This is a genomic window from Spirosoma foliorum (genome assembly GCF_014117325.1).
GTDB classification, from domain to species: Bacteria; Bacteroidota; Bacteroidia; order Cytophagales; family Spirosomataceae; genus Spirosoma; species Spirosoma foliorum.
In genome coordinates this window covers 8,002,844-8,060,514 of record NZ_CP059732.1, presented here as the reverse complement: position 1 = coordinate 8,060,514, position 57,671 = coordinate 8,002,844, and the positions used below count along the sequence as shown (strand labels likewise).

41 protein-coding genes and 1 pseudogene (2 of these 42 running past the window's edge) are annotated in these 57,671 nt (G+C 46.5%); 17 read left to right on the top strand and 25 right to left on the bottom strand.

Translation table 11 applies throughout. The annotated features are described in order from the left end of the window. The 6 genes from H3H32_RS34010 to H3H32_RS33985 all read right to left on the bottom strand — a co-directional run. Positions 1-3,398, bottom strand: partial view of a DUF6443 domain-containing protein gene (locus H3H32_RS34010; RefSeq protein ID WP_182460145.1) — the 5' portion only. The gene continues 118 nt to the left of window position 1, outside the view; the window shows 3,398 of its 3,516 coding nt (coding positions 1-3,398); its start codon is at positions 3,396-3,398; its stop codon lies off the left edge, out of view. Next, a complete protein-coding gene (locus H3H32_RS34005) occupies positions 3,395-6,376 on the bottom strand; it encodes an RHS repeat domain-containing protein (RefSeq protein ID WP_182460144.1) in 2,982 nt (993 codons plus the stop codon). The genes H3H32_RS34010 and H3H32_RS34005 overlap by 4 nt, the downstream gene beginning before the upstream one ends. 15 nt (positions 6,377-6,391) lie before the next feature. Beyond that, positions 6,392-6,883, bottom strand: a complete 492-nt coding sequence (locus H3H32_RS34000) for a hypothetical protein (RefSeq protein WP_182460143.1) — start codon at positions 6,881-6,883, stop codon at positions 6,392-6,394. A gap of 383 nt (positions 6,884-7,266) precedes the next feature. Further along, entirely contained in the window at positions 7,267-8,388 is a 1,122-nt protein-coding gene (locus H3H32_RS33995; RefSeq protein WP_182460142.1) for a T9SS type A sorting domain-containing protein, read from the bottom strand. 53 nt (positions 8,389-8,441) lie between these two features. Continuing rightward, positions 8,442-9,611 (bottom strand): AIR synthase-related protein, encoded by a 1,170-nt coding sequence (locus H3H32_RS33990; RefSeq protein ID WP_182460141.1) that lies wholly within the window; start codon positions 9,609-9,611, stop codon positions 8,442-8,444. 168 nt (positions 9,612-9,779) lie between these two features. Continuing rightward, positions 9,780-10,748 carry a Gfo/Idh/MocA family protein gene (locus H3H32_RS33985; RefSeq protein WP_182460140.1) on the bottom strand — a complete coding sequence of 323 codons (969 nt, stop codon included), beginning with the start codon at positions 10,746-10,748 and terminating at the stop codon, positions 9,780-9,782. A 96-nt stretch (positions 10,749-10,844) separates the two neighbouring features. Here H3H32_RS33985 and H3H32_RS33980 point away from each other — a divergent pair, with 96 nt between their 5' ends. After that, positions 10,845-11,708, top strand: a complete 864-nt coding sequence (locus tag H3H32_RS33980) for a DUF481 domain-containing protein (protein WP_182460139.1) — start codon at positions 10,845-10,847, stop codon at positions 11,706-11,708. A 132-nt stretch (positions 11,709-11,840) separates the two neighbouring features. Here the strand turns inward: H3H32_RS33980 and H3H32_RS33975 are convergent, their stop codons facing one another. The 4 genes from H3H32_RS33975 to H3H32_RS33960 all read right to left on the bottom strand — a co-directional run bounded on the left by H3H32_RS33975 (position 11,841) and on the right by H3H32_RS33960 (position 16,091). Then, positions 11,841-12,650, bottom strand: coding sequence for a LysM peptidoglycan-binding domain-containing protein (locus H3H32_RS33975; RefSeq protein ID WP_182460138.1), 810 nt, complete (start codon positions 12,648-12,650; stop codon positions 11,841-11,843). A gap of 94 nt (positions 12,651-12,744) precedes the next feature. Continuing rightward, positions 12,745-13,230: a 5-(carboxyamino)imidazole ribonucleotide mutase gene (gene purE, locus H3H32_RS33970; protein ID WP_182460137.1), complete on the bottom strand. Its 486-nt coding sequence runs from the start codon at positions 13,228-13,230 to the stop codon at positions 12,745-12,747. A gap of 137 nt (positions 13,231-13,367) precedes the next feature. Further along, complete coding sequence (locus H3H32_RS33965; RefSeq protein WP_182460136.1) at positions 13,368-14,573, bottom strand: DUF1501 domain-containing protein; 1,206 nt, start codon at positions 14,571-14,573, stop codon at positions 13,368-13,370. A gap of 81 nt (positions 14,574-14,654) precedes the next feature. Next, on the bottom strand, positions 14,655-16,091 hold the full coding sequence (locus H3H32_RS33960; RefSeq protein ID WP_182460135.1) for a DUF1800 domain-containing protein: 1,437 nt from the start codon (positions 16,089-16,091) through the stop codon (positions 14,655-14,657). Positions 16,092-16,433: 342 nt separating this feature from the next. Between H3H32_RS33960 and H3H32_RS33955 the strand changes: the two genes are divergently transcribed. Then, positions 16,434-20,483, top strand: a complete 4,050-nt coding sequence (locus tag H3H32_RS33955; RefSeq protein ID WP_182460134.1) for a S8 family serine peptidase — start codon at positions 16,434-16,436, stop codon at positions 20,481-20,483. Positions 20,484-20,588: 105 nt separating this feature from the next. Further along, a complete protein-coding gene (locus H3H32_RS33950; RefSeq protein WP_240543849.1) occupies positions 20,589-23,360 on the top strand; it encodes a S8 family peptidase in 2,772 nt (923 codons plus the stop codon). A gap of 62 nt (positions 23,361-23,422) precedes the next feature. Here the strand turns inward: H3H32_RS33950 and H3H32_RS33945 are convergent, their stop codons facing one another. Both H3H32_RS33945 and H3H32_RS33940 read right to left on the bottom strand, forming a co-directional pair. Next, complete coding sequence (locus H3H32_RS33945) at positions 23,423-25,027, bottom strand: S8 family peptidase (protein ID WP_182460132.1); 1,605 nt, start codon at positions 25,025-25,027, stop codon at positions 23,423-23,425. Between the two features lie 87 nt (positions 25,028-25,114). Continuing rightward, the gene (locus H3H32_RS33940; protein ID WP_182460131.1) at positions 25,115-26,239 is read right to left on the bottom strand and encodes a DUF3500 domain-containing protein; all 1,125 of its coding nucleotides are present in this window, start codon (positions 26,237-26,239) and stop codon (positions 25,115-25,117) included. 178 nt (positions 26,240-26,417) lie between these two features. On the opposite strand from H3H32_RS33940, the gene H3H32_RS33935 reads away from it, so the two are divergent. Beyond that, complete coding sequence (locus tag H3H32_RS33935; RefSeq protein ID WP_182460130.1) at positions 26,418-27,524, top strand: LBF_2804 family protein; 1,107 nt, start codon at positions 26,418-26,420, stop codon at positions 27,522-27,524. A gap of 16 nt (positions 27,525-27,540) precedes the next feature. On the opposite strand, the gene gldE is transcribed toward H3H32_RS33935, so the two are convergent. The 3 genes from gldE to mutY all read right to left on the bottom strand — a co-directional run bounded on the left by gldE (position 27,541) and on the right by mutY (position 30,606). Next, on the bottom strand, positions 27,541-28,887 hold the full coding sequence (gene gldE / locus H3H32_RS33930; RefSeq protein WP_182460129.1) for a gliding motility-associated protein GldE: 1,347 nt from the start codon (positions 28,885-28,887) through the stop codon (positions 27,541-27,543). 41 nt (positions 28,888-28,928) lie between these two features. Continuing rightward, positions 28,929-29,444, bottom strand: coding sequence for a single-stranded DNA-binding protein (locus tag H3H32_RS33925; RefSeq protein ID WP_182460128.1), 516 nt, complete (start codon positions 29,442-29,444; stop codon positions 28,929-28,931). A gap of 73 nt (positions 29,445-29,517) precedes the next feature. Next, the gene (gene mutY / locus H3H32_RS33920) at positions 29,518-30,606 is read right to left on the bottom strand and encodes an A/G-specific adenine glycosylase (protein ID WP_182460127.1); all 1,089 of its coding nucleotides are present in this window, start codon (positions 30,604-30,606) and stop codon (positions 29,518-29,520) included. 139 nt (positions 30,607-30,745) lie between these two features. Between mutY and H3H32_RS33915 the strand changes: the two genes are divergently transcribed. From H3H32_RS33915 to H3H32_RS33905, 3 genes and pseudogenes are all read left to right on the top strand, one after another. Continuing rightward, complete coding sequence (locus H3H32_RS33915) at positions 30,746-31,048, top strand: HU family DNA-binding protein (RefSeq protein ID WP_164041501.1); 303 nt, start codon at positions 30,746-30,748, stop codon at positions 31,046-31,048. A 68-nt stretch (positions 31,049-31,116) separates the two neighbouring features. Then, positions 31,117-31,977 (top strand): tetratricopeptide repeat protein, encoded by an 861-nt coding sequence (locus tag H3H32_RS33910; RefSeq protein ID WP_182460126.1) that lies wholly within the window; start codon positions 31,117-31,119, stop codon positions 31,975-31,977. A 345-nt stretch (positions 31,978-32,322) separates the two neighbouring features. After that, positions 32,323-33,881 (top strand): annotated as a pseudogene (locus tag H3H32_RS33905) (Rne/Rng family ribonuclease). 92 nt (positions 33,882-33,973) lie between these two features. Here the strand turns inward: H3H32_RS33905 and H3H32_RS33900 are convergent. Next, the gene (locus H3H32_RS33900) at positions 33,974-35,086 is read right to left on the bottom strand and encodes a lysophospholipid acyltransferase family protein (protein ID WP_182460125.1); all 1,113 of its coding nucleotides are present in this window, start codon (positions 35,084-35,086) and stop codon (positions 33,974-33,976) included. A 21-nt stretch (positions 35,087-35,107) separates the two neighbouring features. After that, positions 35,108-35,281, bottom strand: coding sequence for a hypothetical protein (locus H3H32_RS33895; RefSeq protein WP_182460124.1), 174 nt, complete (start codon positions 35,279-35,281; stop codon positions 35,108-35,110). 156 nt (positions 35,282-35,437) lie between these two features. On the opposite strand from H3H32_RS33895, the gene H3H32_RS33890 reads away from it, so the two are divergent. Beyond that, complete coding sequence (locus H3H32_RS33890) at positions 35,438-36,445, top strand: LytTR family DNA-binding domain-containing protein (RefSeq protein WP_182460123.1); 1,008 nt, start codon at positions 35,438-35,440, stop codon at positions 36,443-36,445. Positions 36,446-37,801: 1,356 nt separating this feature from the next. Next, a complete protein-coding gene (locus H3H32_RS33885; protein ID WP_240543575.1) occupies positions 37,802-38,623 on the top strand; it encodes a LytTR family DNA-binding domain-containing protein in 822 nt (273 codons plus the stop codon). A gap of 4 nt (positions 38,624-38,627) precedes the next feature. Here the strand turns inward: H3H32_RS33885 and H3H32_RS33880 are convergent, their stop codons facing one another. Continuing rightward, a complete protein-coding gene (locus tag H3H32_RS33880; protein WP_182460122.1) occupies positions 38,628-39,323 on the bottom strand; it encodes a LuxR family transcriptional regulator in 696 nt (231 codons plus the stop codon). A gap of 291 nt (positions 39,324-39,614) precedes the next feature. Here H3H32_RS33880 and H3H32_RS33875 point away from each other — a divergent pair, with 291 nt between their 5' ends. Continuing rightward, the gene (locus H3H32_RS33875; RefSeq protein WP_182460121.1) at positions 39,615-39,998 is read left to right on the top strand and encodes a hypothetical protein; all 384 of its coding nucleotides are present in this window, start codon (positions 39,615-39,617) and stop codon (positions 39,996-39,998) included. Between the two features lie 80 nt (positions 39,999-40,078). Here the strand turns inward: H3H32_RS33875 and dnaG are convergent, their stop codons facing one another. After that, on the bottom strand, positions 40,079-42,178 hold the full coding sequence (dnaG, locus tag H3H32_RS33870) for a DNA primase (protein ID WP_182460120.1): 2,100 nt from the start codon (positions 42,176-42,178) through the stop codon (positions 40,079-40,081). Positions 42,179-42,353: 175 nt separating this feature from the next. Here dnaG and H3H32_RS33865 point away from each other — a divergent pair, with 175 nt between their 5' ends. Then, positions 42,354-43,769 carry a vanadium-dependent haloperoxidase gene (locus H3H32_RS33865; protein ID WP_182460119.1) on the top strand — a complete coding sequence of 472 codons (1,416 nt, stop codon included), beginning with the start codon at positions 42,354-42,356 and terminating at the stop codon, positions 43,767-43,769. A gap of 91 nt (positions 43,770-43,860) precedes the next feature. Here H3H32_RS33865 and H3H32_RS33860 read toward each other — a convergent pair whose 3' ends face one another. The 3 genes from H3H32_RS33860 to H3H32_RS33850 form a co-directional block, all read right to left on the bottom strand. Continuing rightward, positions 43,861-45,753 (bottom strand): amidophosphoribosyltransferase, encoded by a 1,893-nt coding sequence (locus tag H3H32_RS33860; protein ID WP_182460118.1) that lies wholly within the window; start codon positions 45,751-45,753, stop codon positions 43,861-43,863. Positions 45,754-45,857: 104 nt separating this feature from the next. Further along, a complete protein-coding gene (locus tag H3H32_RS33855; RefSeq protein ID WP_182464568.1) occupies positions 45,858-46,496 on the bottom strand; it encodes a phosphatase PAP2 family protein in 639 nt (212 codons plus the stop codon). Positions 46,497-46,515: 19 nt separating this feature from the next. Continuing rightward, complete coding sequence (locus tag H3H32_RS33850) at positions 46,516-46,992, bottom strand: gliding motility lipoprotein GldH (protein ID WP_182460117.1); 477 nt, start codon at positions 46,990-46,992, stop codon at positions 46,516-46,518. Between the two features lie 111 nt (positions 46,993-47,103). Between H3H32_RS33850 and H3H32_RS33845 the strand changes: the two genes are divergently transcribed. From H3H32_RS33845 to H3H32_RS33835, 3 genes are all read left to right on the top strand, one after another. Further along, complete coding sequence (locus H3H32_RS33845; protein ID WP_182460116.1) at positions 47,104-47,463, top strand: BlaI/MecI/CopY family transcriptional regulator; 360 nt, start codon at positions 47,104-47,106, stop codon at positions 47,461-47,463. A 98-nt stretch (positions 47,464-47,561) separates the two neighbouring features. Next, the gene (locus H3H32_RS33840; RefSeq protein WP_182460115.1) at positions 47,562-48,338 is read left to right on the top strand and encodes a M56 family metallopeptidase; all 777 of its coding nucleotides are present in this window, start codon (positions 47,562-47,564) and stop codon (positions 48,336-48,338) included. An 86-nt stretch (positions 48,339-48,424) separates the two neighbouring features. Continuing rightward, positions 48,425-49,372: a hypothetical protein gene (locus tag H3H32_RS33835; RefSeq protein WP_182460114.1), complete on the top strand. Its 948-nt coding sequence runs from the start codon at positions 48,425-48,427 to the stop codon at positions 49,370-49,372. Positions 49,373-49,425: 53 nt separating this feature from the next. On the opposite strand, the gene H3H32_RS33830 is transcribed toward H3H32_RS33835, so the two are convergent. The 3 genes from H3H32_RS33830 to recQ all read right to left on the bottom strand — a co-directional run bounded on the left by H3H32_RS33830 (position 49,426) and on the right by recQ (position 54,313). Continuing rightward, a complete protein-coding gene (locus tag H3H32_RS33830) occupies positions 49,426-50,469 on the bottom strand; it encodes a PSP1 domain-containing protein (RefSeq protein WP_182464567.1) in 1,044 nt (347 codons plus the stop codon). A gap of 256 nt (positions 50,470-50,725) precedes the next feature. Next, positions 50,726-52,012, bottom strand: coding sequence for a phosphoribosylamine--glycine ligase (purD, locus tag H3H32_RS33825; protein WP_182460113.1), 1,287 nt, complete (start codon positions 52,010-52,012; stop codon positions 50,726-50,728). A gap of 93 nt (positions 52,013-52,105) precedes the next feature. Next, entirely contained in the window at positions 52,106-54,313 is a 2,208-nt protein-coding gene (gene recQ / locus H3H32_RS33820; RefSeq protein ID WP_182460112.1) for a DNA helicase RecQ, read from the bottom strand. A gap of 107 nt (positions 54,314-54,420) precedes the next feature. Between recQ and H3H32_RS33815 the strand changes: the two genes are divergently transcribed. From H3H32_RS33815 to crtID, 3 genes are all read left to right on the top strand, one after another. Further along, the gene (locus tag H3H32_RS33815; RefSeq protein WP_182460111.1) at positions 54,421-55,389 is read left to right on the top strand and encodes a KpsF/GutQ family sugar-phosphate isomerase; all 969 of its coding nucleotides are present in this window, start codon (positions 54,421-54,423) and stop codon (positions 55,387-55,389) included. Between the two features lie 362 nt (positions 55,390-55,751). Further along, entirely contained in the window at positions 55,752-56,267 is a 516-nt protein-coding gene (locus H3H32_RS33810) for an RNA polymerase sigma factor (RefSeq protein WP_111347040.1), read from the top strand. A gap of 331 nt (positions 56,268-56,598) precedes the next feature. Next, positions 56,599-57,671: the 5' portion of a bifunctional phytoene desaturase/3,4-desaturase gene (gene crtID, locus H3H32_RS33805; protein ID WP_182460110.1), read on the top strand. The gene runs 400 nt beyond the window's last position; 1,073 of the gene's 1,473 nt are visible here — the first part of the coding sequence; the start codon lies at positions 56,599-56,601; its stop codon lies off the right edge, out of view.

Below are 57,671 nucleotides of genomic sequence, written 5' to 3'. Positions count from 1 at the left end.
ATTTCATGTCCATGCCCAGAAAGATATTTACCATGTTTTCCAAAATCCACTTGATAAATCACTTTACCTTCTGCATTATAAATATAATTTGAAACCGCCTTGCCATCACTGCTTAAGTATGTATAGACTGAATTTGGTGTAGCACCTGATTGCCATGCTTTTTCAGTACCTGAAAATAATTTTAGAATATCTTCAGACCCTTCCACAACTGCTTTACTGAAGCTGACTAATGATTTAAACCATTTTGTCAACTTCAATAAAGTAGCCCCACCTTCAACTGTCCAGGCTATATCTACCCCTAATTGAGCCGCTTTGTCCACCTCTGTTTGACGAAGTCCATCCGCTGGTCGGATGACAGCATTTTGTTCTGCCGTTGAGCGGATTTCACCTTTGGGAAAACCTCCCCCTTTTATGGGCTCTTCTCCGCCACTACCTTCCCCATTCTGATACGCCCCTTCAAAACTAACCGAACCCGTCGTATTACGGCTATTCTGCTTGGAGTAGCCATCCGAGTACTCGAAGCCCTGATTCGTCTGATCCTTGGCTTCCCGCCCATCAGGATCAATCATGCGCACCGGATTGTTATTCCCGTACACAAACGGACTGAACCGCCGATTGACCTCCGCCAAAGGATCAACCACACCCCAACGACCAATCGTCGCATCATACAACCGGGCGCCATAATCCAACACTCCACCGCCCACCTCCGCCAAACTCTCCTTGCCATTAAACTTGAGCCGATTGGTGCTATTGCCACTACTGAGCTCCGATAGCTCCAGGCCCCAGGGGTCGTAATCACGCCATTGATTCACCTTCAACACCCCCAAACTGTCCCAGTAAACGGCTCGGATGTTGCCCAGGTGATCTTTATGATAATACTCATAGCCACCCGAAAAGGCTCGCCCTTCGGGCGTATACAGACAGTCAAATTGCCCATTAAGGTTTTCTGATTCAGCCAGATAATCACGAATCTGGCCTGTAGAGCTGCTCATCCGCAGCTTCTGGCCCGTGGCCGTATAAGTGTAGGAGACGACTTTGCCTGTACTGAAACTGATTTGTTTAGGCAGCTTCAGCAGGTTGTATTGAATATCGGTGATGCCTCGGTTCAAGTCTTTCTTCAGACTTCCATCGGGCCAGTACTCATAATCATTTCCACTCGTGTTACCATCGGCGAAACCAGCCGTGTTGCTGGTCGCATCACTAACCGATAAGAGTTTGTTGCCTTCACCGTAGCTGTAGGTCAGTTGGTCAATGCCCGCCCGATTCAGGGTTTGGATATTGCCATTCTGATCATAGCTCATATTGAAAAGAGAATAATTCTCTCCAGATGCCCCCGTGTACGTAGCTCCCGATAGGCGGCTAGCTGTGTCATAAGCGTAGGTATATTGCCGAGTTTGGCTAGGCTGGCGGCTTCCTAGCCAACGTTGTTTACCAATGTTACCATCGTAGAAACCTGCCGTTTCATAGTCCAGACCAAAAGCGAATACATCACCCCGGCTGATGTTGAGCACAGGTTGACCCATCGCATCCACATTTACCCCGCGTAACCAGCCTCGAATGTGGTAGCGGTAGTCCAGCGTTTGTAAGGCTGGGGTCGTTGTGCTCCCGGTAGCTGGCCCAATCTTAGCTTCATAGAGGCCGTTAGCGTTGCTCTGGTAATTCAGATCAAAATTATCTGGCAGGATTTCGACAAAATCAGGCGCCTGATCCAGTGTGGTTCCTGTGGGAGGATTAGCAGTCCGAGTAATAGAATTGTTACCACCTGTTACTGTCCCACTACCTGTGGGCTGAATCAGTTTCTGGCCCAATCTACCAATGGCATCGTAACTGTAACGCGCCATCTCAAAGGGTTCGTCCGCTGGCGTGAAAGAAACACTGATGGGTCGACTCAGATGGTCGTAGGCAAAGTAACGGTCGGAACTGATGGTTTCTTCGTCCGTAAACCTTGATATCAGTACTTCACCGTTAAATTGATAGTGGGTATCTGTGTGCTCAATGAAGCCCAGATGATTCTGGCTTTGGTGCTGAATGACTCGGGCTTTATCATCGTACCAGAAGGCCGACGAGTACCAAGCACCCGTTTCTAGGTTCCGCACACCACTCCTGGTTAATAAACCAGTCGCATTGGGCTGGGTTGCATTTGGCCAAGGAGACGGAGCACCACTGCTAAATATAATACTGAAAGTCAATGGCGAACCAGTGTAGTTGTCGTAGAAGCTTTCCGTCAGTAGGTCGGTGCCAAAGGGGTTTACGGTGCTGGGGAAGGTCTCGTTACTAACGCCGGTGAAGTCGGCTCGCAGGTCATCGGCGGCTCGGCTTAGGGGCATCCGGCCTGTGGCTACCACTCGATTTAGCCCGTCATAGCGCGTAAACCGCCATTTACCTTCGGCTTTGTCCTGTTGATCCTGGCTCATTACCAGTCGGTCTAACTGGTCATAGACTAAGTCTGTCCAACCCGCCGAGGGAATGTGCTTGCGGATTACCCGGCCTCTGGCATCGTACTGATACACGTAGCAATTATCGATAAACTGCAGATTGGGCGTATTCGAGTCGCCGTTTGTATAGAAATACAGGGCCGCGGCCGAGCCGTTGGCTACAAACCAGTCGTAGAGCTTGGGTGGAATCACGGCGGCCAGTCGCTCATAGCTGTCATAAACATATACGGTCGTGAGGGTCTGGCTGGGCAATACCACATCGCGCCGGATCATGCGCCCCTGCAAATCGGTGTACTCGATGGTCTGGTTGTTCTGCTCGTCGGTGGTAGTGCGGCTGGCAATGTCGAAGGGGCCAAAGTAATCCCAACCCGAACCGCCTTCAATATTGCCGTAAATGACGTTTGAGAAGAAATTGACCTTAAACCGAATAATGCCACTGCTGGTAGCTCCGTCGCCCGGTACGCCATAGCTTAGCTGTTGTTTTCGGTTGGCCGTTCGCCAGTTCTGGCCCGGTCCCCATTGTTGGGTGGGTCGGTTCAGCGGACTGGCTTCATAAATAGTTTCACTGTACGGATTCGTGTCGCCATAAAAGGAAGCTCCCGACGACTGCGGGCTGCTCAGGAACGTTCCACCCACGCCACCGGGTACAGGCAGAAAACTCTGGTTGGGTCGGCCATAGGCATCGTAGGAGGTACTACTCGTTACTATATCGGTGCTGGCATCGCCCGCGCCCCGCACCTGCACGGTTTGCGTGGGTCGGCCCAACCCATCCAGATACGAAACCGTAGCGGGTACATCCACATAACTGCTGTTGAGCGAAACGGACGTCTGCGCCGTGCGGGGTGTTTGCTCAACCACGTAGTTCTGTCCAGCGCTGGGCGAAACCTGTGCCCAGGCCGAAAAACAGACGAAAAGCAGCAGCAAAATGCCCAGAATAAGTTGACTAAAAAGCGATTGTCTCATGGCTGGGTAGCGTAGTGGTATGAATAGTTTTTGAGCACGTTTCCGTCTTTGTCTTTGATGGTTGCCAGTCGGCCAAAGGCATCATACTCGTAGGTGGTTGTTACCCCGCGCGGATCGGTGGTGGTGCGTGGCCCCAGCAGAGGGCGCGTGTAGCTGTAGGTGCTGGACTGAGCATTGGCTTGCCCCGCGTTGAGCGTTTGCTGGTTTACCACCGAGAACTGAACTCCTCCGCCGGGCGTATACGTATCATAGCCAAAGGCGGTAGCGGCTCCGTTGGTCAGTTCATAGCGGGTCAGATTTCCGTTGGCATCATAATTGGTCATCGTTAGCCGCAAAACCATACGTGGATCAGTTGGGAAACTACTCGCAGAGCCAGATGCCGTGTACCGCTGTGCCGAAGAGCGATAGGGGTTGTTGGCGGGAAACGAGTTATAAAGCGACTCCATCCGGTAAGTCCGGTAAGGCAGGGCCGTTGTCAGCCCATTCAGAGTAGTGGGTGTATAGGTAGTTAGCTTGCCCGTTTTATAGTCCCAATTGCTGGAGCCTGCTTCTTGTCGAAAGTGGACTTCTTCGATGGGCAAGTACACGTTTCGCGTCTGTAAAGCCCGAATACCCTGTAGCTCAGGACTGCTGGCGTTGGCTGGTATGGAGCCAAAATCCTGCGGGTAACTGAGTAACGTGCCCACAATGGCATTGCCTTGATTCGCTGGACCTTCGACAACCACCTGCGTTCGGAAGGGAAGATAGTAGACAGGTGAGTAATCGGTCAGTGTGGTTTTTACCGTATAGCGACCTGAATTATCATCAGCATAGGTGTACTCGCTGCTACCCGTAAGTTTGGTCAGCCCGTAATTGAATAAATAGGTTTGAAAGGGCAGATACGCATCATCAATGGTATTACAGCCGTTGGTAGCCTGCTTCGCCCCAATTTGCTGGACAGATCGTTGTACCAGTATGCCAGCCAGATCGGTGGTACTACCCGAGGCAATCGTACTAAATGCCTGAACCAGTTTAGATTGTAGGTTGCCATTGGCATCGGTAACGGTTCGGTTCTCTAGTTGGCCCCGATCCCAGCTCCGGCTGGTCAGAAACGTTTTGCCGGGGGCCAGTTGGATCAGCCCATCAGAAGCCGCATCCCGAAACTGAGACAGGGTTTTACCCGTAGTATTACCACTCCCATCTTCAGCATATTCGGCTACTTCGGCATACGTTACCGGACTGCCATCATCGGGCGAGAGCGGGTAAGTGGGCGATGACGAGAAGGTATAGGCGTAGTAGCTAAAGTTGGGGGCACCCGGCGCAGGTTGGTAATTATTCAGTTTCAGGCTGGTAGTATAGGTATTGACCAACTTAGACCGAAACGTACCCCAACCCGACTCATTCACGCCATACCGATAGGTTTTGGTAGTGGCCAGTTGATTGTCTGCCGTATAGCTCCGAATCTGATGAATCCGAAGGCCCCCCGCCAGTTTTACGCCATTGTCGTTATACCGATTGGTCTCAAAATCGAACTGGGTCGAGCCGCCCGTTGGGTAGCGGATCGACTGAAGTACCCAGGCCTTCATCAAACTCTCGTTGGGGTCGCGGTTGGCATCGCCAATGGTGAAGGTAGTTACCGACGGATTATTGGCATTCTCCTGAATGACAAACGATTGCTTGGCCAGGAGAGTAGTACTAAGTTGGCCATTGTAATACCCCCAGAAATCTTTGGCATTCCCACCCGCAGCCGACAAGGGCGTGGCATTATAAGTGAACGTATAGGCGCCCAGACTTGTGGCCCCATCGTTCTGGAGCAACTGGATCTGATCTAAAAACGTCACCGACGAGCCATCGGTGCGGTTTTTGTTCACATACTGAAAGTCGAAGCGTTTGATCAGTGCATAGTCTCCACTGGTTATGTCGTAACTCATCAGATCGATATAATCCAGAGCGTAGCCGCCATCGGGCCGAGCCTGGGCTTCCAGCACAAAGCGGAGTTTACCGCCCGGAAACTGAATCTCATTGGGCAGCCGGGTACCTACCTGCACAGATGCATTTCGATGGGTTTGGCTGCTAATACCTGTTTGTATGCCCGATACACTAGGCGATGATTCGCTCAAATTGGCCAATACAACCCAGGTATCGGTCGGTTCAGGGGCCGATGGCTGATTGAGAGCTGATGTATAGGTATAGATAGCCCGTTCAGAACTGTTCAGGCTAACAATTTCGCTCAAATGCCAGGCACTCGTAAAGCTGGCATAGGCATTGGACGAGGTTGGGTTGGTAAACGTGGTTTCGGCATCGGCATAACGAAACTGAGTGCCGCTGGCATCGACCAACGTAAACGAACTAAGCCCTGAAGATGCCGTGAGGCTAACCGGTTCGGGAGAGAGAAAAACGGGAGAAGACAACGTAGGCAGAATAAAGGTATTGCTTCCTGCCGGGGTTCGATATGCAAACAGATCCCGCTGACTATCGACCAGATTAGTAGCCAGATTACTAATCGGTAAATCGGTGGCATCGGTTGGGCAGGATGGGTCATAGGTTGGTGATACAATAGACCGATTCAGTACACCCGTAGTTGGCGTGTCCTGTTCATCGGGTCGGCTCAGAACATTACGAGTAATGAGCCCTCCGGTTTGCAGACTCCAGCCCATACCTACCCACGAGGCCAGATCGTTGACTTTTAGGCCCGACGCGTGGTAAGTGAGTTTAATGGGCACCGTGAGCGTACCAACCTTAAATTCGTGGATCGGGATTTCGATGGAAGGCAGGCCCGTATACATACTCACGGGGTATTCGCCATAGCGACCCAGAGCCGCCACCGTAGGCGATTTTGGGGTAATTTGTGGCAACAGATCTGACAACGTTGCTACCAGAGACGGTTGATTGACTGGCGCAGTCGTTGCCGAATCACCAGGGAGTTTCTGAGCGAATACCAAAGGGCATAGTCCGACCAGGCACACCAGCAAGGTGCGTCGAAACAGGAAAATTAGCATGATGGATTGGATGGGTTAGCGGTGCTGGCGACTCAGTCGGATTACCTGCCGTTTTAAGCGTTTGATTTCTGTTTCCTGCCGGATAGCGTGTAGGGTCAGTTCTTCGATTTTACTCATCATCTGAGCCTGCATCTGGGCCACATCGATGCCCTGTTGATCTACTTCCTGTGCCGAGGGAATACCTGGCAAGTGCCCATGCTGCTGAATAAAATGACGCACCTGCGCCAGCGGGGTCAGGCGGTAACTGGGCGAAAAAACATAATCGGCCCAATGGGTGCCATTTTTGGTAGCCACCCGAAGTCGCTCGGTGAGAATACCGCCCGTCACCAGAAGATTGTAGCCTGTCGGGTAGTTCAGGGTTTGAATACCCGGATTAGGACCAATCACCACATAATGAGGAATTTCAATAAGATTGTCGGGTGGGGTTGACTGGGCGAATACAGTGGTTGATACTAAGTAGCCTACTATGAGCAAAAGAGCCTTTTTCGGAAAAGATAGCTGAAACATAACAGGAAATGGAATGGTACAGGTGAACAATAGAGATTATTCACGAACCATGCCAAGTCCTATTAAATACTGATCTTAATCACAAATAAATATTCATTAAGACGAATATTGACACATAAATAGTCTTTAAACAAGGCTTTGAAAGCTAAATTTTTCAGAGGACTGTTAAAATAGGAGGGTGCTTTTTGGCATCACAACGAAAGAAGGGTCTTTATTTGGCGTAGTTTCTGAACTACCTTATTTCACACCGGTCAAAGACCGGATAACACTTGAACGTAGAGTTTATACTACGCTCAACGGGGATCAGACTTATAACCTTCCTGTGGCATTGGTTTCTTTCCAGTGATGTCGGTTTCTTAAAACCGACATCACTTCACTAGAGTTTACGGCACAAGCACCTTAATCACCCGTCTTCTCCCATTCACGTGCACGTCCAGCCAATACAAGCCCGCGGCCAACGGTTGCTCAAACACCAGATCAGCTTCGCCAGCCTGACGCTCCAATCGACCGGTAATTTGTTGACCCGTCATAGATCGTAGTTGCACAGTTGCATCGTCGGCATTCCACAATCGCAAGTGGATTCGGTTAGAGTTGGTGGGGTTAGGATAAACGGACGCAACGGGTTCGTCAGTTCGAATAATGGCTTCTACAGGTTTGAAACTTTGGGTTGTACCATCCCGGTCAATCTGTTTCAGACGGTAATAGTTGATACCTGGTTTCGGATTCAAATCTGTCAGGCCGTAATAGTATCGGGTATCGGTTGTGCTTTTGGCGGCCACTTCACCTACGGCAGTGTATTCGCCTAAGTCGTAACTACGTTCAACCAGAAAATGATCTGCATTCTGTTCCGATGTGGTTGCCCAGGCCAGTTGAACACGGTCACCTTCGGGATTGGCAGTGAAAGAAAGTAGCGTGACGGGAAGCGGTGCACTGGTGACGGTGCCGTTGATGGTGATTTCATCAAGTCGAAGCGTTCCGTTACTGGAAGTTGGATTGCAGCCGTAAATCCGGAAGGTTATTGCCGACGTTTGGTTACTAAAATTAGAGCCACTTAGCGTAATAGACGCTACCTGATAGTTTCCAGAAGTGGACCTCGAATAAATATCACTGCTAAATCCGTCGGCACTCGACCTAACGGTAAGCTGCTGAGGTCCTTCACTCGAACTGGAGAATGCAAAAGATAGCGAAGTAAGCGTAACTTGGGCTGTACCTTGAGGCTGTATCGAAAATTGCGCATACTCGCCATAGGTACAACCACTCACGGACCAATGTTGAAGACTCACCCCCAATCCGGCGTAGCCCGACTGGTATGTACCAAATAGTTTATTGACGCCAACATAACTGATCGCCGAAACGCCAGCTGATGCGTTCGACGATGTCCCATTATCATTACCTTCAAAACTCCACACAGCAGAGAATGGCGTGACCTGCGCAGAAGTCAGCTGTATTGATAACGCCCAGATAAGCAGACAGACAAGACCGATTTTCTTTATAAAGGATACCATTGCAGTGACTTACAAGTTCAGACTGCAAGGTATCCAGAAAACCATTAAGTCACTTAATAAATAAATTCACCGACTTCACTTTGTATGGTCACTCGTTTACCTTCATAGTCCTCAACGCGACCAATTATCTGAGCGGCTATTCCAAATGATTGAGCGATGTCGATAACACGCTGTGCATGGCTTTCAGGCAGATAAACCTCAAGCCGATGACCCATGTTGAACACCTTGTACATCTCCTGCCAGCTGGTGCCACTTTCGGACTGAATCAACCGAAACAGAGGTGGAATGGGAAAGAGGTTATCTTTAATAATATGCAGATTGTCAACAAAATGCAGCACTTTCGTTTGCGCTCCACCTGAGCAATGCACCATACCATGAATCTGCGCCCGATGCTCGTCTAGTAACACTTTTGCAACAGGGGCATAGGTGCGCGTGGGCGATAAAATCAGTTGGCCTACCGTTACGGCCTGCCCTTGCTCAACAGCAACGGAATCTGTTAGTTGCTTTGAGCCACTATAAATCAGCGACTTATCGATAGCCGGATCGAAACTTTCGGAATATTTATCGGCTAGATAATGAGCCAGTACATCATGGCGAGCCGACGTCAGCCCATTGCTGCCCATCCCTCCATTGTACGACGTTTCGTAGGTAGCCTGACCGTATGAAGCCATGCCAACAATCACATCGCCCGGTTGAATACGGTCGTTACTAATCACCTGATCACGGCGCATCCGGGCAATAACCGTACTATCAACAATTACCGTCCGAACCAGATCGCCTACGTCAGCGGTTTCTCCTCCAGTGCTGTAAATCTCGATGCCGTGGTCGCGCAGCATCTGCAAAACCTCTTCGGTCCCGTTGATGATTTCGGCAATGACTTCCCCCGGAATCAGGTTTTTGTTGCGACCAATGGTCGATGAAAGCAACATCGGTCCTGTGGCTCCAGCGCAGATCAGATCGTCGGTGTTCATGACAACCGCATCCTGCGCAATGCCTTTCCAAACGCTCAAATCTCCTGTTTCGCGCCAGTACAGATAAGCCAGGGCCGATTTGGTGCCAGCTCCATCGGCATGCATAATGGTGCAAAAATCGGGATCACCCGCTAATGTATCAGGTACGATTTTACAAAATGCTTTGGGAAACAGGCCCTTATCAAGTTGGGCAATGGCGTTGTGAACGTCTTCTTTACTGGCGGAAACTCCGCGCTGGGCATAGCGGTCCATTCAGGAATGATGAATGATGAATGATGAATGATGACAGGACCGCCCGCACGGTGACAACCGGGCTGGCGAACTAACGAAAGACAAAGGTAAGAAAGAGCATCAACACCCTGTCATAATTCCATCGAGAGAGCTTGCCAATAGGTATAATCATTCATCATTCATCATTCATCATTCATAAACAATTCCCGCTTCGGCCTGAACCGCATCCAGCAGTGCTATTAAATTCAAACTATCCTCCAGCGACCAGAGTGGGCTTTCGGTTTTACCTTCTGCAAGACATTGCATCACGTGTTGCGCTTCGTAATCATAGCCAAAGGTTGTACGATCAAATGTGAATACCTGTTCGGGCTGATCAGTCTGTTTGAGCGTAATGCCTTTCGTTTCGTGAAAGCGACTGTGAATTCGAATCTGACCAGTTTCTCCCTGAATCAGTCCAATGCAGTCGGTATCGGCAATGATCGTACTATCTAACAGAGCCAGTTGACCGTCTGGATAAGTAAGCACCATACCACACTGCTCATCGACACCCGTTGAGCCGAAGTTGGCCGATGCTTTAACCATTGACGGTTTTCCTAAAAAGAGGTAAGACAAAAACAGGGGATAGATGCCAATGTCCAGCACAGAACCACCGCCAAGTTCTTTGTTAAACAATCGTTTTTCGGGCAGAAACGGCGCTCTAAAACCGAAATCAGCTTTTATGGAAACTACCTTGCCAATAGCACCTGATTGAGCCAGTTCCAGCGCTTTACAAATGCCTGGCATAAACCGAGTCCATAAAGCTTCCATCAGAAATACGCCCTTTGAACGCGCCGTTTCGACCATCTCCCGAACTTGTTGGCTGTTCATAGCAAATGGTTTTTCGCCAAGAACGGCAACACCGCCATTGAGCAAGAGTAGCACATGTTCGTGGTGTTTAACGTGGGGCGTAGCCACATATACAACGTCCAGATCAGGCAACGTCAGCAAATCGGTATACGAGCCAAAAGCGTGAGGAATGTTGTATTCCTGCGCAAACTCGTCAGCACGTTGCTGATCAGAGGAGGCCACCGCATAGAGCTGCGCATCTGGCACGGTAAGTAAGTCCTTTGCAAATTTGTGGGCGATGCGGCCCGGTCCTAAAATTCCCCAGCGAGTCATGGGTAAAGGCAGGTTTAGATGAGTAGGCTATTGGATAAGTTGACCACCTGGTCGACTGTCAAATGTATCTTTTTTTTCTAAGTTGCGGTTTCACCAATGCCTCTTTCTGTGAAATACACTCAGCAATGCCTCCTCACGTTACTTTTTCTTTTTGTTTTTACATGTACCAACGCTCAGATTGTTGAGCAACCTGATCCGCTTCGGCCCTCATTACCAGACTCTAGCAAGGCTGTCAAAATAGATTCGAGTAAAACGAAACTCAGTCAACAGAAAATCGACTCAATTAAGAAGGCTCCACCCATACCCACGATCTTTCGTTACCGCTTCACCGCCGATGGTACGATTACGGAAGGGAACGTTAGTCGGGCGCTTCTGCAATTGACCAGCGCCGTTGATTACCAATTGAGCAATTATTTCAAATTGTCAAGCAATCCGTCGTTTGTGTATGGTAAACAAAATGGCATACTAGCTGAACGCGAATGGTTTGGTGATTTACGAACTACTTATCGGTACGAAAAGCGGCTTTACTACTTAGCCTTTGGCTCCTACGAACGGAGCAATTTGCGACAAATCAATCATCGCTGGACAGTTGCGGCTGGAGCAGGATACAAACTTCTGAATCATAAACGGGCGTACATTTCGCTTACAGATGTGATTATGCAGGAGTACACCGATTTTGTGGAATTAAATGACATCAATATCTGGCGAAATTCGGCCCGGCTTTATGGGGAATACAGCTTCGACAAAGATCGCTTCACCATCACGCATACAGCGTTCTATCAGCCTGCATTAGGACAGTACAACATTCGATGGAACGCCAGTTTGAGTCTTCAGATAAAACTAACACAGGTCATTAGTCTTCGGTCGACAGTGGCCAATGCCTACGAGAGTTTGATTGTTCCCGGCCGTCAGAATAATGACTTCCGGTTTACGATGGGGCTGGTGTATGAGAAGAAATAAGCTGGCGCGAGTATTCACTCGTGTCTTCTCATGTTGCCAGCATTCGCTGGCGCAATGGCTAGTTGTTAAATGCCAGCGAATGCTGGCAACATGAGAAGGCACGAGTGAATACTCGCGCCAGCCGCTAGATACTTACTGTTTATCCGGGAACGGAATAATCAATTTTTCGCCCCGTGTGGCAATGTCCTTATCTTTTTTGTTAGCCCGCATGATGGCTTCCTTGCTGACACCATATTTTTGAGCCACAACGCGCAACACGTCGCCGGGGCCAACAGTATGTACCGCCATGGCTTTCACATTCAGTTTGGTAATACCCGCTTTCACGTCGCTCTCCGACACGCCAGGATTGAGGGCTTTCAGTGTAGCAAGTTTCATGTTGTACCGATTGGCAACACCATAGAAGGTTTCGCCTGATCCAACTGTATACGTACTCGAAACACCACCAGGCTTGACTTTAATTTTTTCAACAACCTCTGTCTTCGGCTTTTCTTCTTTCGGTTTTTCCGCAGGCTTCTCCTCAGTTTTGGGTTTTTCCTCCTTCGGTTTCACCACAGCCGCTTTCTCTTCTTTGGCCTTTTCGCCAGAAGAAGGTTTTCCATCTGTCGTTTCGCGGTTATCTTCGGCAACCTCTTCCGCCTTGGCTTCGGGGGAATCGGCGGGTGGAGTAGCCTGCGAAAGATCTACGGGTGCTGGCTGCGAAGATGTATCTACTTCCTCTGGCGACATCAGCATTTCGGGCTCATTCTTTGTCAATGGCTGTTGCGAAGCCGTATCGAGCGCCACATTGGTTAACTCGTCGGAGCCGTTCGTATCGTCAGTAATATATCCGTAGCCTACATAAAGCAGGGCAGCAATTAGCCCCACCAATACGACAAGGGTAATAGCAGGCAAACTGGTGTTTCCAGCAGGGCGCGGATTGGATGATTGGTTGTCGGATTCCATGGGTTAACTAAAGAATGGATAATAGACAATGAATAATGGATAATGAACGTCAGACTGGTATAGCATTTTCACTTATTCATTATCCATTATTCATTTAAATTGGTGTCGTTAATTGCTGGCTCATGTGGGCCACTTTCTCTTTAAGATCTTCTTTAAACTGACTAAGATTTTGGGCAACAGCTTCATCAAATGTACCAACAATCTGGGCTGCCAAAATACCTGCATTCCGGGCACCATCCAGCGCCATTGTTGCCACAGGGACGCCACCCGGCATTTGCAGAATCGACAGGACAGAATCCCAGCCATCAATCGAGTTGCTCGATTTCACGGGCACGCCAATTACCGGCAATGTTGTTAAAGACGCTACCATACCAGGCAAATGGGCGGCTCCACCTGCCCCGGCAATAATAACTCGTAGCCCACGATCGCGGGCTGTTTTTGCGTAATCGACCATTTTTTCAGGCGTCCGGTGGGCCGAAACGATGTCCATCTCCCAGCTAACGCCTAATTCGGTCAGAATGTCGGCAGCTTCCTGCATAACCTTACGGTCGGAAAGACTGCCCATGATGATACCTATCATTCAGAATAATTAACTTGACTCTCTGCGAAATAACACAGATTCAGGCATATTATTAGACCTATAGCCCCGAAATTTTATCATACGTGTAAAATGATCTACCCAGAATAGGACGATCTGATTCGCATTTGATGAAATCATCACACAATCTTCACACCATCGAATTTACGACCCAGAATAGCCACATCGTCGGCACCCAGGTAATCGTGCAGGAGTGTTGCGTAGATTTGCCGAAAATCGACGGAATACGTCAGATCTCCTTCGGTTAATTTCGTCAGATTCGGCGCTTCGTTCAGAACCCGTTTGGCGGGCAATCCCCCTCCTATCAGAAATACATTATTAGCTGTACCATGATCAGTGCCATTGCTGGCGTTTTGCTTCACCCGGCGCCCAAACTCCGAAAACGTCATGAGCAACACATCATTCTGACGCCCGGAGGCTTTCAAATCCTTCATAAAGGCACCAACCGCTTCGGCATATTGCCCCAAAAGTCGCTCCTGCTGCCCCGGCTGATTAGTATGTGTATCGAATCCACTGATCGATACGTAATAAACGCTTGTACTAACCCCCGCCTGAATGAGTTGCGAAACCGTTTTTAGGCGGTTGCCAAGTTCAGTTGTTGGGTAAGTAGCCAGCGTAGCATACGTTTTTGCTTTATCATACACATAGTTTGCCGACGACACGGTTTCGGCCAGTGTTTTGTAGAGATACGCTACGGATTCCGGTTCGTGGGACGGATGCTCTTTGCTCAATCCAGTGACCAAATCACTGCGCGTCTGATTATAGAGCTTCTTGGGGTCTAAAACAGCCAGCCCATTCACGGTATCTCCTTTCAGGGCCAGACTCAGCGTATCATCTACTTCAATCGTCCGAAACGGCTGATGTTCTTTACCGGCACAAGCCGCATCCAGATACCGACCTACCCAGCCAGTAGTTACATACTTGTCTGAATCGCTGGCCGTTTGCCAGATGTCCATCGAACGAAAGTGCGAACGATCTGGATTAGGATAACCAACATTATTAATGACGGTGACCAGGCCTTCATCATACAATGCTTTTAGTGCTGTCATGGCTGGATGTAGGCCAATCTCATCGTTCAGTGTCAGTACTTTTTCGGGTTTGATGGCAATCGTTGGTCGTTCGCGGTAATAAATATCATTGCGGTACGGGACAACGGTATTCAGCCCGTCATTCCCACCCGAGAGCTGGACCACCACTAAAATTTTTCCGTTCGATGCGGATACCTGACCCATCATCTGCGCTTCATAGGCTTTTAGAAAGTGCGGAATCAGCATGGTGCCCGCCGTTGTGAAAGCCGATTGTTTCAGGAAGTTTCTACGGTTCATAGTTTTAATGAGTGAATGATAGAGTGATTGAATAATTGACGCGGACTTTATTCAATCATTCAATCACTCTATCATTCAAAATTAAGTCAACTGATACTCCGGCAGGCTCATGAGCGCTGCGGTTATAGTATGAATCTGTTCGGAACGAGACTGGCCAGAATGGGTCTGTTTGTTGATCAACTCGCGTTGGTCGGATCGAAGCGGAAAAGGCAGTAAGGTACTGGCAATGGTATCTGTTAGCTCGGCATCGGTTGTTTTGGCAAAAGCAGCCTCAAAATCAGCCCAGTCGACTTTAGTCTGGAATCGGGCTCCGCCTTTTCGCGCCAGCGACTGCACATTCACGTCGCCCTCATCTTTCGGTTTCACAGTCACGTCGGCAGCTTTCAGTACGTAATTCGGTAGTTGCATCCGGAAAAGCAGACTCGATGAGTCAATCCAGTTTTTACCCCCCGGCCAACCTGCCACATTGGGCGGATAGAAGAGCAATTGGCCTAGTGTGCGCTGGACAAAAATCTGCGATTGTGGTTGCTCAAATTGTACACCCAGTGTATGGCGAAATCCCGCCAACAACTCAACTGGCGATTTAATATGCGCGCCCACGTTTTTAGCATCATAAAACCAGTCCGATGTAAAGATGGTCTCCAGCAGGTCAGTACTATCATAATTGCTTTTGTAAAACTGATCGGCCAGCTCATCTACCCGTTTTTTATCTACCGTTTCGTTCACGAAGAAGCGGTAGATTTTCGCCGTGATGAACCGGGCGGTCTGCTTATTCTCCAGCAGCATGGCAATAACATCTTCTCCTTTAAAAGCACCCGTTTTGCCAAAAATGGTTTTCTCCCCTTCATCGTGAACCTGCTGCCGAAAAACGAATTGGCCATCTGGCGTAAACTGCCAGCCCGTAAAGGCGCGGGCGGCTTCTTTGATATCATGTTCCGAATAGTTGCCCCGCCCAAGCGTGAACAACTCCATGACTTCGCGCGCGAAATTTTCGTTAGGCGCGTTCTTTCGGTTCTGTTGATTGTTCAGGAATTGCAACATGGCCGGTTCTTTCGACACCGCCATCAATAAATCACTAAACTTACCGAGTGCATGTTGGCGAATGGTGTTGGCGTATTGCTGCATAAACAGCGGATTCCGCCCCTGGGCCCGACAGGCAAAGTGCCCATGCCAGAACAAAGCCATCTTTTCGCGCAGAGCGGCCTTACCCGTTGACATCTGGTCGAGCCATTGCAGATTCAGATCACGCACCTTCTCGGCATTGTCCCGGATTCGCTCTTTCAGCATGTCTTTATCCAGTTGCCCATTCTGAAACATGCCTTTGAGTTGCTTTTTCGTCTCGTTGGTATCGGCATCAACCACTCGCAGATCGGTCACCGAATCGCTGTCGTTAAACAGCTGCCTCACCACTTTTTTCAGGGGTTTGCGAGCGGCCTCATCAAGCTCGGCGGGCGTGGCTCCGAAGCCAGCTCGTGCAAACAGGTACCGCGTTTGTTGCTGTCTGGTTAGGTTTGTCATACGGCTTAAACGTTCACAATAAGCGTATGACAAGTTAAAGCCGTAAGCGTTTAATCAACAGGAGATTAAAAATTAGCGATAAGTAATAAATAATCTGATGTTGACTAGCGTCAGTAAGGTTAACGCAATTTCAAAAGCTCATTTGGGTAGAGAATGATAACCCGTTGACTGTATTTGACGTTACAGATTCGTTAAGTATAGCAACTTTATAATTTTAGATAGTAAATTATCGGCAAGCATTATTAAAAGTTTGTTAATACCCCATAACACCGGCCTATTACGCAACGGAAAATACCCTTTGTTCGTAATCATTTCATACGTCTTATCAGGAAGCTTATTTTTATGTCTCAACGTTTATGGTTTTCCAGAGGTTGGCTAATCGTTTTGGTTTTCGCATCCACACGCTTATTCGCCCAGTCTATACCCTACTCCGCTACGCAGCGGCAGCAGATCAATCAGCTTCAAAAAACCATTCAGAAAACCTTCGATGCTAATTATAGCCGGGCTCTTTCGCTGGCGAAAAAATCAAATCTTCCGCTTCGGGCAATCCGCCAAAATGGTCGCATCGTTGAGCTAGCGGGTGTCGATGATCGGGGTAACCTCGTATATTATGGCACTACGGTTGGCAATTCACAAGTCGCCACTGCCACGCACACCTCATCACTTTATTCAGGCGGTAGTCTTGGGTTGAATTTATCGGGTAGTAGTGCATCGGTACAAAACAAACTGGGTATCTGGGATGGTGGTGCTGTTCGGGCTACTCACGTTGAATTAACAGGTCGCATTACGCAAAATGATAAGGCTAGTACAGCCGTTGCCGACGAAGAGCATCCATCACACGTAGCCACTACGATGATCGGTGCGGGAGTGAATGCGCTGGCAAGGGGCATGGCGTTTGGCGCCAAATTACAAGCGTGGGATTATACCAGCGATGTATCGGAAATGACTACGGCCTCGCCTAACCTACTTGTATCCAATCACTCCTATGGCATACTAGCTGGCTATCAATACAATCCTGACCTCACAGGATCGACCCAGTGGGAATGGTACGGCGATACGACCGTTAACCAGACGTACGATTACAAATTCGGTCAGTACGATTCACGGACACAGAGCTGGGATCAAATTGCTAACTCCGCCCCTTATTATCTCATGGTAAAGTCGGCGGGGAACGATCATGGTGCCGATGGGTTTCCGGGGGCAGGCCAGCCATATATTCTGGTCAATCACAACCGAAAAATCAGCACAGTCCTCCGCGACACCCAGAACGGATACGATCAAATTTCAACGAATGGAGTAGCGAAAAACATTCTGAGTGTGGGTGCTGCCAACTATCCGCTTTATGGTTATAATCAACCCAGTGATGTTGTAATCGCCGATTTCAGCAGTTGGGGTCCAGCCGATGATGGTCGAATTAAACCAGACATTGTGGGTATCGGGGTTAACGTCTTTTCGGCCAATTCCAGTACCGACAGTGCCTATGTCATCTTAAGCGGCACTTCAATGGCTTCGCCGAACGTGTCGGGATCGATTCTCTTACTTCAGGAATATTACGCTCAGCTCAATTCGGGCAAATACATGCGCTCATCGACGCTTCGTGGATTGGTTTTACATACCGCCGATGAAGCCGGTCCGACACCGGGTCCCGATTATAAGTTTGGCTGGGGCTTACTCAATATGGAGCGGGCCGCTAAGGTCATCGGCAATACCGACCAAAGCAATTTACTGAGTGAACGAACCCTCACCCAAGGGCAACGTGATACAATTCGGGTAACCGCGTCTGGGCGTGGCCAGTTAGTTGCCACCATTTGCTGGACCGATCCGGCGGGTACTCCTACGAGTGTTCTGAATGATCGAACGCCGAAGCTCGTCAACGACCTTGATTTGCGCATCAACGATGGGACGACGACAACACAGCCCTGGATACTAGACCCAAATAATCCAGTCAATGCCGCTACCCACGGCGATAACATCCGCGATAACATTGAGAAGGTCGTCATCGATAATTCGATACCCGGGAAGACCTATACGCTGGTCATTGCACACAAAGGCACCTTAAACGGGAGCAAACAGGATTACGCACTTTTAGTGAGTGGAGCAGGTGGTAAAGCTTATTGTGAATCGCGGCCAACCTCAACTGCCGATACCAAAATTAGTCGCGTACAAATTGGGACCATCGATCAGGCAGGTGCAAGTGGCTGTACGTCGTATAGCGACTTCTCACAAGTGTCGACAACCATTCAGGCTGGCCAACAGCTTCCCTTAACCGTATCACTGGGCACCTGTGGGGCAACCAAAAACGTAGTTGTTAAAGCCTTTGCTGACTGGAATCAGAATGGCAGCTTCGACGACGCTGGTGAAACCCTCGCGACCTCGAGTGTGCTGGCGAACTCAGCGCAATTCACAACCACCCTTACTATTCCAACCAGCGTAACCAACGGACAGATTATCAAATTTCGCCTGGTGGCTACCGAAACCGACAATGCCGCATCGGTAGCAGCCTGTGGCCTTTATGGAAACGGCGAAACGCAGGATTATCTATTGAATGTAGTGCAGACACTGAACGATGTTGGCGCAACAGCACTGGTTTCGCCGGAGGCTAACTTCTGTGGTCAAACCAATACCGATATGGCCATATCGGTACGGGTACACAACTACGGAACCGCCGATCAGACAAATGTACCGGTTAGCGTTAAGATCACGGATGCGAATAATGTTGAGTTAACAACATTAAGCGGTGTCGTTCCTACCGTAGCTGCTTTCCGGGAAAGTGTTCTGACACTTCAGTTACCGGCAGCCAGCACGTTGGTAGCCGGTCAAACGTATACGTTTACGATTACAACAAACCTAAGTACGGACCAGAACGCGACGAATAACAGCGTCACAGAAACCCGTACAACGGCTCCTGCTCCCGCCAGTGGCCTATTCACCGCAACCCAATGCGGAACAGATACAACGATCTTCCTGCGAAATACCGGGGGTGGTACAGCGTTCTGGTACGACGCGTCGGCGGGCGGTAACTTGCTGGCGGCTGGCAATCAGACATCCGTCCCGAAACTACCAACGAGCAGGCAGTTTTATGCCACGCTGAATACGTTCTCAGGCACGGTAGGCCCTGTCGACAAAAATGCATTTGGTGGCGGAACTTATAGCGGCAACTTCGGGCCTTATCCGCTTATTTCAACCACCGTACCCGTTATTATTGAGAGTGCCCGGCTCTACATTGGTAATGCGGGGCAATTAACTTTCACAGTTCGGAAGTACGACAACACGGCTATTTCCAGTGTAACGCTCGACGTTAACCCAACCCGGAATCAGAGCCTGACGGCCACAACAAGTGGTCAATTAGTTGACGATCCCAATGATCAGGGGGCTGTTTACCCGCTTAACTTACGCATTCCGGAAGCAGGCGATTATCAAATTACGATCGACTATTCTGGGGGTGCTTCTATTTTCCGAAGTAACGTGGGTGTAAACGGATTCCCGTATCAGCTCAAAACCTCGACGGGTACGCCTATTGTATCGATAAAGGGGTCGTTATATACTAGCGGCAGCACGACCGATACCCTTAAAACGGCCTGGTATTATTTCTATAATCTGAAAGTCAGATCGCTCGACTGCCCCAACCCGCAACGAACAGCTGTAATTCCTACCACCAGTACATCGCCAACGGCCACCATTACGCCCAATGGGTCGGTAAGTATTTGTCAGGGCTCAAGTATTGCTTTGCAAGCTGTTACAACGGGGGCTGGACTAACGTATCAGTGGTATAAAAGTAACGCAGCGATAAGCGGTGCCACCAGCAGTACGCTTCAGGTTACGGCAGCAGGCTCGTATGCGCTTCAGGTGGCTAATAGTTGCCCCTCCACTCGTTCATCGGCGGTAGCGGTATCGCTTAATACAGCGCAAACGCCAACCCTGGTGGCCAATGGTTTTGTTCTGACAACCAACGCTATTTCAAACATTCAATGGTTATTGAATGGGGTAGCTATTGCCGGTGCAACCGGAACCACCTTTACAGTAGTACAATCAGGCAGATATACAGTCCAGGGCAATGTGAATGGCTGTGGCGTGGCGATTTCTAACGAAGTTGTTCTGACGATTTTGGCCACCGAACCTCTATTGAGCGACGACGAACTGGCGGTTTACCCGAACCCGGCAACCAAACAAGTGACGGTCTCACTGGCCGTTTCAGCATCTCTATCCAAGGCTCCAGCGCTTCGCCTGACTGATATTCAGGGCCGTACCGTTCAAACGGGCGCTTTGCAACTCGATGGAAAAAATTATTCGGCGATATTAGATGTGTCGAGCCTTCCCGGCGGTACGTTTTTTGTGGTTGTTGGCGATGACCGGACGCAAAGCGTTCGGGTGAAACGAATCCAAAAGCAATAACCTAACTCGCATCTGACACTTCTCAACAAGAATCGCACAGTCACTCAAAATAAGGCACAGCGCAGTATTTGGCGGGTTTTTCGCCTATCGCTCTGCCTTATTTTGGTGTTGATAAACGGGGTTGATAGCCTCGTCTGGGCGCAGTCTGTCTCATCCAAAAAACAACTACCCTGGCAAACTGAGCTGGTAAATCGCTATACTCAGAACCGAAAACGAACCCTTGCGCTGGCGCTTCAGAACAATTGGCCTCTCTACAAAAACTATTCCAATCACCGCGTTTTCCGACTTCAGGAGGTCGACGTTCTGGGGCAACCTGTTTATTATTCGCTGCATAATGTTGAAGCGGCCCGAGGAACCCGAACAGTGGCGCTACAAGGTGGTGGCTCATTAGCCATTTCGCTATCAGGCAGCTCACCCGCAATGGCTGGTCGGCTGGGTTTATGGGACGGTGGCCGAGTACTGGAATCGCATCAGGAGTTCAGCGGAACCACAACGAAAGGAGCCAAGATCACCCAGAAAGATAACATCACCGGAGTCAATGACCACACTACGCACCTCGCGGGAACGCTTGTGGGTAAGGGGGTGAATCCATTGGCCAAAGGAATGGCTTACGGTGCCCAATTATCGGTCTGGGATTATACCGACGATGTGACGGAGTTGCTCACGGCAGCTCCTAACTTACTGCTTTCCAACCACGCTTACGGACCCGTAGTTGGCTGGGTATACAATGCCTCCCGGCCCGGCACCGACTCGAACTTAAAATGGGAATGGTGGGGCAATACAACCATCAGCGCAACCGAAGATTATTTGTTTGGCTTTTATACAAGCAAAGCGCAGGACCTCGACCGAATTGCCTATAACAACCCCTACTTTTTGATGGTCCGCTCGGCGGATAATAAACGTAGTGAAACCGGGCCACCCACCGGAACGGCGTATTATCTCCGAAACACGACTACCCAAAGCACAATTGCCCGCAGTCGAAACGATGCTTATGATGTAATTCCGGCCGAAGCCACGGCCAAAAACGTATTGACAATTGGGGCTGCCGATGTGACATATGCCAATGCAAACGTGCCCACTTTAGTTGGCTCAACGGCGTTTAGTGGTTGGGGGCCTACTGATGACGGACGCATTAAGCCCGATTTACTGGGAATTGGCTCCGATGTGTTGTCGTCTATCGGTACATCGAATACGGATTACGGTAACTATAGCGGTACCTCGATGGCATCGGCCAATGTATCCGGCTCTTTATTTCTATTACAGGAACTCTACGCCCGTCAGCGGGCAAGCGGCTTGCCTGCAAGTGGGCAATTCATGCGGGCTGCTACTCTCAAAGGATTGGCTCTACACACCGCCGATCGGCCTAATCCGGCAGCAGGTCCCGATTATCGGCAGGGATGGGGCTTGTTAAATACCGAAGCTGCCGCTCGTTTGTTACTCAATGAGGAGTTGGCACACCTGGTTCTCGAACAAAGTCTGATCGCCGGTAATACCTACAGCCGATCCATCGTCGCTCAGGGCAATGAGCCATTGATTGTCACCTTGTCCTGGACCGATCCCGAAGGGGTAGCCACCAGCGTTGTGCCCAGCTCGGTAGACAGCCCGACGCCCAAACTTATCAATGACCTCGATTTACGGATCAGCGACGGCCAACAGACCAATCTGCCGTTTGCTCTTGATCCGGCGAAACCGGCACAAGCCGCCAGCCGAGGAGATAATGTGCGCGATAACGTTGAACAGGTGTATATCGCCAATCCTGTAGCTGGAAAAACTTATACGATCACGGTTTCGCACAAAGGCAAGATGACCTATTCGAGTCAGCCTTATTCATTGATTGTGAGCGGCCTCCATCGTGTCAATTGCCAATTAACGGCTACCACTATCCCAGCGCGTGATACAACGATTTGTCCGGGAGCCACCCTAGCTTTACAAGCGGGTAATTATTCAGCGAATTTGCACTACCAGTGGTTTCTTAACGGAACAATTTTGGCCGGTGGGGCTTCATCTGGTTATCAGGCAACCCAAGCCGGATCATATACGCTTCGCATTACCGACGATAACGGTTGTTCGGCCACTTCGCAACCCATTCTGGTTCAGACACGAACAACCGCGGTTACACTATCGCCAACTGGTAATCAATGGCTTTGCCGTACAGATACGTCCGTTCATTTAGTAGCAACCTCACCAGGTGGCACTCCATTAACAGGCACTACATTTGAGTGGCTCCTGAATAATTCGGTCATTGCGAATGCGCAGGCAAGTACATTTAATGCTACCCAGGCAGGTAACTACCAGGTTCGAATAACACAGGATGGTTGCCAGGCGCTCTCCGCCGAAACAACCATCCAGCTTAGTTCGGTCAATGCTATAGATTTAATGCCTGAAGAAACAGAATTAAGTCTTCCCAAAGGCGCCACTGTTACCCTGAAAGCGCCTATCGACACGTCTTATACGTATCAATGGTACCGAAATGAAAGTGCATTAGCGAATGCCACTGATTATCGGCTATCTGTCTCAACGGAAGGCACTTACAAAGTACGGGTAACGCAGCACAACTGTGTGGGCTGGTCCACGAATCGGCTGGTGCAATCGGCAACAGTCTCTACAACGATCGCTGATCCGGCGGGTATATTTATCTTTTACCCAAACCCGACAGAAAATACCATTTCCATTCGCTACACCAATCCCGTGGCCAAGCAGGTTCAGGTTAGTTTATTTGATCTAAACGGCGTTTTACGACAACCTGTACTGTCGATAAAAGCCTCGAACGGGAAATTTGAAGGTGATTTTCTGATTCAGTCTCTGCCCGCCGGAACGTACATTCTCCGCCTTGCCGATGGGTCTGGCATCCAGATCGGGCGTTTTATCAAAAAATAAACCGGGTCGATCAAAGCGCTTTTGGCTTAATCGACCCGGTCATTATGCTCTATCGTAACTCTTTACTTCGCTTTGCCAGAAGCCGTTTCCTCAGCCAGTGCTAATTTTACGGCATCGTAAAGATTGACAATACCACCCGTTTTCGACAATGAACTAAACGAAACTGTATCCGTGGATTCTGGTCGGGTCACCTTGGTTGAATAAGGCGTTGCCGATTGAAGAATAATCCGTTTGATATCCGCGTAGGTCAGTTTGGGGAAATACGATTTCAGCACAGCCGCTACCCCTGCCACTACAGGCGAGGCCATACTAGTACCACTGTTATTTTCGTATTTGCTGCCTGGCACGGTCGAGTAGATATCTTTACCTGGTGCAAAAACATCGACATTTTGCTTACCGTAGTTCGAGAAACTAGCCACCAGATCGCTGTTGTTTGGTTCAGCACTAGCCCCTACTGTAATTACGTTCGGAATAGCTAAACCATTGATAAATCGGGGAGCAGGGTAATTAGCTGCCGTATCGATGTCTTTCCCATCATTACCGGCGGCATGCACCATTAAGACTCCTTTCGAAAGAGCATATCGTTCGGCATCTTCAACTACATTACGCTGCGGAGAATAGTCTTTACCAAAGCTCATATTGATAATCTGCGCGCCGTTATCAACCGCATACCGAATGGCATTGGCCACATCTTTATCCCGCTCATCGCCATCAGGTACGGCCCGTACACCCATAATCTGAACAGCATCGGCTATTCCTTTTACGCCAATATTGTTGGTCCGATCGGCCCCGATAATGCCCGAAACGTGTGTACCGTGGTCAGGATTCGCGCCCGAAATATCAGCATTGCCATAATCGCGCTGGGTCATGTCGTTTGGATTATCACCCACAACACCACGACCATCAAAGTCAGGATTGTAATGATACTCGGCACGGGCTTTGAGTTGCTCATTTGCCTTTTCGAGTTCATTCATAATCACATCAGTATCAGGTGCTTTCTGCTGACCCAATATCTGTAATATACCCAGAACAGGCCGTTTTAAACTGGCATCCTTAAGCGTATCGGCAGCTTTAAGCAAGGTGAGCGTATCGAGCTTTGTTACATTCAATGCTTTTTTCAGCTTATCGACCGCACCAGAAAACTGGGTGTAAAACTGACCAATTCCCTGATATTGTGCCTTGTATTGCGCCTGATTTTTCTCGACTTCGGCCTTCGTTTTCACGTACAGATCATACTCTTTCTGCTGATCCGGCTTCAACGATTTCCGGTCTTTCCCTTCATACTTCGGTTTTAACTGTACGTACAGCCGGGTAACTTCGGTTGTTTCGTAATTGACATTTCGGCCGTCTTTACCACCAATAAAATTCCAGCCATGAACATCATCGACATATCCGTTTTTGTCATCGTCTTTCCCGTTTCCGGCAATTTCCTTCGGATTGATCCACAACACACGCCGTAAATCTTCATGCGTTGTATCGATCCCACCATCGATTACAGCGACTATAACGGGCGTTGGCTTTCGATCTTTCAGTAGTTCACGGTATGTCCGCTCAACGCTAATACCAGCTGTTTTATCGGTTTTATCTTGCAGATACCACTGCGATTCCTGTGCCGAAGCTGCTATCGAAAGCAAGACAACCGACGCACTAATAAGGAGTTTCTTCATGAATTGAGAACAAATAATCTGGACAAATTAAGAAAAAACAACCTTATAAATGGCTTAAAAATTGTTAAACGGCCTACTCTGGTTGCATCAGTCTTTACCGTGACTAACGTTTTTGTAGTGTTCCTGTAATAAATCCTCTCCCCAATCATTAGTCAAATCGCGCACTACCGTATGGATGTGATTGGCATTCGTTTGCGAATTATCGTACTCAATCAGAATTGTTGGACCATGAATCCGATAGTACCAGCCCTTGCCGTCCCCTAATTCAGGTGTAAGATCACCGGCCCAGCCAAACCGGATTTCGTCCAGACCTGCTTTCTTGAGCTTATCCAATTGTTGCTTGGCCAACGTAATGCGGTAATTGGCTAAATAAGTCTGAATCAAATCCAGAAATAATTTACGTTGCTCAGCATTCATGTCGGCCATTTTTACGCCGTCCATTTTTTCCAGCGACGCTTTACGCTTATTGCTCGTAACCATTTCAGGATAAGCAACCGGGGCCAGTACTGCCAGCTTGCGCTGGTCGGCATTCAGGGTTTTCAATAACGCAAAGGCTTTTTCGGTTTCCAGCTTTAAGATTGATCGACCTTTTTGGGGTAAATCCTTTACACGTGGGTCCGACATACGCTTATCAGCCATGCCCGAGTCAAATTTCAGAATACCAGGATTACTACCAAAAAACGTAGGTGTCTGGGCCAACACTTTACCATCAACAGCAACAAACTGAAGTGATAGGTGATGTCCTTCGATACGCCAGCTCCAGGGTGTGTTGGTGGCTGGATCACCAAAAACGGTAAATGAATAATTTTCCGGATCACGGTATACGTCGTTAGGCGGCCGATTGTCAATCACACGCAGCACATTCTCCATGTCGATAATGGACGTCGCTTTCTCATAGCCTTGCAGGCTAAGTGTTGTTTTGAGCATCGCCATAGCTGCTTTGCGCTGTTCTGGCGTCATTTGCTTTAGAGGCAGGCCTTTCCGTTCTCGGGGTACAAAGTGCCAGTTGAACCGCTCTTCATTATCAAATGCGAACGTTGTTTTTCCCCGTTGTTCTGGCGTCAAGGTTCCTAGAAACGCGTTCGCGGCATCTGTCATTTCATCTTTAACGCGCTGCTGAACAGGCAATGTTTTGGGCGATGGGGCAACCTGGCCAAGAACGTGTAATTGATTGGCCAATAAGCCGCAAAGTATAAAAAGTAAGTACTTCATAGGTAAAGGGCGTTTATAAACTACCCCGTAAAAGTGTATTCAGGGCTGCATTTACCTATTGATTATCAAAGGAGATTCTACCGCTTAGTCAAAGCTAGTTGATTATATCTGGCTGTTTGCCAACAACCTCTGTGTTTTAGTAGTTTACTATCTAACGCCACTGTTACAAACCAAGATCATGTCTACCCGCCCTCCGAACAACAGTACTGGTCCACTCGACCATCTGTCGATGCGCTACTTGCGGCAGGTACTCGATATGGCACACCCCGCCGATGAGCCTTATGTGCTGAATGCTGTTGAAAGCCGAGTTATCCGCCGAATAAAACTTATAACCTTAACAATAGCTGCCCTGCTTGGCATAGTAGGCGTTTTGTTGTTTTACTGGCCTCAGAATACGTGGCCTGAATTGTTCAGCACAACAACCGTTTCTTTTCTGGGAAGTACCTATGAGTTACCGCTTATTACCATTTTATATAGCCTTTTATTAGTCTATCTGGAGGTAAATCTGTTATTGGCGATTAACCTGTGGGGTGTAAAGTCGATTATGGAAATATGCCAGTTTCCTCGCGCTCACGACGCCCAATATGAACGTCATTTGCAATCACTGGCGAACGCTGCTTCCGAAAAATCTCAGGGTATAGTTCGATTTGGCACTGATCCGTACATGACGGCACCGCGTTGGGGACTAACGATCTTTTTTCTGCTGAACACGGTCAAAGCGGCACTTAGTACGCTCGCGTTAAAATTGGTAGTCAAGCAATCGATTGGCCAATATGCTTTACATCCCGTAACTAATCTGGCCGGTATGCCGGTCTATGCGCTTTGGAATACCTGGGCATCCTGGCAAACGCTCCACGAAGCGCAGGTTCGGGTAATGGCACCCATTACGATTCGTGAGTTTGTCCATGAACTGCATGAAGAATGGGGCAAAAACGATCAATTTCGCCCCTTGATTCTGGAAGCTCTCCACTATGTTTCTATCCTGAAAAGGCAACATAATTATGCCCACCTCATGCTTACCGAAACGTTGCTGGATCGATTTGCCTTAGCTATTGACCAACCGCTGACCGGTAATTTTACCGAAAAGGTACTCCAGGCTCCTCTTTCTGTACGACGAAGTCTGGAACGGCTCATCGTATTCGGGGTTCTGGTTGATGGTAAGCTGTCGTGGCTCGAGAAAACGCGTTTACGGGAGCTTCGCAAAAAGGGAATTCTGACTTATTCTGCCAGCGCAATCCAACAGATCGGAGCAGACTACAATCAGGGGCGTGGACTTTGGGTGTAAAAAGTGATGATCTGCCTTACCCTTCGGTCTCTTTCACCACGTCCTTCTTCCGCACGCGGACTTCATTAATCCGTTTATCGTCGGCCGACAGTACTTGAAACTGGAACCCATTGTAAGTCGTTTCATCACCCGATTTAGGAAGCCGACTAAATAACTCCAGCAAGAGACCACCTAGTGATTCACTATCACCCTGCGCATCTTCGAAGGTTGTTGGGTCGACATTAAGAACCCGACAAACATCGGTTAGCGACATTTTACCCTCAAATATCACTGTTTGATCATCTTCCCGACGATAGCCCATCGGATCTTCATCGTCGAACTCATCGTTTATATCCCCGAATATCTCTTCGATAATATCTTCCAGCGTTACCAGACCGCGTGTACCGCCATACTCATCAACCACAATAGCGATGTGTACTCGTCGCTTCTGAAAATCCTGAAGCAGGTCATCTACCTTCTTATTTTCAGGAATAAAAAATGCTGGCCGTAGCAGCGATTGCCAATGAAAGGAATCATCGGCATGTATGTGGGGTAGTAAGTCTTTTATGTAAAGAATACCATCTATCTCATCCAGCGATTCACCATAAACTGGCACTCTTGAATAGCCGGACGCGTTGATCTGAGCCAATAATTCACTAAACGATAAGTCGTCGCTAACGGCCGAAATATCCAGTCTTGCCCGCATGACCTGACGTGCCGTCAGATTGCTAAAGTTGACAATACCTTTAAGAATTTCTTTTTCTTCAACAGTTGCATTGGCTCCTGTCAACTCCACCGCCTGGCTTAGCTCTTCTACAGATAATTTATAGCCCTTTCGCTGGATACGCTTATCGATCTGATTACTTAAGTTAACCAGCATCATTGCCAGTGGCCGGAATACGGCTAAACCAAGTTGTGCTAAAGGAGCAGTCTTACGAGCCACGATGAGGTTGTTCTGACTCGCGTATACTTTCGGTACAATTTCGCCAAACAAAACAATGGCGACTGTCGTCGCCAACGCCGTAGCCGACAATATCCAACCTGACTCTGACGAGATACGGGTTATCTCCCAGGTTAGGTAGGTTACAATAACAACAATGGCAATATTGAGTAAGTTATTGAAGATGACTAGCGATGCCAGCAACCGCTTAGGGCGTTCGAGAAGAGTGGCAATCCGTTTGTCGTCGGCCTGCATGCTATCCCGACAGAAGGCACGATCATCGGGAGAAAGCGAGAAGAATGCTGCTTCTGATGCCGATACCAATCCAGCCAGCGTCAGTAGCAATAAAATCAGAGCCGTATAAGGGGCGTATAAATCAAAATAGGTGCCCCAGCCGTCTGCGGCTGGGAGCACCTGTCGAGGAAGAGGGTCACCAGGATCCATGTATATCAAATCTCGTTCAACAAAAGAGCAAGTTGTGTGGGTTAGAACGGCAAATCATCATCACCACTGTTGCTCTCAAAGGGCACCGGTTCGGGCTCCCTACGTGCCGGTGCAGCCTGTTGGCGTGCGGGCTGTGGCGCTGGTTGCTGACGGGCTGCAGGTTGTGCAGGAGCGGCTTGCTGACGTGGCGCTTCATAAGTCGGCTGTTCGTCCTGACGGTCGCTATTAGGGCTACCCAGCAATTGCATGGTATTAGCCCGAACTCGCAGTGATGTGCGTTCTTTACCTTCTTTATCTGTCCACAATTCCGTCCGAAGACGACCTTCTACGTAAACAGAGTTTCCTTTTTTCAAATATTTTTCAGCCACTTTGGCTTGTTCATTCCAGAGTTCAATTCGGAACCACTCGGTTTGTTCTACTTTCTCCCCGGTTCGGGTTGTATATTTTTCAGTAGTTGCGACGTTAAAGGTTGCCACAACTGCTCCACCATCAAGATAACGAACTTCAGGATCGGCACCTAAGTTACCGATAATTGTCATCTTATTAAGACTTGCCATACGCTTTATTTTGTTGGTTACGTATAAAATTCCGTAGCGTTTAAGAGGATTAAAGATACTGAAATCTACCCACTTATCCAAACAGATTTTCCAAATAATTTGTGATCAATACGGGCTTCGGAAGGTCATTAATTTCGTCAATTGTAAACCAGTGTAAATCGGTCGGTAAGCTTCCGGTAGGCTCATCGGGCAAATCAATCAGATAAAATTTAGCCCGAATCCGCTGGTGCGACAACAACTGAACCGACTCGACCGGCAAACCCGCCATGACTCCCTGTTGCACTAGATTCAGAGCAGCTTCAGGAAGCAACAGGTCTTGTAACGCATCTTGATGGTCTTCGGTTTCAAGCAAATAAAAATCGTGAAGATTTTGCCAGACATCCTTCGCCTTTCGTTCACGGAGAGCCAGCTTTCCCTTACTTCGAAAAATGAGGTACGTAAAGAACCGCTCGCGTACAGGTGCTTTTTTAGCTTTAACAGGCAATTGATGCTGTCGCCCAGTCAAATAGGCAACACATCCTTGCTGCAACGGGCACAGTAAACAATCTGGCGCAACAGGGGTACAATGAATGGCCCCAAACTCCATAATTGCCTGATTGTAGGTTGCCGGATCGTCGGCCGATTGAATCAGACGGTTTGCCAACGCTGCAAATGTTTTTTTTGCAGTCGTGGTGGTAATATCTTCTTCAATACCAAATACCCGTGCCAACACACGATAGACATTCCCATCGACAACAGGAACACGCTCTCCGAAGGCGAACGAAGCAATAGCAGCCGCGGTATAGGACCCTATCCCCTTCATTTTCAACAAGTCCTGATACGTATCAGGGAACTTACCCTCTAATTGAAGAGTTACATAGCGAGCAGTCTGGTGCAGATTTCTGGCTCGGGAATAATAGCCTAATCCCTGCCAGAGCCGGAGCAGTTCCCGCTCATCGGCCTGAGCCAGATCGGCAACTGTTGCATAAGCATCCACGAAGCGTTCGTAATAGGGTTTTCCCTGCGCTACGCGGGTTTGTTGAAGAATGACTTCCGACAGCCAAATGCGATAAGGATCACGCGTATGGCGCCACGGCAAGTCACGTTTATGAACCGAATACCATTGCTCAAGAATAGGCGCAAATGAGGTTTCGATCGTGTTAAGGTCTGATAGCCAATTCAAAATAAAACAAAAAAATACGTCGTTACCAGGAAAAACGGAAGCAGAGGGTTTTTAATTTTATAGGAAAGCCCTACCTTTGTGCTCCCATTTTGAGACCCGAATTTTCAACAATACAGTAAACGTTAAAGTTTAAGAAGTCGTGACGAAAGCAGACGTAATTGCCGAGATCGCCGATAAGACCGGTATTGATAAGGCAGAAGTAACAAACACCCTGGAAACTTTCTTTTCAGTAGTTAAGGATTCATTGGCCGAGGGAGAGAACATTTATGTGAGAGGGTTCGGTAGCTTCATCAATAAGAAACGGGCTAAAAAAGTAGCTCGGAACATCTCGAAAAATACCGCTATGGTAATCGACGAGCATTTTATTCCGAGTTTCAAACCCGCCAAGGTTTTTGTTGAGCAGGTAAAAACCAGCGACAAAGCGAAAGTAACTGCTGAGTAAGCAACGTTGCCCGAAAGACTACAAATTGGTAGACTGGCTCAGGCGTTTGCATTGTGACGATTTCCATCATGAATAAATTCGTATTGCTTGTTGTCTTGTTGGCTGCAGCCCTAACGGTTGGGTTATATACCTTGCCGAAGGTAGTTGTACGAAATGAAAGTAAGCAACTAGCGGGTGGACGTTCAGTGCAAATGTCTGGAGCTGGGAAGTCAGATGCTGGCTCGCCTAATGTAGCCGATAAGGCTAACAGCTCCCCGATTCATGAAAAGCCCTTGTTGCCTGAGCAGCAAAAACGGTTAGTAACACTCCAAACTGAATTTGCGAAAGCAACTCTGGCAGAGAAAGAGGCCGTTGGTGTGAAGCTTATCAGCTTATTGCATGAGGTAACTCGCTACGACAGCGCAGCTCATTATGCGGAGGAGTTGGCAACTGCTCAACCAACGGAACGGAATCTGTTACGAGCCGGGGATGAGTACTTTGAAGCTTACACATTTGCTGTCGATGAAAAGAAGACAGCGCTTTTAGGTCAGAAAACTCGTGATTTATACGGGCAGGCACTGGCTAAAAATCCAAACCTGCTATCGGCAAAGGCCAATATGGCCATGACTTACGTCAATACCGATACGCCAATGCAGGGCATTATGCTCTTGCGTGAGGTGATCAAGCAGGACCCAACGAATGAACTGGCCCTGTTCAATTTAGGCCTGCTATCCATGCGGTCTAATCAATACGAACGAGCTATTGAGCGATTCCGACAAATACTGGTCAACAACCCGTCGAGTCGAAAAGCTAAATTTTATTTGGGGGTTAGTTTAGCGGAAGCTGGTCAGAAAACTGAAGCCAAACAAGTTCTGGCCCAAGTAAAGCAGCAGGAGAAAGACCCGCAAATTCTGGCCGCCGTTCGTGAATACGAAGAGCGGTTGAAGTGAGTTATACAGTTGACTAGTTATTCAACTTTAAAACTATACAACTTTTTAGGACCTGGCCGGTTGGTAGGTCGACACATATTTTAACCATTAAATTAGTTTACTATGCCTTGCGGTAAGAAACGGAAACGGCACAAGATTGCCACTCACAAGCGGAAAAAACGGCTCAGAAAAAATCGGCACAAGAAGAAATAGTCGGCGGTAGGCAGTCAACAGTCTGTCTGTTATGCTCATAACTGCCTTCTGCAATTACCTACTGCCTACCTATTTGAAGCCTCGGCCGGTCTGCAAAGCCCGAACGTGGCTTCTTTCTTTTTATATAGCCATTCTTAACCGTACATTCATCTTGTGAGTAATGAATTAGTTATCAGTTCGACTCAGAAAGGTGATCGGATTGCGCTCTTGCAAAACAAGAGATTGCTGGAGTATCACGAAGAAGAGTTAGACAGCAGCTTTACCGTTGGCGATCTTTACTTAGGAACAGTCAAGAAATTATCATCGGGCCTCAACGCTGCTTTCGTAGACGTTGGCCACGAGAAAGACGGTTTTTTGCACTACCAGGATTTAGGACCGAATATTAATTCGCTCAATAAACTGGTTAAAGATGTAATCGCCAAGCGCGTCACAAACGGACGGCTCAGCGGTAAGCTGGAGCCACCTATCGAGAAAATCGGGAAAATCGATAAGGTGCTGACGAAAAACGCTCCCATTCTGGTTCAGGTGGTGAAAGAACCCATCTCAACCAAAGGTCCACGCCTTTCCTGCGACATTTCAATTGCAGGTCGTTATTTAGTTCTGGTGCCATTTTCAGATGGCGTAAACCTTTCAAAGAAAATCACCGACCGCGCCGAACGGTCGAGGTTGATGCGCCTGATGTCGTCGCTAAAACCACAAAATTTCGGTGTTATTGTACGAACTGTTGCGCAGGACAAAGATGTAGAAGAGCTTGATCGCGATCTGCAAAACTCTCTTGCCAAATGGGACCAAGCCCTTAAATCGCTGGCTGACGCCAAACCACGCGATCGCGTATTAGGTGAAATGAATCGGGCATCATCTATTCTACGTGATATGCTCAACGAGTCGTTTGAGAGTATTACAGTAGATACCCGTGAGTCTTACGATGAAATCAGGGATTATATTCATACCATTGCCCCAGACAAAGAGAAAATTGTTAAGCTCTACAGTGGCAAAGTAAAAGTTTTTGAAGCCTTAGGCCTTGAAAAACAGTTAAAATCGCTCTTTGGGCGGTCGGTAAGTTTACCAGGTGGTGGCTATCTAATTATCGAGCATACCGAAGCACTACACGTTATTGATGTTAACAGTGGTAACAAGTCTAATTCAGAAGAAGACCAGGAAGCCACCGCTATTAGTGTCAACCGTGAAGCTGCGAAGGAAATAGCCCGTCAACTGCGCCTGCGCGATATGGGGGAATTATTGTTGTGGATTTCATCGACATGAAGAAAGCAGAGAACAAGAAACTTCTGCAAGACATCATGCGCGATGAAATGAAACCAGAGCGCTCTAAGTTTACCATTCTCCCCCTCACAAAATTTGGCCTGATGCAGATTACGCGTCAACGTGTCCGGCCTGAAATGAATATTGTTACACGCGAAGTATGTCCAACTTGTGGAGGAACTGGAACGATCCAGGCCAGCGTGTTAGTAACAGATGTAATCGAAAATAATCTTGATTATATACTAACTAAGCAGAATGAGCGCGGTATTTCGATCTCGATGAACCCATTTTTATATGCTTATTATACTAAGGGCATTTACTCAAAACAAATGCAATGGTTTATAAAGTACAAAACATGGGTTAAAGTTGTCAAAGACAGCTCCTTAGGTATCGTTAATTTTAAGTTCTTCCACAAGTCGGGGGAGGAAATTGAGATCAGTAATAATTCCTAGTAACGTAGTAAAATTTTACTACGTTTTACTACATATCAACAAGCCCAATTAGATCGTCTAATTGGGCTTGTTGATTATTATTGAGATCGTACTTAATGAAGTACTTCCATATCGACTAATTCGCTAAACACCTCCTGACCAACCACATCTTCGACCGAGTCTACTTCATGAAGATTCAGGAGCAAGTCCCGTAAATCTTCAGTAATCTCATAGGTTTGATATAGTCTACGGTCGAATAAGATTGGCGCCTGTTCCAAATCACACAATGAGTAGCGATTTTCATTAAAAGCAAGGCGCTTGACCTGATTTAAAGACTTATTCTTGACTATTTCTGGCTCCAAAAATAAGTGAATGAAGTTCCAGCCTTCCCATTGGCCTGGGTATTGTTTCAGATAAGGCCAAAATGAATCGTATAACTGCTGCATAGCCTCCTGGCAATACATGTCCCGATCGCTTCGTACAATTGGACGAATTGGTTTAAGACAATGCAGCACATTGATCATATCAGACTTCCGATAACTCACTACCGGTATAATAGGCACACCAGCCGCGTGGGATAAATAGCCAACTCCTTTCCGTGTTAAGACACGGCGCTGGCCAAAACGCACCGATAAGAATTGAGATTCCTCTCCAGCTTCAGGAGCCGTTTCGGGACTCCCGTCTACAAATACAATCAGGGAACGGCCTGCTTTAAGCTCACGCAGTACGGTTAATCCAGCAGATGGACTGCCTGTTTCAACCACCCGAAACACATTGGTAAGGCCATGTTTTTCCCTTAACCCTTCAATATGTTCCGTCATCTCTGCGCCCTGGCTGCGGTTCATGTTACTGCCAACCAGTAACACGCAGTCAACCCCCTTCCGAAACAACACACTAGTCAACAATCGGTATGACCCGAGATGATAGGTGCAATAAATTTTGGGGCTATGCTCTTTATCCAGCACATTATGGGCTCCACGCAACTTTACCAGATCACCTGCTGTTAAGCACTTCTGATCAAACGTTGTAAAGACTTGTTGCAACAACAGCTCCCGAAAAAGCGTTTCGTGTTCTTTGCGGGGTATTGAAGGAAGTAAATTCTCAACATTTGCAGAGAATGTTGTATACTTCATTAAATAACCCCGTTCTTTGGACAAGTCCACCTGTTCGAAGTGGTGGCGACAGGTTTCTAGCTCCTGTTTGTAAAGTTGCCGTGTGGTAAGCATAGCTACTGTAGCTTAATTAGATTAAAGCGAGAAAACGGGTTTTGAGAGACTTGTAAAGTTTGATCCAACATCCCAACGACAGCACTCGCCATCCATAGCTACAAACTTCATCAGATTGTTAGATTCTGATTTGGTAGCTGGTTTTGTGATGCTTTTGATAGCCTGGGTTGCTTTGATAGAGAATTTCTTTTCCATGATGATGTATACGATTGATTTGTAATTGCTTGTTTTTGATGATACAAAGCTACTAGCCTGGGGAGGGCGCATCAATCGCAAAAAAGTCATGATTATCCGTTGTAATTAGTTAAATATTACCACTATATTAGTACGCGTTTTTATTATGAAGACAGCATGAAGGAAATTCAGATCCGACGAGACTTTCTGAAAAAACCATTCAGCAGCTTGATTATACTACTTTGTATTGTAGGGTTAATCGAGGCTGTTAGCTGGTCGATTGGCTATAAATTGAAAATTAAAATTGTACATGATGAAGGTGGTATACTTCAGTACATCGGCCTGATAATTCGTGGACTGTTTCTGCCTGAGTTATTCACTCTTTTTATTACAATTACACTCCTTAACCTCTTCCATCGTATTTGGAATATTCATTCTGTTGAGTATAACTGGCGTTCTATTTATAAATATGAATTGCGTTTCTTACCTGTTTTGTTGTTCGCTTTCTTAGCCTTTAACCCTGGTACGCAAACCATTCGCTTTATCTTAGAGAGCTTCCCTAATTACTCATGGTCTAATTATTGGCAGAAATACATATTACACACATTTACCTGGACAGTATATTTTAAATATCTGTTTCCGGTAATCCTGATAGGTTACATCGCCATGAATGTGTCACTTCTTCAGGACTATCTAAAACAACGTCGGGAAGCTCAAGAAGCTGCTGAAGCCGAAGCTGCCGAAGCGTCACAAAAGGTTCTAGCCTTATCCGAAACGTTTTCACCACCACCTGTACCAGCAACTCCCTCACCTTATCTCAGTTATATAAAAGGCAAAAGCAATTTGGGAGAAATAGACTTTCCAGTTAATGAAGCCTATTACTTCACTGTCGAGGATCGATTCTATTATGCCGAAACGCTGAAAGAACGGTATATGGTCAGCAAAACGCTCAACGATCTCGAGACGGAACTAGACCCAACTCAATTTTTCCGGATTAAGCGCGATTATATCGTTAACCGCCAAGCGGTGTTACATTACTCATATTGGGAAAATGGTAAGTACATCGTTACGCTCAATACGCCTGATCATCATAAGATTATTGTACCCCGCGTTCGGATGCATGAGTTTCGGGAATGGCTACAGGGTCGTGATGCCAGTAAGCCAGAACATGCTAATCTATTATAGTTCGCTCAGGCCGCTGATCTACCTTCCTTTTTATACGCCCAATCTTTTCCTCCGCTAAACCAACAGTTAGTGGGTCATGCCACATATGACTTATTGTGGGTTTGAATATCATTTGTTGATTTAATTTATCGAATGTTTTCTGTCTGAAATCACCTATTTTATGTGTGATTTCACCTAAATAGCTCCATCGCTACACTAATTAGGCTAGCATCGAGCTACTTTTCTTATTACTGCGCACGTTCTGTGTGCTCTTTACCTGCTCTATTAATTACCAATACAAGCTCACATTAGCGTACCTAAATACGTATGATTTTCTATTCTGCTAATCATTTGTTACAAGTTGATTGGCGTAAGAAGTTACCTTACTTCTAATTTTTTAAGTGATTTCGTCCGGTGAAATGGTGATTTCAGACAAAACGGATTGCTTTCTTCTTGGAGACCATTCTACTTTCGGCTCAGTATATCAAAGCTTTCCGCTTATCCACCTCATAAATCCGCTTAGTGTATCATGTCAAACTTAAGAGACGCGATAGCCGTCAATTAGCTATAGCCTTATTGATTCTAACTGCTCTACAATCTTCAGGACAGCCCTTCATTAGCCCGAGCATAGTCAATAATCGACACAAATTTCTCAAAAGTTAGAGCTAAGCGAATATTTCAGTTTACCTGGCGGTACCACTAGCGTTAAAAATAATAAGCCCCTACTAGTTTAATTAGTAGGGGCTTATTATGTGCAAGCAGTCTACTTTTGGTTGTTGCAGCACAACAGGAGTCAACACTTTAACTCAAATTCAGTAGGATCTTTAGCACAAGCAAGTACTAGTTTTGCCGTTAATGTGAATGAAGCCAACTGTAGTTACTGACTGGCTATATATAAAGTATACTGGCTACATCTGTACTATCTGAAGCTCCACTGATTCTATTCGACAAATTGGTAGACGTTATTCAGACAAGACGATCGATTACGCCAATAAACATAGCGTGCATGTAATCAAGTCAATTCCACTAAACACGTTCAGTATTTTATAAAAGATTGTTTTCAAACAGTATATAGTCTCCAACAATATCCTTATTTACGCAGGGTACGCTAGATATTACCTAACTATTAATAACAAAAATGATACCTTACTTAGCCAAATTGGTCTAGTTATTATGTCTATATTAGTACTCTATTTAATGAAGCTCAGCGTATGAAGGAAATTCGACTTACACGCGCCTTTCTAAAAAATCCGTTTAACGGCATATTGATCTTGTCGAGCATCTATTCGTTCATTGAAATAATAAGCTGGAGTATTGCCTTTGATCGTAAATTAGCAAAAGCGGAAAAAGTAGGGGGGGGGCTTAAAGTACAGCTTTATGGTTATTCAAACCATGGTACTTCCAGAGATATGTACTGTATTTGTCATTACATACCTTATTTTTCAAGCACATAAGTGGTTTAAGCTTAATACTATTGCTAATAAATGGTCAGCAATAGTTCGATATGAGCTATATTTCTTACCAATTATAATGCTCTCATTCTTGTTTTTTAATCCAATTACACAAACAGTTCGGTATTTTTTAGAGAACGGGCCTGACTATTCTTGGAAAGATTATTGGGATGGATATATTATCTATACCTACAGTTGGAAGATTTACTTCCAATATTTAACCCCAATACTTTTAATTGGCTACATATCTATCAACCTATCACTCCTCAAAGATCACTTAAAACAACGTCAAGAATATCATGAGCTTATTGAAGCTGAATTAGAAAAGAAAGCGATAGCACTATCTACAACTTCCTCACCAAAGTCTAAAACCTCTTCGCCCTATCTAACGTACCTAAAAGGTAGAAATACAACTGGAGAACTGGACTTCCCAATTAATGACGTCTATTATTTTACCATTGAAGATCGGTTCTACTATGCCGAGTTGGCCAAAGGACGCTATTTAATCAGTAAAACCTTAAATGAACTGGAAGCCGAGCTAAACCCCGCTCATTTTTTGCGTATTAAGCGGGACTATATCGTTAACAGACAGGCAATAGAAAGCTATACCCATTGGGAAAATGGGAAATATAGCATCAGGCTCAACACGCCTAAACCACACACTATCGTTATACCACGCACCCGGATGCAGGAACTTCGTGAATGGTTACAACAAGAAGACTTACAGCCGCTCGAAACGGTTTCCTAAAAATTTAGAGATAGTTTTTTACGGCAATACTGTAGCGAGGTAATTGCCGGATACTGTCTAGATTAAGTTTTTTGGCGATGTGGGCTTTATGATTCACGGCAGTTCGGTAGCTAATATTTAACCGATCGGCAATTTCGGTAGCTGTATGCCCACTGGCAACCATCCGTAACACTTCTCGTTCTCGCTCGGTCAGGCGATTCAACTCCTCCCGTGTCGATTCAGAAATAATATCGACACCGAAGTTTTTGAGTAAATCCATGAATCCACTGCTGTAATAACAGCCTCCGTTACTAACGGTTTGGAAACAGCGGTACAATTCTTCTAAACCATCGGTGGCATACAGAAACCCAAAGAATCCCTTTTGCATAGCCTTAGCTACCGTTCGGAGATCGGGTTTGCGCGTATACAAAATGAACTTTGTTTGCTGATTGGCGCTTTGCATCTGCTCGACGATTTCGAAGCTTCGCTCGCCCGAAATTTCAGATTCCAGAATAACACATTTGGGGCGCTTCACCATAATCTGCTGAAGTGTGTCTTCCATTTCAACAGCACGGCCAACAACATTGTAGCCCTGTTCCTTCAATAATTGGCTTAAGACTTCGCAGGTGAACAGCTCTGATTGAGCAACGAGAATAGAAAAGTCTCGCCTACGAATAGCGAAGTTTTTGGTGACCTCTTGGACACCGATTGATTGATTCATGATCTATTACATATATGGGTGGATGAATGTACTACCAATACTTGGATTTTTATAACACACTGTGAATGAAATCAACAATTTTAAGTATGAAACAAACCAAAAGGTTTAAACACCCTAGTTTAATTCACGAAAAAGCGAGATAAGCACCCATTTAGCGTAGGGTGATTTCACACTTTTTGGGTGATTTCACACCAAAAATGGGTGATTTCACTCAGATCGGTTTGTTTTCAGTAATTACAAGGGCCAATTTTGATCAAGTCAATTGCAAAACACGTTTAGCCAAGTAGGGTGATGAATCAGGAAGAATCAGCAGTATTTTCTAGCTACGAAGCGTCAGCAGAAGAGATACAAAAAGTGATTATGGAATGGGCAAGAGCGACAGAAGCGTTTCACGGCCGCTATGCCAAACTGAATCAGGTCATCAATTCCTTACAGGTTGCGGCACGCCGTAATCCCAAATTTAATCGGACACGGTTGCGGCAACTGATTGATTTACGTGAGCACATGAGTGACGTTCTGATGACGCTGCTACTCGACATGTCGGGGCAGAAGTCTGGTCGCTCAGCTCAACCTTCCAAACCGGGTCAGCTCCATTCGCATGCCAGCTTGCTGGACGAACTGAACCGTAAAATTGATGCCGAACTGATTAGCTTCACAACGGTAGCTCAAGCGTAGTGTTCACCCTCCCCTGTTGATAAAGGTAAGCCCCACTCTATGACATATAGCTGGGGCTTTTTTTATGCCTTGTTTCTTGTTTAACCGGAGATAACCGTTCCTAATAAACCCGATATCTCCATATCAATACGCTTGAAGTGCATGAACTCGGTCAAAAGCTGATCAGATTCCTCAGGTGATTTATTTCTCGATTCACGAAGCAGTTGCTGCAAAGCGGTCATTCGTTGCTCAGCGAGTATTTTTTTGATTCGCAGGATATTTCGGTAGGCCGCATCCGCCAGAATACCTATTTCCTCTTCTGATGGCACAAAGATCTCATGCTTTCCCCAGCCATCACTGATTTCATAACGAGGTGTTGTTAGATGAATTGCCTCATGCTGCAATTCCACGTCTCTATCGCTATTCCCTTCTCCAGGTTGTCGACTTAAGAAATCATTCGCAGTCAGTATATCTCCCCGATTATAGGCTTCCCGAAATAACGTCAGAATAAGGTCGTAGGGCGATGTTTGAAACTCAATATCGTGGAGTTCACTCAGTACGTATTGACAAAGCGTAATACCCGGCTCAAGTTCTCGTACGCCATGATTTATTAACAACCGAACGCATTCTTCTTCCTGATACGATATAGGCGTTTTAACGGCCTTTACGCGCTCAACAGAAACCGACTGCCTACTTGGGGGTACATCAATCCCAAAATCGCTTAAATCAGGTGATTCGACGCTGAATCCATCTAACAGCGAATTTATATCGTCCAGCGAAGGCTCATTCGTACTTAAAGTATTACTTGAAGATGGCTGCTGCCTTCCTGCACCCGCCGAACGTTGCTGGCGTTCCGAATCTTTTTTGTTTTGCTCCTGCTGTTTTCGAAGTAATCGGTTGATTTCAGAAATAACTGACTGCTCACTTACATGAAACACCTGTGCAACGCGCTGCGAGAGTGTCTGGCGTTTCAGCGGATCGGGTATTCTGGTAATACTGGCACATACATCGGATATACCCTCGGCCCGCTTTAACGGATTATCACCTGCCTCCGTTAACCATCGGCTGGCTTTGAAGTCAATGAAATCCTGAGATTGCTCTTTGATGTATGTTTTAAAGGCATCTGCTCCAACTTTATGCACATAACTGTCCGGATCTTCGCCGTCAGGCAGTAATAGCAAGCGAAGATTTAACCCTTCTTCCAGAACCATGTCCAGACCACGCAGAGCCGCTTTAATACCAGCGGCATCACCATCGTAAAGAATCGTGACGTTTGGTGTAAACCGGGCAATGAGTCGAATCTGCTCTGTTGTCAGCGAAGTGCCCGACGAAGCCACTACATTTTTGATGCCTGCCTGATGCAGTGAGATTACATCTGTATAACCTTCTGTCAAATAGCAAACATCTTCCTGTCGAATAGCCTGTTTAGCCTGGAAAATTCCGTATAATACCTGGCTTTTATGGTAAACTGTCGTTTCGGGCGAATTGAGGTATTTAGGCTGATTCTTATCCGTTTTCAGAATCCGGGCACCAAACGCAATTACCCGGCCCGATACGTTGTGGATCGGGAACATAACCCGCCCTCTGAACCGATCAAATACTTTATTATCTCCTCCAGCGTTGCCTTCCTTAATTAAAATCAGACCGGCCTTTTCAAGTAGATCCCGACTATAACCTCTTCGTTGACCTTCCAGTAAGAGAGAGTCCCATTGGTCGAGTGTGTAACCAAGCTCAAACGCTTCCATAGTTGGGTTCGTAAAGCCCCGCTCACGGAAGTAGCTTAAGCCGATGCTTTTCCCCTCATCCGTTTTCAAGAGTGTTTCCTGAAAAAACGTTTTAGCGAAGTTGAGCACGATAAGAAGGCTTTCCCGCTCGTTCTGCCGCAGGAGATCTTCTGGAGTCTGCTCCTCTTCTTCAATTTCAATGCCATACTTTTTGGCCAGATACCGTAGCGATTCGCCATAACCGATATTCTCGATATCCATCACAAACCGAACAGCATCGCCCGCTTTGCCACAACCAAAGCACTTATAAATCTGTCGGGTTGGGTTTACATTGAACGAGGGCGTTTTCTCATTATGAAAAGGGCAGCAGGCAATGTAATTGCTTCCACGCTTCTTCAGGGAAACGAAATCGTTTATAACCTCCAGAATGTCGACAGATTGGCGAATTCGTTCAACGGTTTCTTCGGGAATACGCATTAGAGATGATCAGGTTTTATCAAGTATTAAATCTACAACGAAGTTAACGTATTGTGTACAGCGGTGTCAATAGATGTAATTTTCGGGCCTTTTTTCTGGCAACATTTTTGCTAAACTCCCTATTGACGTTCTGCCGCATCGCCAATACATCTACTTTTTTTATCCGATTCACCGTATGAATGTACATTTTCCTTCTGTTCGTAAGAGCTCAACTACAAGGTATGGCTCTCAACGCACCCATTTAAGCCTATTTACTACACTCCTATTTATCGCTTTTCTGCAGGCTTGTCGGATGCAGTCTACGGATGATGTTCAGCCAACCTTAACGACAGGCAAAGCAGCTGATCAATATTCGGCTGATGTCGCAACTGCGTGGGCAGCTCTGCAATTGAAACTGACGAAAACCACCGCAGGTTTCAGTCCTCCTGTAGCATCGCGGGCTTTTGGTTACGCAGGTCTAACCATGTATGAATCGGTTGTTCCGGGAATTGCCAATCGAAAGTCTATGGCTGGGCAAGTCCAAGGGCTAACTACGCTCCCATTGGCCGAGGCTGGTAAAGAGTATAACTGGGCCCTCAGCGCCAATGCAGCTCAGGCTCAAATTATACGCAGTTTATTTCCGACTACAAGTGCCGCAAACAAAACGACCATTGACTCCCTCGAAACAGCCTTATTGACGGCCAATAAAGCGACTGACGAAACAGTCAACGAACGGTCGATCTCTTTTGGTAAGAAAATAGCCGACGCTTTATTCGAGTGGTCGAAAACCGATGGGGGCGATGCCGGTTATACCCGCAATTTCCCCGCAAGTTATGTTGTACCTACGGGAGCTGGTATGTGGCAGCCAACTGAAAATGGCCAAAAGATTCCGATGCAACCTTACTGGGGTAAAAATCGGACGTTTGTTAAGGCAAATAACGATCTGCCAATGCCTAAACCGATGGCCTATTCAACGGATGTTAAATCCGCTATTTTCAATCAGTATCTTGACGTTTATAATAAGGGGAAAAGTCTGACTCAAACGGAAAAAGAAATTTCCCTCTGGTGGTCCGATAATCCAGGCGATTCGTTTACTCCTCCAGGGCATTCGTACAGCCTGGCTCGTATTGCCGTAACAGCTACCAAAGCAAATCTGGCCAAAGCCGCCGAAACGTTTGCCCGTACTGGTATAGCCGTAGCCGATGCCTTTATTCTGTGCTGGCGCTGCAAGTTCACCTATAATAACATCCGGCCTTATAATTACGTCCGGTTGACTGTCGATCCGGCCTGGGTACCTTTTTGGCCAGCTCCGCCTTTTCCAGGTTATCCATCAGGTCATGCAACTCAGTCATCGTCAGCAGCTGTTGTATTGACCGCGTTATTTGGCGAAAACTTTGCGTTTACGGATGATTCACACGTTGGTCGTCCTGACGATCCACTACGGCACATTGCTTTTAAAGCCCGTTCATTTACCTCTTTTGAAGCTTCGGCTCAAGAATCTGCCGATTCGCGCTTCTATGGCAATATTCATACTCGTCAGGATAACGAAACAGGTTTAGCTGAAGGCAAGAAAATCGGTGCTAACATTAATGCACTAGCCTGGGCGAAATAAATAATCCGCAAAAAAGAGTTTGGCGTAAGAAGATTATTGGTTTGTTAACCACAACCTTCTTACGCCAAACTCTTTTTACTTAAAACTAAGATTAGTACGCCCGCACCAATTTCCCCTCCATGAAGTTCACGAAGGCTTTGTTGACCACTACATTACCACCAGGAGTTGGGTAATTACCCGTAAAATACCAGTCGCCCGAATGATTAGGGCAGGCTTTATGTAAATTCTCAACTGTCTGATAAACAACCGCTACTTCGGCCTTCAGATCAGGTGGCGTAACAATTTGAGCTACTTTTTTAGATAATTCTTCGTGCGTAAAGGGATCAAACAGGGCCTTTACATAGTTCTGTTGATTGGCATTGCCTGATTCAATTGCAGCCACGCACTGGGCATAAACTTCATCCAGCAAATCGTCCATACCCCGCTCCCGCAGTAATTCGAGCGCAGCTCGGAAGCCAATAAACTCTTTGAATTTCGACATGTCGATGCCGTAGCAATCGGGGAAGCGAATCTGAGGAGCCGACGAAACAATAATGATCTTCTTAGGTCCCAGACGATCCAGCATACGCAGAATACTTTTCTCGAGCGTAGTGCCTCGTACAATCGAGTCATCGACCACAACGACATTATCCTGGCCTTTTTTGATGACCTCAAAGGTAGTGTCGTATACATGCGACACCATATCGTCTCGCTGTGAATCGTCGGTAATGAACGTCCGGAGTTTCACGTCTTTAGCAACCAGCTTTTCAATACGCGGTCTAAAAGAAAGTACCCGGTCCAATTCCTCCTCGAACAGAATCCCTTCCATAATCGCTTTTTTGCGTTGTTTATAGAGGTATTCTTCCAAACCCTCAACCATGCCAAAGAAGGCCGTTTCGGCTGTGTTCGGAATGTAGGAGAAAACGGTATTTTCGAGATCGTAGTCGATTTCTTTGAGAATCTGCGGAATCAGCAGTTTACCCAATGACTTGCGTTCGTTGTAAATATCAGGATCGGTAGCTCGCGAGAAATAAATCCGCTCGAAACTGCACGATTTCTTTTCGATAGGCGTAACGAACTCCTGCTCTGCATACTCACCATATTTATCGACAATGAGCGCATGCCCAGGTTTCACTTCCTGAATAGCACTGTAATCGACATTGAAGGCAGTTTTGATAGCCGGTTTCTCTGAGGCAACGACAACTACTTCGTCGTCGGCATAATAATAAGCAGGCCGAATACCAGCTGGATCACGAGCAACGAATGCGGCACCATAACCTGTCATGCCTACCATGGCGTATCCACCGTCGAAATCACGACAAGAACGGTGCAAAACACGCTGAAGGTCCAGATTATCTTCAATAATATCCGACAGATCCGGGTTTTCGTAGATGCCTTTAAAGCGTTCGAATACGCGCTGGTTCTCTTCGTCCAGGAAATGTCCGATTTTTTCCATCACCGTAATCGTGTCAACTTTATCCTTGGGATGTTGACCCAGCGAAACCAGTTTTTTGAACAGGTCATCAACATTCGTCATGTTGAAATTACCCGCTACCACCAGATTACGACTCCGCCAGTTACTTTGCCGAAGCATAGGATGGCAGTTTTCGATTTCGTTGGCCCCGTGTGTGCCATACCGAAGGTGCCCCATCCAGACTTCGCCCGTAAAGGCAATGTTTTCCTGAAGCCATTTAGCGTCTTTAGCCTTTTCTTTATTGCCTTTGAGCGCTTTCCGGAATTTCTTATTGACTTTTTCGAAGATGTCCGTTACAGGTCGCTGATCAACTGATCGATATCGGCTGATATAACGGCTACCGGCCGGAACATCAATTTTTATATTGGCGATACCGGCACCGTCCTGGCCTCGGTTAACCTGCTTTTCCATGAGCAGGTAGAGTTTGTTGGCTCCATAAAGAGCCGTTCCGTACTTATCTATGTAATATTGGTACGGTTTGCGGAGCCGGATTAAGGCTATACCGCACTCATGCTTAATGGCGTCGCTCATGAGAGAGTTTATCGATGCACGTTGATTGTAGTCAGTAATGAAGTAACGGCTCCGCTTTGGCAATGGTTCGGCAGAGCACTAAACAAAGATAGACAAAAGAGCCCCTAATTCCCGGCTATCTTTTCTTTATTCGTTACCCAGCGGTACATCAATAAATAAATAATCACCGACGAAATCGTCCCAATCAACGAACCAGCATAGGTATCTTCAACAAAATGCTGAAACAAATAAACCCGAGAATAACCCGCTAGAACGCCCAGAAGCAGATAAATAATACCTCTCTCCTTCTGCTTGTCCAGAAACGCCAGTAGGCCAAATACCGCAAAAGCCGTGGTTGTATGTCCCGATGGAAAGCTGTTGTAGCTATGAATATCCAACCCTTTAATGATGTGGTACTCAAAGGTTGAATGCTCAAAAAATTTCAGTGGCCGGGGAGAGCCATTAAAAATAATCTTCTTAAAAAACTCAGATGTAAGTGAGGAAAGTGCAAAACTGGCGAAGCCCATCAAGCCGATACGCCACTTATAAATCAACATAACCAGGCAAAGAATCACAAAAAATGCGCCGTCGCCCATATAGGTAATGTAAGGAAATAGCTGATCGGCTAGAGGACTATTCCGGGCATTGACCCACTGCATTAACTGTGCCTGAGTGTAAACCACTTGCAATAAACCCACTACGAGTAAGACAAGAAGATAGGCCAGGAAGAAAAAACGATTTTTGCGCAGAAAGTCGAAAACCATTGGCAGCAAATTCGGCGAATTAATTGGTGGGTACGGATTTTTCAACCGTAATTCCTACACTCAGAATATTAAGTAAGGGGTCCTGACGCATATATTGCTTGATCTGGACGGTGTATTTACCAGGCTTCGGGAATCGGTAGTTATGTTTCATCAAAACCTTGTGATCAAACAGGTCTCCTAATCCATCGCCGTTAGGTTTCCCGGTTTTGGGGTCCATCAAAATCAGCTCATCCAGACGGGATTCCAGTTCTTTACCACTTGCATCGCGCAGATAACGAGTCAGATACAGATTATAGTAGCCGTAGGACAGGCTGTTGCGGAGGTTATAGTAGATATTGTAGGGAACCGATGTATCCGTGATCTCGAACGTAAACGACGGTGCGTTTTTGATGTACCACTTTCCATCATCGATATCGGTGTACTCTTTATATACCGCATTTGTATCGCAGCCAGCAAACAGCCAGACGATCAATACTACCAATCCCAATTGTTTCATAAACCTCGTGCCGAATAATGTACAAAGCTACGACGGTACCGCTGGCTTTTCAAACGATAAAAAACTACTCAAATAGTTTGCAAACGATAAAAATAGTTATAGGTTTGTCTTATGGAAAAGTTAACAGCGAAGGAAGAAGAAGTAATGCAGGTGCTCTGGAAAATGGAGCAAGGGTATGTTAAAGACATGGTTCCGCAGTTTACGGACCCTCCATTGCATTATAATACCGTTTCGACTATTGTTCGTAATCTCGAAGAAAAAGGATACGTGGGCCATAAAGCGTATGGCAATACCCATGAATACTATCCCATAATCACGAAGGAAGCCTACCAGAACCGGTTTGTTTTAACGAAGGTTGTGGATGAGTATTTCGATAATTCGTACAAGAACCTCGTCAGTTATTTTGCTAAGAATGAGAAGATTTCGGCCGATGAACTGCGTGAGATTCTGGCTATGATCGAGAAAAAATAGACATGAGTGCCCAAGAGTAGTCAAGTATGGTCAGGTCTATTTATCACTAGTACCACACTTGACTGCTTCTGACCAACTCCTTTCCACACCCTTTAACCATGGAAATTTTACGCTACGCAGTATTGGTGAATGCACTTCTGGCTATTGTCAGCATTGCTTATTACGTTTTACTTCGACGTGAAACGTTTTTTAGCGCCAACCGATTAGCTCTGTGGTTAGGTTTAGCTGGTGCTCTGTTCCTCCCCTTACTCAAACTCCCCGATTGGCGGCCAGAGCGTGTCCGAACCGTGATGCACAGGACAGCGCAGGTAATTGTTCCAAGGGTTTTGCCCAATTTAGCATCGAATCAACCGGAAGTAACCGTCACGTTTCCAGATAAAAAGACATATAAGCTGTTCCGGCATACGTCCGCAAAATTTACGTGGTCGTGGCCAACTGGACTCTTACTATTCTATGTAAGTGGGGTTTTCGTATTAATTATTCGATTTGGTATTCAGCTATTCTCCTTGCGACGACTTATTCGAAAATCGACACATGAGCCCTACGATGACTTTACGTTGGTTCGCAACGAGAACACCACCTCACCTTTCTCCTTTTTTAACTGGGTTGTCCTGAATCCCAATTACCATGCACCCGACGAACTGGATCAGATTCTCAGACACGAGCGCGTGCACGTACGAGATCGACACAGTTTCGATATGCTGGGAGCTGAACTGGTGTGCATTGTTTTCTGGTTCAATCCGGCGGCTTACCTATTCCGGCAATTGCTCCATCAAACCCTCGAATTCAGTGCCGACCGAGCCGTATTGGCCGAAGGAGTTGATGCCCGATCGTATCAGTACAACCTGATTAAAGTGAGCCTATCGACGGGGTAGTCAGTTGGGCTAAGTTATTTTAACGGATCATAATATCCCCAGCTACCCGAGTAACAACCTTTGCAATAAGCTGTAAAGAACTGATTATGTACTCCTTTACTAATCAATTTAGTGGTCCAACGCTGCGCCAGCGTGTCAGTATGATGAACAATCATCGTTCGGGCTCATCAGCCTGGTGGCGATATACACTTTGGGCAATCTTAATAGGTACAATGGGTCTGGCCTGTCGGTATACAGACAAACAGGGGGAGCAAACTTCGCGTCCACACATGCTTCCTGCCAGCAGTCCAACGCGGGCAATGGTCTTAGACTTAGAGGACAAAGGAACCTGGTATCGGCATCATGCTTTATTTCAAAACAAACTCGGCACCACCGTTGTCGAAAGTAAGCCGGTTGTCTTGCATTTGGAGGGGAATAAATTCATAGTTCCCGATGATTACAAGTACGAATCGGCCGTATACATTGATGGAAAAGAAGTACCAGTTGATGCTTTAGAAAAACTTTCGCCGGAGTTTGTCCGTGAATTGTTCGTGATGCATCAATGGGAAAACATGGCAAACATCGATACCAAAGCCAAGCCCTATCAGATTATTGTTCAGACTAGCCAGCAACCCATTCCATTTGACGTATTCCGTAAGCAATTCTTTACGTTGTTGCAGGCAGCGGCCGTTTCTCAACATCCTCTTGGTGAGAGTTTCTCTTTTAACATGAATCAATTGCTTGAAGCCACGTTTTTTCACAACAAAAACGCGCTGGTCGAACGAACTAAGGATGAACATTTAAAACTATACGACGACTTCGCGAAAACGACGGATATTTTTATCAACAACTTACCTGCTACTCCTGCCGCTGTAAAAACGGTTCATGTTCGTGAAGTAGCTCGGCTCTACACCAAAGAACGATCTTACCGGGCATGGTTCCGCGCCGATAACCCTTTGCCCCGCTTCGAGTTGAATATTCAAACCACGCCCAAACGAGCCAAACGAGATAGTAGCTATTACGTTTTCAGCCCATTTTATTCCGGTGATTTTTAATCAGATTCGCTAATTAACAAGAAACCCCGACCTAAGTAGGTCGGGGTTTCTTGTTAAGAGACTTTACCGTTTGGGGCAGGGCGAGGTGAATTTCCCTCGGGGCCGCGCGGTTTTTTCTTTTTCTTCTTATTCGTTGACTTCGACGTGTACTTGGCATCTAGTTTCTGCAAATCGCTATTAAGAGCCGCGGCTGTAACGGGCTCTTTTTCAGCAATTGGCATCAGTAAGTCAAACGACTCCGGAACAATACCGTTTTTATTTAGCTCAACAATTTCCAGTACTCGGGCAATGGGCAATGGATGCCAGGTGCTTTCGGCTCCATAACCAAACCACATCAGTTTACGGAAAATATCGGTTTTCTGCAGATACGCCCGGCCCTTTTGGGTTTCCAACGGTTTTTCGATCGTCGGAATGTCGCGCAGGGCGTCCATGTACGTATCCAATTCGTAGTTCAGGCAGCATTTCAATCGTCCACACTGACCCGATAATTTTGCTGGGTTCAATGATAAGTTCTGATAACGAGCCGCCGACGTGGCAATATTTTTAAAGTCCGTCAACCAGGTTGAGCAGCAGAGTTCTCGCCCACAGGAACCAATGCCACCTAATCGTCCCGCTTCCTGACGAAGACTAATCTGGCGCATTTCAATGCGAGCCTTGAATTCACTCGCCAGCATTTTGATTAACTCCCGAAAATCAACACGTTCTTCGGACGAATAATAAAATGTCGCCTTCGTATTATCTGACTGAAACTCAACGTCAGACAATTTCATGTTAAGTTTTAACTCCCGGACAATTTCGCGGGAACGATAAAGCGAAGGCAAGTCACGCAGAACAGCCTGTTCATGCCGTTCCATATCTTTGGGGGTAGCCAGGCGATGAATAACTTTGGTGTCATCGTTAATCTTAATCGCCCTCTTTTTCACTTGTAATCGTACGAGTTCGCCCTGCAATGAAACAGCTCCAATATGGAAGCCTGATTGCATTTCGACCACAACATAGTCGCCCGTAGTCAGATCAAGCTGATGAACATTCCGATAATACTCTTTCCGGCCCCCTTTGAATTTGACCTCTACAACGTCGTATTTCAGACCTGGCATCGCAATATCGCTGAGCCAGTCAAATGAATTTAATTTATTGCAACCTCCGGTGCTACATCCACCACTTCCGCATCCGGCAGTAGCCGTCTTCTGGGAACCCTCGGATGCGCCACGTTGGGTTCCGCACCCACCGGTTGCACAGGATTTACATGACATAATATATATAGTTATGAAGTTGTAAAGTCGTAAGGTTGTAAAGTTATTGGTGCTCAATGGCAACTTTATAACTACATAACTATCTGACTTTATAACTTCGTTAGTCGGAGTACCGAATCAGGTCAAGCCCAATGTCTTTACGGTACTGTTTCCCGTCAAATTGCACCAATCGGGCCGCTTCCTGCGATTTCCGAACGGCATTTTCCAGCGAATTGGCCTGTGCTGTTATCGCCAGTACCCGCCCACCATTAGTCAGCACCTGACCATTTTTTTCTGACGTCCCGGCATGGAACGCTAGTACATCTTCTAAACGATCTAATTCCGAAATGATTTTACCGGTCACATAATCACCAGGATAACCACCCGATACGAGCATGGTTGTTACCGCAGTTTGAGGAGAGACTTGAACCGAAATCTGGTCCAGTTCTCCATCGGCGGTTGCCACCATTAATTCAACAAAATCATTCTGAAGTCGTGGTAATACAACTTCCGTTTCAGGGTCGCCCATTCGGGCATTATATTCAATAACAAAAGGCTCACCGTTTACTTTCATCAGGCCCACAAAAATAAAACCCTGATAATGAATACCTTCCTGTTTTAAACCGGCCAGCGTTGGTTTTACAACTTTGTCTTCAACTTTCCGAAGAAATGACTGACTGGCAAATACGACAGGAGATACAGCCCCCATTCCCCCCGTATTTGGGCCTGTATCTTCTTCGCCGATGCGTTTATAATCTTTCGCTTCAGGCAGAATTTTGTAGTTCTCCCCGTCGCACAAAACAAACACCGACAATTCAATACCTCGCAAAAACTGCTCCACAACAACTTTACTGCCCGCGTCGCCAAACTTATTCCCGTCGAGCATTTCATTCATCGCGGTTTTTGCATCGGCCAGCGTTTCAGCAATTATAACTCCCTTTCCGGCGGCTAATCCATCCGCTTTTAAAACAATTGGCAGCGAATGTGTTTCCAAATAGGCTAAGCCTTCCTGAAGGGTTGCTGCTGTAAATGTTTGTGAAGCGGCTGTCGGAATGCCGTAACGAACCATAAACTGCTTCGAGAAATCCTTACTACCTTCAAGCTGGGCTCCCTTTGCATCGGGTCCAACTATCCGCAGGCTAGCTAAATCAGGCTGTTGGCGCAGGAAATCAACAATCCCCTTCACCAATGGCTCTTCTGGACCTACAATCAGCAAGTCAATTTTGTTATCCCGAATTGTATCAGCAACGGCCGAAAAATTAGTGTAACTAACGGCTAAATTAGTGGCAACCTGCGCTGTACCGGCATTACCCGGTGCCACAAATAATTTATCACATAATGGACTTTGCGCCAATTTCCACGCAAAGGCGTGCTCTCTCCCACCAGACCCCAGTATTAGTATATTCATGTACCGATTTACGAGTTACGATTTACGAGTTACGAGTTGATTGCCTGCATTCTTCAGAAAATCATAAACCGTAAATCGTAAACCGTAAATCAATTAGTTTGCTACTTCCGACAGGAATTTAATGCGCATTAGGCGCAGATCTTGTTCAGTGAAATCATCGCCCCCAAATTCGCGCATAGCTACAGCAATGTTATCACTGTCGGCCTGCATGAAGTAGTCGTAAATTTCATCCTGCCGGTCTTCATCCATTACCTGATTGATGTAATAATCAAGGTTGAGCCGCGTACCCGAGTAACAGATATGCTCAATTTCTTCCATTAAGTCCTCCATCGATAACGATTTCGACTCGGCTATTTCATCGAGATCAACTTTCCGGTCGATCTGCTGAATAATGAAGATCTTGACTTTCGATTTATTAACAGTCGATTTAACAACTACATCTTGAGCTGTTTCAATCTCATTTTCTTCAACATACTTAGAGATCAGGTCGATAAAGGGTCGACCAAACTTCTGCACTTTACCCATACCCACACCGTTAATCTGCGCCATTTCTTCGCGCGTGGTTGGATACGTTGTTGCCATTTCCTCCATCGATGTCTCCTGGAAGATAACATAGGGAGGCAAATTCTTCTCTTTGGCAATTTTTTTCCGAAGTGCTTTCAGTAACCCAAGCAGCTCTTCATCATAAGCCACTCCGCCCGACGATGGCGTGGTATCTTTATCGTCGTCGTCTTTTGTTTCAACGGCCTGCTCGTAATCATGATCTTTGGCCAGCGTAATTGGGTATGGATCTTCGATATAATTCAAACCCCGCTGCGTCAATTTCAGGATACCATAGTTATCGACATCTTTTTCGAGATAGCCGTAAATAGCGATCTGCTTAATAAGCGAACACCAGAAATTACAGTCTTCGTTGAATTCACGCCCTTTACCATACACAGCGAGCCGATCGTGCTCATAGCTGGTAACATACTGATTGTTGGTAGCGGTCAATACATCAGCCAAATGGGCAACATCGAAGCGTTGGTCTGTTTGCAACACGGTTTGCAAAGCCAGAACAACTTCATGCTGCACTTTGATTTTCTCAGTCGGTTTCAGGCAGTTGTCACAAAAACCGCAATCCTTATCCATAAACTCGCCGAAATAACCTAGCAATTGCCGACGACGACACACGCCCAGATTTGCGTATGAAACCATTTCGGCCAGTAAATGCTTGGCATTATCGCGTTCGGTAACGGGTTTATCTTTATTGAACTTCTCCAGCTTGACAATATCGTCGTAGCTGTAGAACATCAGACAATTGCCTTCCAGGCCATCACGCCCTGCACGGCCCGTTTCCTGATAATACCCTTCGAGCGATTTGGGAGCATCGTAGTGAATTACGAATCGAACATCGGGCTTATCAATACCCATCCCGAACGCAATAGTAGCACAAACAACATCAACATCTTCGTTCAGGAAAGCATCCTGATTGTGCATTCGTGTTTGTGGGTCCAGGCCCGCGTGATAAGGAAGCGCCTTTACGTCATTGACGCTAAGTAATTCGGCAATTTCCTCAACCGTTTTCCGACTAAGGCAATAAATAATACCCGACTTGCCTTTGTTCTGCTTAACGTACTTAATAAGCTGCTTTTTGGCGTCGACTTTTGGCTTTATTTCGTAGTAAAGATTTTTCCGATTGAACGAGGTTTTATAGAGGTTGGCGTCCTCCATCTGGAGGTTTTTCTGAATATCCTGCTGTACTTTAGGCGTCGCCGTAGCAGTCAGCGCGATAACGGGCAAATTGCCAATGTTATCGACAATACCTCGTATTTTTCGATACTCGGGCCGGAAGTCATGGCCCCATTCAGAAATACAGTGAGCTTCGTCAATAGCAACGAAAGAAATGTTGGCTTTCTTTAAAAAATCCAAATTCTCTTCCTTCGTTAAGGATTCTGGCGCAATATAAAGCAGCTTGAGTGTACCATTCAACGTGTCCTTTTTGACCTTATTCATCTCGGCTTTTGAGAGCGTCGAATTCAAAAACTGCGCATTGATTCCAAAGGCGTTTAACTGGTCAACCTGATTTTTCATCAGGGCAATTAGGGGAGAGATAACAACCGCTGTACCATCACTAACAATAGCAGGCAGCTGGTAACACAGCGACTTACCTGCCCCAGTAGGCATAATAACAAACGTGTTTCGACCCGCCAGGATGCTGTAAATAATGATTTCCTGTTCGCCCCTAAATTGACTATATCCAAATATTTCTTTCAGTCGTTCTTTAAGCGTCGCGTGGACTGCCTCATCAACCTGCATCATTCTACAAATCGTACAAAAGTTACTTTACTCTATTTGCTTGCCGTATCTTTGCTATATAAAGTTAGCGAATATACACAGCAAAGTTTTCCTGTTCATCAAAACTGACATTGAAAGTAATAAAAAATCCTAAGACTATTGCCCGCGCGGTACTCCTGGCCGAAGCTGATGCCATCCGTAATGCCGTCGATTTACTTGACGACCAATTTGATGCAACCGTAGAAACGTTACTAAACACAACAGGGCGTTTGGTAGTAACGGGGGTTGGAAAAAGCGCTCTGATTGGTCAGAAAATCGTAGCCACCATGAATTCGACGGGTACACCTTCGCTGTTTATGCACGCAGCCGATGCCATTCATGGCGACTTAGGCATGATTCAGGATAATGATGTGGTACTCATTATTTCGAAGAGTGGAAATACTGCCGAAATCAAAGTTCTATTACCACTTTTGAAGCGAACGAGCGTTCGGTTAATTGCGCTTGTCAGCGCGCGCGATTCGTATCTGGCTCACCACGCCGACCACGTGCTTCATGCCTTCGCCGAACACGAAGCCGATCCACTGAATCTGGCTCCTACAACCAGTACAACCGTGGCTCTTGCTTTAGGCGACGCCCTGGCTGTCAGTCTTTTAGAGCTTAGAGGTTTCACTCGACAGGATTTCGCGCGTTACCATCCCGGTGGGTCGTTGGGTAAAAAATTATATCTGAAAGTAGCTGATATTTTTCCCCATAATCAGTGCCCACAAGTGCTTCCAGACGCTACAATCAAAGACGTTATTTTCACCATTTCGGCCAACCGTTTAGGGGCCACAGCAGTGGTTGACGAAGCAGGTTTATTAATCGGAATTGTTACGGACGGTGATATTAGACGAGTGGCCTATGAGCATGATTCTTTCTGGCAACTCTGTGCTAAAGATGCCATGACGGTTGGCCCCGTTTGCGTAGCTCCTGATGAGTATGCTGTAGCCGCTTTACAGTTGATGCAAGAGCGAGATATTACACAGCTCATTGTCGCCGAAGAAGGGCGGGTTCATGGCTTTGTGCATCTACACGATTTACTAAAGGAGGGACTTATTTAAGACTAGTTGTTCTATCAGGGTTTTATTCTCCGAATTGGCATGGTCAGATTTATTCAGACTATGCCAATTATCGTTTGTTAGCGGTCTAGTCTACGGCTCTAACTATCCCTGTTCAATTTTTTTTGTTAAAAAACTAAACAAAATCCACAGTGTGGATTCCCCAGAATGGGGGAAATATTCCACACTCCCCACAACTAGGCTATCAGTAAAAAAGTTTGGCACGCAAATTTAACACTACACAAATAGCTCAATATCAAATACTTAAACTCTAAATTCAGACTTTTATTCTATTTCTAAAAAGACTGGTTGTTTTTTTGTCTAGTGGATATGCAGATGTGATTCAACAGAAAAACTTAACAGCCATGACAGCTCTCGAATTTACTAATCATATTGGCAAAGTGTCCAAATCGTTACGCCCATTCGCCCTTCGTCTTACAAAAGATGTTGAAGATGCGAACGACTTACTACAGGACACACTACTGAAAGCATTCACCAATCGTGACAAGTACACAGACGGCACTAATCTGAAGGCCTGGTTGTATACGATAATGAAAAACACATTCATCACAAACTATCAGCGTATGGTTCGTAAGAACACATTTATTGATACGACTGATAATTTGCACTACATAAACTCAATAGAAAGCAGCACTGATAACCTGGCTTATTCGTCTTTTGCTCAAGATGATATCAACCGGGCAGTGAATGGCCTCGACGATACTTATAAAACACCGTTTATGATGCATTTCCGGGGTTTTAAATACCACGAAATAGCAGCAAAACTGAATATCCCCATTGGAACTGTGAAGAATCGGATTCACATTGCCCGCAAAGAATTGAAAGATCAATTAAAAGTTTACGCTTATTTTAACGCATAAGCGATACTTTCTGGACGAAGCTGCGTCTAAGACATATTGATTGAGTAGTTTTTGGTTAAAAAAGAGGAAGGTTCAAAAAAAGTTGGGTGGTATCCACCCAACTTTTTTTATTTTATACTCTCATAATCAAGAACTTAACCTCATACTGATTATTCTTCACGCTATTCTTTTTCTACCTGGATAATTCAGGAGTATCGTCATTATTTTTTGTATTTGCCTATAAATCCGGCTCTTCATCACGTTAGTTTCAGTAATTTTCGGGTAGTTTCACGAAAACAAATTGCTTCATCAGGCAATTACTAACAGACTCAATCATTTTTTTTTCTAACTAATGCCCCAACGCGTTCTTGTTATTGGAGCCGGCTTTGCCGGGCTGGCCGCTGCAACCAGCCTTGCCGAGAAAGGTTACGACGTTACTATCCTTGAAAAAAACTCCATGCCTGGTGGCAGAGCGCGTATTTTCCAGGCCAACGGGTTTACATTCGATATGGGCCCAAGCTGGTATTGGATGCCTGATGTATTTGAAACCTATTTTGCCCGCTTCGGCAAAAAGCCTTCCGATTATTACAACCTTGTTCGGCTTGATCCCTCCTACTCCGTTGTTTTCGGCCCCAACGAATCTGTTGACCTTCCGGCTGGTAGCGATAAGTTAGAAGCCCTATTTGAGCAAATAGAAGCAGGCAGCGGACTTAAACTACGAGAATTCCTGAAACAGGCAGCCTATAAATACGAAGTTGGGATGCATAAGTTCGTCTGGAAACCAAGCCGCTCCATTACTGAATTTCTGAGTCTAAAATTACTCTACGACGTAGCACGACTGGATGTCTTTCAGTCTTTTGCAACGCATGCCCGCAAATTTTTCAAACACCCCCGACTACTCGAAATAGTTGAGTTTCCGGTGCTTTTTCTAGGAGCCACTCCCGAAAACACTCCTGCCATGTATAGCCTGATGAACTACGCCGAAATGGTGTTTGGCACCTGGTATCCGATGGGCGGTATGCACGAAATTGTGAAAGCCATGGTCAGCCTCGCCGAAGAGAAAGGGGTCAAGATTCTGTTAAATCAGACAGTACAAAAAATCGACATACTTAATAAAAAAGCGCACCGGATTATTACAGATAAAGGCACTTTTGAGACCGATATTGTTGTGGCAGGCGCCGACTATAACCATGTCGAAACCAGCTTAGTAGAGCCTGATAATCGAAATTACAGCGATGCCTATTGGCAAAAGCGCGTAATGGCTCCCTCATCGCTATTATTTTATCTGGGTGTAAATAAGCGAGTGCCGCGTTTACAGCATCACAATCTCTTTTTCGATGAAGATTTCAAACTTCACGCCCAGGAGATTTATGAAACGCCCCGTTGGCCTACTAAACCGCTTTTCTATGCATCGGCACCATCCAA

What these genes read in the sequence shown, in the direction of transcription:
- H3H32_RS34005 (WP_182460144.1), bottom strand. Translation starts at nt 6,376, where the DNA reads ATGCTAATTTTCCTGTTTCGACGCACCTTGCTGGTGTGCCTGGTCGGA.
- H3H32_RS34000 (WP_182460143.1), bottom strand. Translation starts at nt 6,883, where the DNA reads ATGTTTCAGCTATCTTTTCCGAAAAAGGCTCTTTTGCTCATAGTAGGC.
- H3H32_RS33995 (WP_182460142.1), bottom strand. Translation starts at nt 8,388, where the DNA reads ATGGTATCCTTTATAAAGAAAATCGGTCTTGTCTGTCTGCTTATCTGG.
- H3H32_RS33990 (WP_182460141.1), bottom strand. Translation starts at nt 9,611, where the DNA reads ATGGACCGCTATGCCCAGCGCGGAGTTTCCGCCAGTAAAGAAGACGTT.
- H3H32_RS33985 (WP_182460140.1), bottom strand. Translation starts at nt 10,748, where the DNA reads ATGACTCGCTGGGGAATTTTAGGACCGGGCCGCATCGCCCACAAATTT.
- H3H32_RS33980 (WP_182460139.1), top strand. Translation starts at nt 10,845, where the DNA reads ATGCCTCTTTCTGTGAAATACACTCAGCAATGCCTCCTCACGTTACTT.
- H3H32_RS33975 (WP_182460138.1), bottom strand. Translation starts at nt 12,650, where the DNA reads ATGGAATCCGACAACCAATCATCCAATCCGCGCCCTGCTGGAAACACC.
- purE (WP_182460137.1), bottom strand. Translation starts at nt 13,230, where the DNA reads ATGATAGGTATCATCATGGGCAGTCTTTCCGACCGTAAGGTTATGCAG.
- H3H32_RS33965 (WP_182460136.1), bottom strand. Translation starts at nt 14,573, where the DNA reads ATGAACCGTAGAAACTTCCTGAAACAATCGGCTTTCACAACGGCGGGC.
- H3H32_RS33960 (WP_182460135.1), bottom strand. Translation starts at nt 16,091, where the DNA reads ATGACAAACCTAACCAGACAGCAACAAACGCGGTACCTGTTTGCACGA.
- H3H32_RS33955 (WP_182460134.1), top strand. Translation starts at nt 16,434, where the DNA reads ATGTCTCAACGTTTATGGTTTTCCAGAGGTTGGCTAATCGTTTTGGTT.
- H3H32_RS33945 (WP_182460132.1), bottom strand. Translation starts at nt 25,027, where the DNA reads ATGAAGAAACTCCTTATTAGTGCGTCGGTTGTCTTGCTTTCGATAGCA.
- H3H32_RS33940 (WP_182460131.1), bottom strand. Translation starts at nt 26,239, where the DNA reads ATGAAGTACTTACTTTTTATACTTTGCGGCTTATTGGCCAATCAATTA.
- H3H32_RS33935 (WP_182460130.1), top strand. Translation starts at nt 26,418, where the DNA reads ATGTCTACCCGCCCTCCGAACAACAGTACTGGTCCACTCGACCATCTG.
- gldE (WP_182460129.1), bottom strand. Translation starts at nt 28,887, where the DNA reads ATGGATCCTGGTGACCCTCTTCCTCGACAGGTGCTCCCAGCCGCAGAC.
- H3H32_RS33925 (WP_182460128.1), bottom strand. Translation starts at nt 29,444, where the DNA reads ATGGCAAGTCTTAATAAGATGACAATTATCGGTAACTTAGGTGCCGAT.
- H3H32_RS33910 (WP_182460126.1), top strand. Translation starts at nt 31,117, where the DNA reads ATGAATAAATTCGTATTGCTTGTTGTCTTGTTGGCTGCAGCCCTAACG.
- H3H32_RS33900 (WP_182460125.1), bottom strand. Translation starts at nt 35,086, where the DNA reads ATGCTTACCACACGGCAACTTTACAAACAGGAGCTAGAAACCTGTCGC.
- H3H32_RS33895 (WP_182460124.1), bottom strand. Translation starts at nt 35,281, where the DNA reads ATGGAAAAGAAATTCTCTATCAAAGCAACCCAGGCTATCAAAAGCATC.
- H3H32_RS33890 (WP_182460123.1), top strand. Translation starts at nt 35,438, where the DNA reads ATGAAGGAAATTCAGATCCGACGAGACTTTCTGAAAAAACCATTCAGC.
- H3H32_RS33885 (WP_240543575.1), top strand. Translation starts at nt 37,802, where the DNA reads ATGGTTATTCAAACCATGGTACTTCCAGAGATATGTACTGTATTTGTC.
- H3H32_RS33880 (WP_182460122.1), bottom strand. Translation starts at nt 39,323, where the DNA reads ATGAATCAATCAATCGGTGTCCAAGAGGTCACCAAAAACTTCGCTATT.
- H3H32_RS33875 (WP_182460121.1), top strand. Translation starts at nt 39,615, where the DNA reads ATGAATCAGGAAGAATCAGCAGTATTTTCTAGCTACGAAGCGTCAGCA.
- dnaG (WP_182460120.1), bottom strand. Translation starts at nt 42,178, where the DNA reads ATGCGTATTCCCGAAGAAACCGTTGAACGAATTCGCCAATCTGTCGAC.
- H3H32_RS33865 (WP_182460119.1), top strand. Translation starts at nt 42,354, where the DNA reads ATGAATGTACATTTTCCTTCTGTTCGTAAGAGCTCAACTACAAGGTAT.
- H3H32_RS33860 (WP_182460118.1), bottom strand. Translation starts at nt 45,753, where the DNA reads ATGAGCGACGCCATTAAGCATGAGTGCGGTATAGCCTTAATCCGGCTC.
- H3H32_RS33855 (WP_182464568.1), bottom strand. Translation starts at nt 46,496, where the DNA reads ATGGTTTTCGACTTTCTGCGCAAAAATCGTTTTTTCTTCCTGGCCTAT.
- H3H32_RS33850 (WP_182460117.1), bottom strand. Translation starts at nt 46,992, where the DNA reads ATGAAACAATTGGGATTGGTAGTATTGATCGTCTGGCTGTTTGCTGGC.
- H3H32_RS33845 (WP_182460116.1), top strand. Translation starts at nt 47,104, where the DNA reads ATGGAAAAGTTAACAGCGAAGGAAGAAGAAGTAATGCAGGTGCTCTGG.
- H3H32_RS33840 (WP_182460115.1), top strand. Translation starts at nt 47,562, where the DNA reads ATGGAAATTTTACGCTACGCAGTATTGGTGAATGCACTTCTGGCTATT.
- H3H32_RS33835 (WP_182460114.1), top strand. Translation starts at nt 48,425, where the DNA reads ATGTACTCCTTTACTAATCAATTTAGTGGTCCAACGCTGCGCCAGCGT.
- H3H32_RS33830 (WP_182464567.1), bottom strand. Translation starts at nt 50,469, where the DNA reads ATGCCAGGTCTGAAATACGACGTTGTAGAGGTCAAATTCAAAGGGGGC.
- purD (WP_182460113.1), bottom strand. Translation starts at nt 52,012, where the DNA reads ATGAATATACTAATACTGGGGTCTGGTGGGAGAGAGCACGCCTTTGCG.
- recQ (WP_182460112.1), bottom strand. Translation starts at nt 54,313, where the DNA reads ATGATGCAGGTTGATGAGGCAGTCCACGCGACGCTTAAAGAACGACTG.
- H3H32_RS33810 (WP_111347040.1), top strand. Translation starts at nt 55,752, where the DNA reads ATGACAGCTCTCGAATTTACTAATCATATTGGCAAAGTGTCCAAATCG.